Raw genomic sequence first — 49,637 nt, 5'->3', positions numbered from 1 at the left:
AACACACTGTTGAGTTCTCAAGAAACGGACGCGTACACCATCACCCTGACCCGACCAACCGGTCCGGCAGAACTCCGGGGCGTTCCATTTCGTATTTCAACCGTACAAGCCTATCAAGATTGTGTCAAATTGCTGACCGGCAGCCGTATTGTCACAAAACCTGTAAACTCGCTAGGATTCTCTCCGCCTCGCTCTCGAGGCAACCCACTGAACCAACCCTGCCATCCAGGACACAGCGAACTCAACCGGTTTTCCGGTGACCTACGCGGAGTCCGAACGCTCAGGTTCGTTCAGGTGGAGTGGCCCTGGGCCCGTCCGCCGATCGGCGTCCGGCTCGCTCCGGGGCATTGAAAAGATTATGCGCCCTTCGAAGCATCGTCAAATCAGCTGCTTCCAACAAAACCGCAGGTCAGCGCGGTTGCTTAGGAAAACCAGGAGCGTTCGCTACCGGAACGTTACTCAACAAGACGGCCGGTATCCCGGCCGGAGCCGGACGCCGACCGCTCGAGATCTTCCGCGTTGACCTGACCAAAGGCCAAAAACCAACAAAGACCGGGACAACGCGGAAGATCCACATCACACCAGTGCGCGGATGTGCGGAGGAAAAGTCAGGGCGCGAGGATCTCGACGCCGCCGACGGAACGCTTGCCACGGCGCAGCACCAGGAAGCGTCCGTGGAGCAGATCATCGGCGGACGGCACGTACGCCTCGTCGGTGACCTTGACGTTGTTGAGGTAGGCGCCCCCCTCCTTCACCGCTCGGCGCGCCTCCGACTTCGACTTGACCAGGCCACTCTCGGCGAGCAGGTCGACGAAGGACGCCCCCAGGGTGGGGACCTCCGCACGCGGCACCTCGGCGAGGGCCTCCCCCAGCGTGCGCGCCGGCAGCTCCTGCAGGGAGCCCTGGCCGAACAGGGCCGCCGAGGCGGCGATCACCGCGGCGCACTCGTCGGCACCGTGCAGCAGCGTGGTGAACTCCTCGGCGAGCGCCCGCTGCGCCTCGCGCCCGGCGGGCCGCTCGGCGGCGGCCTTCTCCAGCCCTTCGATCTCCTCACGGGACCGGAAGCTGTAGATCTTGAGGAATTTCACCACGTCACGGTCGTCCGCGTTCAGCCAGAACTGGTAGAACGCGTACGGGGAGGTCATCTCCGGGTTGAGCCAGACCGCGCCGCCTGCCGTCTTGCCGAACTTGGTCCCGTCGGCCTTGGTGATCAACGGCACGGTGAGGGCGTGCACGTGGCTGCCCGTCACCCGGCGGATGAGGTCGGTTCCCGCGGTGATGTTGCCCCACTGGTCGCTGCCACCGATCTGGAGCGTGCAGCCGTGGCGCCTGTTCAGCTCCAGGTAGTCGTTGGCCTGCAGGATCTGGTAGCTGAACTCGGTGTAGCTGAGCCCTTCTCCGCCCAGTCGGGCCGAGACCGACTCTCGGGCGAGCATCCGGTTGACCGGGAAGTGCTTGCCGACGTCGCGCAGGAAGTCGATCGCGGACATGCCCTCGGTCCAGTCGAGGTTGCTGACGAGGATCCCGGTCTTCTCGTCCGAGAAGTCAAGGAACTTCTCCACCTGGACGCGGATCCGCGCCACCCATTCGGCCACGACGTCGGAGGAGTTGAGCGAGCGCTCGGTGCTCCGTCCGCTGGGGTCGCCGATCAGGCCCGTCGCGCCGCCGACCAGGCCGATGGCCCGGTGGCCCGCCCGCTGGAGGCGGGTGAGGGTGAGCAGCGGGACCAGATTGCCGACGTGCAGGGAGGGTGCGGTCGGGTCGAAGCCGCAATAGACCGTGATCGGACCCTCGGCCATCGCCGCGCGCAGGGCGTCGATGTCGGTGGACTGCGCGATCAGGCCGCGCCAGGCGAGGTCATCCAGAATGTCGGTCACGATCCTTGCTTTCCAATGCTCGAAGGGACATTTAGCGCTCTCGTACACCCTGCCCGATCACGGCACCACCGCGCCACTCGAAACCCTTCTCGCGCCCCAGGACAGTCGGGAGAAAGGTCGGCAGGGGAGAGCATGCGCGGCCTACCGCCGGCGCGGGACATGCGGGCGGTGGGGTGAGACCGTGGGCTCGCCGTCGATCCAGAAGCGCCACGGGGTCTCCTTTCCTGACGAGACACCGGTGCGTGGCCCCGACAGGACGGACGACGCCTTGGCAGGTTCGCCCTCGATCACGGAGAGTGATCCCGGGGCGCAGGCGTCGAGCCCGTTGTGCTCGCGGGTGAATCCGAGCGCCACCGCCAGTCGCGCCGGCCCCCTGGCGAGATCGACCTCCCTGACGGGCTTGGTGCTTCCCGCGCTCCGGCGGGCCAGGGCGGTCTCCACGCCGGAGATCACCTCTCCGGCCCGCAGCAGCACACCGGAGCCGATCATCTCGGGGAGGCACGTGAGGTTGGCGCAGAAGTGCATACCGTACGTGAAATAGACGTACAGGTGACCCGGGGGGCCGAACATCACCGCGTTACGTGGCGTCCGGCCCCGGTAGGTGTGCGACGCGGGATCCTCACCCGGCAGCCCGTAGGCCTCTACCTCGGTGAGACGCAACGCGACCTGTCCGTGTACGAGCACCCGTCCCAGCAGGTCGGGGGCGACCTCGTGGGCGGGCCGGTCGAAGAAGCCGCGGGCCAGCGGCGTGTCGGACCGGTCCTCGCCCCGCATCAGCTTCCGCTCGCCCAGGCGGCCTGAGCGTCGACGATCTCCCGCAGCGCGATGAGCTGGTCGCGGACCCGGTCGGGTGCCGTACCGCCGTGCGCCTTGCGGGCCGCCAGGGCGCCGGGCACCGAGAGGACCTCACGGGAGTCGGGTGTGAAGTGCGGTGAGACCTTGGCCAGCTCCTCGTCGGTGAGCTCGCCGAAGTCCTTGTCGTTGACCTGGCACCAGACGACCAGGTGCCCGACCGCCTCGTGAGCCTCGCGGAAGGCGACCCCCCTGCGGACCAGCAGCTCGGCCAGGTCGGTGGCGAGCGCGAACCCGTCGGGGGCCGAGGCCTCCAGCTTGGCGGTGTTGACGCGCATGGTCGCGACGAGTCCGGCCATCGCGGGAAGGACCAGCAGCAGGCTGTCGACGGAGTCGAACACCGGCTCCTTGTCCTCCTGCAGGTCGCGGTTGTAGGTCAGCGGCAGGCCCTTGAGGGTCGTCAGCAGCGCCATGAGGTTGCCGATGAGACGGCCGCTCTTGCCTCGGGCCAGCTCGGCCACGTCGGGGTTCTTCTTCTGCGGCATGATCGACGAGCCGGTGGAGTAGGCGTCGTCCATCTCGATCCAGCGGAACTCCTGCGAGGCCCACAGGACGATCTCCTCGCCCAGCCGCGACAGGTGCACGCCGATCATCGCCGCGTCGAACAGGAACTCGGCGGCGAAGTCGCGGTCGGCGACCGCGTCCATCGAGTTGGGCGCGGCGGAGTCGAAACCGAGCTCTCCGGCCACGGCCCGGGGGTCGAGCGGCAGGGAGGACCCGGCCAGCGCCCCCGCTCCCAGCGGGGAGACGGCCGCGCGCCTGTCCCAGTCGCGCAGGCGATCGATGTCGCGGGCGAAGGCGTGCACGTGCGCCAGGAGCTGGTGGCCGAAGGAGACCGGCTGCGCGTGCTGCAGGTGGGTCATACCGGGGGCCGCGGTCTCCGCGTGCTCCTCGGCCTGGCTCATCAGCGCGGTCTCCAGCTCCACCAGCCTGGACACGATGTGCCTGACGTGGTCGCGGAGGTAAAGCCGTAGGTCGGTGGCGACCTGGTCGTTGCGACTGCGACCGGCCCGGAGCTTGCCTCCGAGTGTGCCGAGGCGTTCCAGCAGGCCGCGCTCCAGTGCGGTGTGGACGTCCTCGTCGGCGACGGTCGGCCGGAACTCGCCCGCCTTGCAGGCGCGCTCCAGGTCGTCCAGGGCGCCGATCATGCGCGCCAGCTCGTCGTCGCTCAGCAGGTTCGCGCGGTGCAGCACCCTGGCGTGCGCGCGCGAGGCCATCAGGTCGTACGGCACCAACCGCCAGTCGAAGTGCACGCTCACCGAGAGCCTGGTCAGCGCGTCGGCCGGACCTCCTTCGAACCGGCCGCCCCAGAGCCGCATGGGCTTGCCACCATCAGTCACCGTTGTTCTCCCTCCCAGTTCAATCCGCGACCTTAGCCCAATCGGACCGGTCGGGCGTCACGGGCGGAGGCAATCTTGGAGGGCAGGCTCCACAGCTCGACGAATCCCCTGGCGAGGGACTGGTCGAAGGTGTCGCCGGTGTCGTAGGTGGCGAGGTTGAAGTCGTACAGCGATGCCTCGGAGCGGCGCCCGGTCACGGTGGCCCGGCCGCCGTGCAGGGTCATCCTGATCTCGCCGGTGACGTGCTCCTGTGCCTCGGCGATGAAGGTGTCGAGGGCCTTCTTGAGCGGGGAGAACCAGAGGCCGTCGTAGACGAGTTCGCCCCAGCGCTGGTCCACCGACCGCTTGAAGCGGGCGAGGTCGCGTTCGACGGTGACGTTCTCCAGCTCCATGTGGGCGGTGATCAGGGCGATGGCGCCCGGCGCCTCGTAGACCTCTCGGGACTTGATGCCGACGAGCCGGTCCTCGACCATGTCGAGGCGGCCGACGCCCTGGGCGCCCGCGCGGCGGTTGAGCTCCTCGATGATCCGGAACGGGGTGAGGTGACGCCCGTCCAGCGCCACGGGGACGCCCTTGACGAAGCTGATGATGACCTCGTCCGCGTCGCGCGGCTGTGCCGGGTCGGCGGTGTAGGCGTAGATGTCCTCGATCGGGCCGTTCCAGATGTCCTCGAGGAAGCCGGTCTCGATGGCCCTGCCCCAGATGTTCTGGTCGATGGAGTACGGGTTCTTGCTGGACGTCTCGATCGGCAGGTTCTTCTTCTCGGCGTAGGCGATCGCCTTGTCCCGGGTCCACGCGTAGTCGCGGGCGGGGGCGATGACCTTGAGCTCGGGGTACAGGGCGGCCAGGCCGGCCTCGAAGCGGACCTGGTCGTTACCCTTGCCGGTGCAGCCGTGCGAGACGTGCGTGCCGCCGAACTCCTTCGCCGCCGCGGCCAGGTGCTTGACGATCAGCGGCCGCGACAGGGCGGAGACCAGGGGGTAGCGGTCCATGTAGAGGGCGTTGGCCTGCAGGGCGGGCACGCAGAAGTCGGTGGCGAACTCCTCGCGGGCGTCCACGACGACGGACTCCACGGCGCCGCAGTCGATGGCGCGCTTGCGGATGACCTCCATGTCCTCGCCGCCCTGACCGACGTCCACGGCGACCGCGACGACCTCGGCACCGGTCTTCTCGGCGAGGAAGGGAATGGCGACGGAGGTGTCGAGTCCTCCGGAGAACGCGAGTACGACCCGGTCGGTCATGATGGATATCTCCAAGATCTTGTTGGCACAGGAGTCAGATGTTGCCAGGGATGACCGCCTGAGCAGGCTAAATACGTCGGTCGGCGTGCCGCAGCAATCCCTCGGCGACAGCTGCCCCGCCCATCGGGTCGCGGCTGATGACGAGAATCGTGTCGTCTCCCGCGACGGTGCCCAGGATGGACTCCCAGTCGGCGTGGTCGATGGCGGAGGCGAGGAACTGCGCGGCGCCCGGCGGCGTACGGACGATGACCAGGTTGGCGGAGGCCTCGGCGGAGACGAGGAGTTCCTCCGCGAACCTGCTGAGCCTGGCGGCGGGTGACTCTCCGGTGCCGAGCCTGGCGAGCCCTATCCGGCCGCCGCCCTCCCCTGGCAGGGCGTAGACCAGGGAGCCGTCCTCGGCGCGCAGCTTGAGCGCGCCGAGTTCGTCCAGGTCGCGGGAGAGGGTGGCCTGGGTGACCTCGACACCGCTCTCCAGCAGGAGTTTGGCCAGTTCGGGCTGGGATCTGACCGGTTGCCGCTGCAGGAGGTCGGCGATCCGTGCCTGGCGGGCGACCTTGGTCATCGGGATCGTCACGCGGATCACCCGCCTCCGCGCGTGTCACCCGCGGGGTCGGCGTTCCGGGACCCGTCGCGGCCCGCCATCGAGACCAGCCAGTACAGCAGGGCCTTCTGGGCGTGCAGCCGGTTTTCCGCCTGGTCCCACACCAGGCTCCGCGGGCCGTCGAGGACCTCGGCGGAGATCTCCAGGTCGCGGTAGGCGGGCAGGCAGTGCAGGACGACGGCGCCGGGGGCGGCCCGGCTCATCAGCGCGGCGTTGACCTGGTACGGCATGAGGTCGGCGATCCGCTGTTCCTTGCCGTCCTGGCCCATGGAGACCCAGGTGTCGGTGGCGATCACGTCCGCGCCCGCGGCGGCCTCGGCCGGGTCGGCGAGGACGGCGACGGATCCGCCGGTCTCGGCGGCGACCTCGTCGGCCCGCCGGAGGATCTCGGCGTCCGGCAGGTATCCGGCGGGGGTGGCGATCCGCACGTGCATGCCGGCGACGGCCCCGCCGAGCAGGTAGGAGTGGGCCATGTTGTTGGCCCCGTCTCCGAAGTAGGCCAGGGTGAGCCCCGCCGTCCTGCCGAAGTGCTCCCGCACGGTCTGCAGGTCGGCGAGGATCTGGCAGGGGTGGAACTCGTCGGTGAGGGCGTTGACCACCGGCACCGAGGACGCCGAGGCCATGGCCTCGATCCTCTCCTGGCCCGAGGTGCGCCACACGATCGCGCCCACCTGGCGTTCCAGGACTCGGGCGGTGTCCTCGATCGACTCGCCCCGGCCCATCTGGGAGGATCCGGCGTCGAGGATGAGGGGGAGCCCGCCGAGCTCGCCGATACCGACCGCGAAGGAGACGCGGGTGCGGGTGGAGTGCTTGTCGAAGAGGACGGCGACGGTCTGCGGGCCCTCGAAGGGGCGGTAGGCGTAGCGGTCCTTCTTCACGGCCTCGGCCAGGTCGAGCACCTGGGCCTGCTCTGCGGGCGAGAGGTCGTCGTCCCTCAGGAAGTGCCTGACGTGCGCCTGTCCGGCGAGGTTACTGGGCATCTGCGGCCTCGTCGAGGATGGCGGGAAGGGCGGCCACGAAGGTCGCGACCTGGGCGGATGTGATCACCAGCGGGGGCGCGAGCCTTACCGCGTCGGGCTGGAGGGCGTTGACCAGGAAGCCCGCGCGCTGCGCGGCGGCCTGGACCTGGGCGGAGCGGTTGTCACTCAGCACGACGGCCCGCCACAGCCCCCGGCCGCGGACACCGGCGAGCAGCGGGTGGTCGATCGCGGCGATGCCCTCCACGAGTTCGGCGCCGAGGGTGCGGACGTGCTCCAGCAGGCCGTCCCTGTCGATGGTGTCGAGGACGGCGAGCGCGGCGGCGGCGGAGACGGGGTTTCCGCCGAAGGTGGAACCGTGGTCTCCCTGGGCGAGGACGGTGGCCGCCGCGCCGAAGCCGACGCAGGCGCCGATCGGCATGCCGCCGCCGAGGCCCTTGGCCAGGGTGAGCACGTCGGGCAGGATGCCCTCGTGCTGGTGGGCGAACCAGTGCCCGGTGCGGCCGATCGCCGACTGGATCTCGTCGGCGACGAGCAGCGCGCCGGTGGCGTCGCAGATCTCCCTCGCGGCCGTGAAGTAGCCCTCGGGCGGGGGCACGACGCCCGCTTCGCCCTGGGTGGGTTCGAGGAAGACCGCCGCGCACTCGCCGGTGACCGCGTTCTTGAGCGCGTCCGCGTCACCGTAGGGGACGAAGCGGACATCGATCGAGAACGGGCCGAACTGGTCGCGGATCGAGGGCTTGCCGGTCAGGGCGAGCGCGCCGAGAGTACGGCCGTGGAAGGCGTTCTCCGCGGCCACGAAGTAGGTGCGGCCGTTCGACTTGCCGTACTTGAGGGAGAGCTTCAGCGCGGCCTCGTTGGCCTCGGTACCGGAGTTGCTGAGGAACACCTTGGCCGGGGCTTTGAGCAGGCCGAGCAGACGCTCGGCGAGCAGCACCTCGGGCTCGTGCAGGAAGAGGTTGCTGGTGTGGGCGAGCGTGGCGACCTGGCGGGAGACGGCCTCCACCAGCGCGGGATGGGCGTGGCCGAGCGAGCTGACCGCGATGCCGCCGATCAGGTCGAGATACTCGCGGCCGTCGACGTCCCAGACCCTCGCGCCCTCGCCTCGGGCCAGCGCCAACGGGGGCACGCCGTAGTTGGCCATGAAGGCGGCCTCGAAGCGCCTGGCGAGCGCCTCTCCGGCGGGGCTTTCCTGCGTGCTCACTCGTCGTTCCCCTTCAGCTGGGCGGGGGCCTCGGGCCGCCGCCTGACCGGCTCCGGCGCGGCCGCCGCCTCGGCGGCGTCCGGCAGCACCATGGTTCCTATGCCCTCGTCGGTGAAGATCTCCAGCAGCACCGAGTGGGGCACCCTGCCGTCGAGCACGTGGGCCCGTGGCACGCCGCCCTGGACGGCGGTCAGGCACGCCTCCATCTTGGGGATCATGCCGCTGGACAGGCTCGGCAGGAGCTTCTCCAGCTCGGTGGCGGACAGCTGCTCGATGATCTCGTTCTCGTCGGTGCCGGGGCGCCAGTCGCGGTACAGGCCCTCGACGTCGGTCAGGACGATCAGCTTGGAGGCCTGGAGCGCCACGGCGAGCGCGGCGGCGGCGGTGTCGGCGTTGACGTTGTAGACGGTGCCGTCGTCGCTGCGCGCGACCGAGGAGATCACCGGGATCCGTCCGTCGTCCAGCAGCGCCCGCACGGCTCCGGCCTCGACCTTGACGATGTCGCCGACCTGGCCGATGTCGACGCCGACGCCGTCGACGACGGCGTGCTTGCGTACGGCGGTGAACAGGTGGGCGTCCTCGCCGGACATGCCGATCGCGAACGGCCCGTGCCGGTTGATCAGGCCGACCACGTCGCGGTTGACCTGGCCGACGAGGACCATCCTGACGACCTGCATGGCCTCGGGGGTGGTGACCCTGAGCCCCGCGGTGAAGGTGGACTCGATGCCGAGGAGGTCGAGCTGGGCGTTGATCTGCGGCCCTCCCCCGTGCACGATCACCGGCTTGAGCCCGGCGTAGCGCAGGAAGACGACGTCGGCGGCGAACTTCTCGCGAAGGTGCTCCTCGGTCATCGCGTTGCCGCCGTACTTGATGACGACGGTCGCGCCGTGGAAACTCGCGAGCCAGGGCAGGGCCTCGATCAGCGTGGTGGCCTTCGTCAGTGCCTCGGCGCGCCTCATGTGGAGTACGCCGAGTTCTCGTGGACGTACTCCGCGGTGAGGTCGGTGGTGTGGATCGTCGCCGAATGCGGTCCCGCCGACAGGTCGATGGTGATCGTCACCTCGCGCGGGGTGAGGTCGACCTTGGAGCGGTCGTCGCCCGCGGCGCCGCCCCTGCAGATCCAGATGCCGTTCATCGCCACGTTGAGCCTGTCGGGTTCGAACACGGCGTCGGTGGTGCCGACGGCCGACAGCACCCGGCCCCAGTTGGGGTCCTCGCCGTAGATGGCGCACTTGAAGAGGTTGGAGCGGGAAACGGCGCGGCCGACGGTGACCGCGTCGTCCTCGGAGGCGGCTCCGACGACCTCGATGGCGATCGCCTTGGAGGCGCCCTCGGCGTCCATCAGCAGCTGGCGGGCGAGGTCGGCGCAGACGGCGAGAAGCACCTGCTCGAACTCGGCGAGGTCGGGAACGACCCCGGAGGCGCCGCTGGCCAGGAGCAGCACGGTGTCGTTGGTGGACATGCAGCCGTCGGCGTCGAGGCGGTCGAAGGTGACCCGCGTCACCTTACGGAGCACCTCGTCGAGGTGCTCGGCGGGCAGGTCCGCGTCGGTGGTGATCACCGACAGCATGGTGGCGAGGCCGGGGGCGAGCATGCCCGCGCCCTTCGCCATGCCACCGACCATGTAGCCGCCCTCGCCTTTTCTGAAGGAGATCTTCGAGACGGTGTCGGTGGTGCGGATGGCGTCGGCGGCGGCCAGGCCACCGTCCCTGGCGAGCTGGGAGACCGCGAGGTCGACCCCGGCCAGCAGCGAGTCCATCGGCAGCCGCTCGCCGATCAGGCCGGTGGAACAGACCGCGATCTCCCCCGCCGAGTCTCCCAGTGCTTCGGCGACCTTCTCCGCGGTGGCGTGGGTGTCCTGGAAGCCGAGCGGCCCGGTGCAGGCGTTGGCGCCGCCGGAGTTGAGGACGACGGCGTGGACCCGGCCTCCGGCCAGCACCTGGGCGGACCACAGGACCGGCGCGGCCTTCACCCGGTTGCTGGTGAAGACCCCGGCCGCGGCGCGCGAGGGGCCGTCGTTGACGATCAGTGCCAGGTCGCGGTCGGCGCTGGACTTGATCCCGGCGTCGACACCCGACGCCCGGAAGCCGAGAGGTGCGGTCACGCTCATGGGGCGACTCCATTGAGAGGTAGGCCGAACTCTTCCGGCAGGCCGAGGGCGAGATTGGCGCTCTGGATCGCGCCTCCGGCCGTGCCCTTGGTGAGGTTGTCGATGGCGACGACGGCGACGACGCGGCCCGCGCGCTCGTCCAGGACGACCTGGAGAGCGGCGGTGTTGGCGCCGAGGGTCATCGAGGTCGCGGGCCACTGCCCCTCGGGGAGCAGCCGCAGGAACGGTTCGTCCTTGGTGGCGGTCTCGTACGCCTCGCGCAGGACCGCCGAGGTGAGGCCGGGCCTGGCGGGGGCGGTGCAGGTGGCGAGGATGCCGCGGCTCATCGGTGCCAGCACGGGGGTGAAGGAGACGGTGACCGGCTCACCCGCCAGGGGGGAGAGGTTCTGCTCCATCTCCGGGGTGTGCCGGTGGACGCCGCCGACACCGTACGCGCTGGCGGAGCCCATCACCTCGCTGCCCAGGAGGTTCGGCTTGGGCGCCCTGCCGGCCCCGCTGGTGCCGCTGGCGGCGACCACCACCACGTCGGGTCCGACGAGTCCGGCGGCGAAGGCGGGGAACATGGCCAGGGTGACGGCCGTCGGGTAGCACCCCGGCACGGCGATCCTCCGGGTGGCGCGCAGCTCCTCGCGTCGCCCCGGCAGCTCGGGCAGCCCGTAGGGCCAGGTGCCCGCGTGGACGCCACCGTAGAAGTGCTCCCAGGCGGCGGGGTCGGCGAGCCGGAAGTCGGCGCCGCAGTCGACCACGAGGGTGCCGTCGCCGAGCCGCTCGGCGACGGCGGCCGACTGCCCGTGCGGCAGGGCGAGGAAGACGAGGTCGTGGCCGCCGAGGGTCTCGGGAGTGGTCTCCAGCAGGATCCTGTCGGCCAGCGGGGCCAGGTGTGGCTGGTGGGCGCCGAGGGCGGTGCCCGCGCTTGAGGCCGCCGTCAACGCGCCGATCTCGATGCCGGGGTGGGACAGCAGCAGGCGCAGGAGCTCACCTCCGGCGTAACCGCTGGCACCCGCGATCGCCGCTCTCATCCGACCCCTCTCGGTTTCTGCATATTCATGCACTACTTCTCATGGACTTACTAGAAAGATTATGCATCTTGAAGGATTGCCATGCAAGCCCGGCGAGGGCGACGGGCTTCCAGGCTCAGAAATACCCCACCCAGGCTGAAAGATCAGAAAATCACGCTTCGCGACTTGTGAATACGGGCACGAGGCCATCGGTCATGTTTCGGCCCTGTTGCACGTACCTACCGGTCGGTATCGTGACGTTTCCGGCCCCTCGTCCTCCGGGAGTGCGAACGCATGACTGTCACCCATGACCAGCTCCAGGCCCGGCTCACCGCACCGGGGCAGCTTTTCGAGACGGAGGAGATCCTCAGCCACGGCGGGACCGTCAAAACCTGGAAGCACGCGCCCCGCGACTTCCGGGCACTTCTCGAGACGAGCAGGTTCCACGGCGACAAGGTCTTCCTGGCGTACGAGGACGAACGCATCACCTACGAGGAGCACTACCGGCTGGCCGCCACGCTCGCGCGACGCCTGGTGGACGACTACGGCGTGGTCAAGGGCGACCGGGTGGCCATCGCCATGCGCAACTACCCCGAATGGGTGATCGCCTTCTCGGCCGCGCTGGCCGCGGGGGCGATAGCCGTACCGCTCAACGCGTGGTGGACGCCGCAGGAGCTGGAGTACGGGCTTTCCGACTCGGGGGCCAAGGTGCTGATCGCCGACGGAGAACGGGCGGCCGGGCTCGCCGGGCCCGGCCCGGCGCTCATCGTGACCCGCGGCGAGACACCCGAGGGCGCCCGCTCCTTCGAGGACGTGCTGGGCGAGGTGGAGGCGGACGTGACGCCGCCACCGGTCGACCTCTCCCCCGAGGACCCGGCGACGATCTTCTACACCTCCGGCACCACCGGCCACCCCAAGGGCGCGCTCGGCAGCCACCGCAACCTCGGGCAGTCGCCGATGACCGTCGCCTACGGCATGTACCGGGGCGCGATCAGGGCGGGCAAGGATCCGGGTGAGACCTCGGGGCAGCGGCGGGTCACCCTGCTCACCGTGCCGCTCTTCCACGCCACCGGCTGCTTCGCGGTGCTGACCACCACCATGTTCAGCGGGGGTGGCCTGGTGCTGATGTACAAGTGGGACCCGGGCCGCGCGCTGGAGCTGATCGAGCGCGAGCGGATCACCGGTCTCACCGGCGTACCCACCAACGTGTGGCAGCTCCTGTCGCACCCCGACCTGGACAAGTACGACATCTCCAGCCTCAGCGGCCTCGGGTACGGCGGCGCCCCCGCACCGCCGAAACTGCTGGAGCGCATCACCGAGCAGCTGCCCAACCGCTCCTCCTCCAACGGGTACGGCATGACCGAGACCACCGCGCTCGCCATCAGCAACACCGGAGCCGACTACCTGGCCAAACCCGACAGCATCGGCCTGCCGATGGCCGTGGTCGAAGTGCGGATCGCCGACCCGGGCGGCCGCGAGGTGCCGGTCGGCGCGGTCGGCGAACTCTGCCTGCGCGGGCCGAACGTCATCCTGGGCTACTGGAACCGGCCCGAGGCCACCGCGGAGACCATCGTCGACGGGTGGCTGCACACCGGAGACCTCGCCAGGGTGGACGAGGAGGGGTTCGTGTTCATCGTGGACCGGGCCAAGGACATGGTCATCCGCGGCGGCGAGAACGTCTACTGCGCCGAGGTCGAGGCCGCACTGTTCGAACACCCGGCGGTCGAGGACGCCGCGGTGATAGGAATCCCTCACGAGGAACTGGGCGAGGAGGTCGGCGCGGTGCTCCGCCTGTCGTCCCCGGCGAGCGACGAGGAACTGCGGGCCTTCCTGCGCGAGCGGATCGCCCCCTTCAAGATCCCGGTCAGGTTCTGGGTGCGCGAGACGGAACTCCCCCGCAACCCCGGCGGCAAGATCCTCAAGACCCGCCTGCGCCAGGAGGTCCTCGACCTCTGACACACCGCTCCGCACCCGCAGGAGACCCCGGGGGGCCACATGCGGCCGGGCGTCCCGTCGTCATCGCCTTCCGCGCGCCGGAAACGGTTTTCCGACACCCCACCCCGACGGTGACCCGTTCGGAAAAATGGTTTGCCCTCGCGCAGGTCACCGTCGACACTGACTGCTCGTGCCGGAAAACGCCGATCGACCGATCAGATCCCTGCTTCGCCGTCTGGCGATGGATCTCAGCCCTCTGCGCGACTCGCGTGACTTCCGGCTGCTCTTCGGCTCCGGCGTCATCACGATGTTCGGCACCTTCCTGACACTGGTCGCGGTCCCGCTGCAGATGAAGGAGCTCACCGGCTCCTACCTGGCGGTCGGCCTGGTCAGCGTGGCCGAGTTCGTCCCGATGGTGGTGTGCGGGCTCTGGGGCGGAGCGATCGCCGACGCCCTCGACCGGCGCAAGATCATTCTCCTCACCGAGGTGGGCCTCTGCCTCACGGTCGCGATCCTGACCCTCAACGCGCTGCTGCCGAAACCACAGATCTGGGTGCTGTACGTGGTCGGCACGCTCTCGGCCGGGCTGGGCAGCCTGCAGCGGCCCAGCCTGGAGGCGCTGCTGCCGCGCGTGGTCAGGCACGACCAGCTGACCGCGGCCGCCGCCCTCAGCGCATTCCGGTGGAACCTGGGCGCCATCGTCGCCCCGGGCCTCAGCGGCCTGATCGCGGCCTGGTTCGGCGTCGCCGCCGCGTACGGCATCAACGTCGTGACCTTCCTTGCCTCCCTGGTCCTGCTCTGGATGGTCCGGGCCCAGCCGCGCTCGGAGGACAGTCCCGAAGCCTCGATCGGTTCCCTGATCGAGGGGGTCCGCTACGCCGTGGGCCGCTCCGACCTGATGGGCACCTATCTGGTCGACATCGCCGCGATGATCTTCGCGTTCTCCACCGCGCTGTATCCGTTCCTCGCCGACGAGCTGGGCGCCCCCGAGGCTCTCGGACTCTTCTTCTCCGCCTCCGCCATCGGCTCGCTGATCGCCTCGGTCACCTCCGGATGGACCGCGCACGTGCACCGGCACGGCCTCGGCGTGATCGTCGCGGCGGCCGTATGGGGGGTGGCGGTGGCGCTGGCGGCGCTGATGCCCAACGTCTGGGGCATCTTCGCCTTCCTGGCCGTGGCCGGGGCCGCCGACATGATCAGCGGTGTCTTCCGCTCGACCATCTGGAACCAGACCATCCCCGACGAGTTCCGCGGCCGTCTGGCGGGGATCGAGCTGCTCTCCTACACCAGCGGCCCGATGCTCGGCAACGCCAGGGCCGGCCTGATGGCCCAGCTCGGCGGCACCCGCTTCTCCCTGGGCGCCGGCGGGCTGCTGTGCGTCGGCGCGGTGGCCGCGATGGCCGCACTGCTGCCGAGGTTCCGCACCTATGACGCCCGCACCGACGAGCACGCGGTCAGGGAGCGCGCCCGCCGCGAGGAGGCCGCCCGCGCCTGAGACGGGCACCGGCGAACATCCTCACGGAACGCAATCCCATTGCTACTGTGAGACCATGACGGTCGACGTTCGGAGCCCTGAGATGACGGAGTCCTCACTGCCCGACTGGGCCTTCCCCCCGCCGGAGGGGTTCGTCGCAGAGGATCTCGATCGCATTCCGCAATTGCCCGCACACACAGAGTTAATTGATGGAAGCCTGGTCTTCGTGAGTCCTCAGGCTTCTTTTCACACGCGCACCATGTATCTCCTGGAGACGGGTCTTAACAGGACCATTCCAAAAGATCTTCGAGCGCGCCGGGAGATGAGCGTCGTCCTGGGCGAGCGGCAACGGCCCGAGCCCGACATCAGCGTCATCCATGCCTCCGCCGAGCACAGCTCGGAGCAGACCTTCTACCGGGCCGAAGACGTCGTGCTGGTGGTGGAGGTCATCTCCCCCGACTCCAAGGAGCGCGACCGCGACCGCAAGCCGACGCTGTACGCAGAGGCGGGCATCGCGCACTTCTGGCTGGTCGAGAACCAGTCGGGAAAGCCCGCCGTCTACGTCTACGAGCTCGACCCGGTCGCCAAGTCCTACGTTCTCACCGGCATCCACCACGACCAGCTCAAGATCTCGGCGCCGTTCGACATCGACATCGACCTGACGGACATCAACCAACTCTAAGAGGTCTGGTTTCGCACCCCGCACACCCCAAGGCGGGCTCCACCGCACTGGCCGGACATCCCCGCCCTTGGGCGGGAGCCCACAAACCGGGGCCGCGTCCCACCGGCGCCTCACCCGCTCTCGCGCCAGCCCTCATGCTCCTCGGCCAGCGCCTCCAGCCGGGCGACCCCCTCCGGCGGCAGCGCGTCGGAAGGGTCTTCGACCACCACCAGCCACTGAGCATCCTCGGCGTCGTCCTCACCCGCGAGGGTCTCCCTCACCACCTCGGGCACCCCGATCGCCGGGAACTCCCCTGCCACGATCTCAGCGACCTCCTCGGCGGCGTCACGCTCGGCGAACACCAGCAGATGCCTCATCATCCCCTCCTCCGGGGAAGCTCTTCTCCGCTCCGGGCGGGCGATCCGCCCTGAACGACCGACGGGTATGCCATCGCCACATCCCGAGAAACAGACGTCCCGGCCCGATACGGCGAAAAAGGGGCCCGGGACACGTCCCGAGCCCCTTTCGAGGCGGTCAGGCTCCGCGCTGTCGCGCCCCGGTGCGCTCCCCCGCCAGAACCACGGCCGCGTCACGGGCCGCGGTGGTCTCCTCCACGGTGAGCGTCCGGTCGGACGCCCGGAAGCGCAGCGAGTAGGCGAGGGACTTTCCGCCCTCGCCGACCTGGGCGCCGGTGTAGACGTCGAACAGCCGGATCGACTCCAGCAGCGGGCCCGCGCCCTCGCGCAGCGCCGCCTCCACCGCGGCCACCGGGGTCGCCGCGTCGACGATGAGCGCGACGTCCTGGCTCGCGACGGGGTAGGCGGAGATCGCCGGAGCCTGCGGCGAACCGGCGGCGAGCGACTCCAGCCGGGTCAGCTCCAGCTCCATCGCGCAGGTGCGCGGCGGCAGGCCGTACGCCTCGACGACGCGCGGGTGCAGCTCACCGGCGTGACCGACGAGCACGTCACCGGCGTACAGCGCGGCGCAACGACCAGGGTGCCAGGGTTCGTGCCGGTCCGCGCGGACCTCAAGGGCGACGCCGGCCTCCGCGGCCACCACGCGGGCCGCCTCGACGGCGTCCGCCCAGCCGGCCGGGCGTCCCTTGCCCCACCAGCCGGACGGCTCGAACTCCCCGGCCAGCACGACCCCGACCCGAAGCGGCTGGGCGGGCAGCGCGGACTCGATCGAGGCGAGCTCCTCCGGGCTCGGCCTGCGGTCGACGCCCAGCACGGGAGCGACGGAGGGCACGTCGGACGAGGGCCGGTAGACCAGACCCGCCTCGAACAGCGCCACGTCGCCGAACCCCCGGCCCACGTTGCGTACCAGCGTCTTGAGCAGGCCGGGCAGCAGGGTCGTCCGCATCAGCGGCTCGTCCTCGCTGAGCGGGTTGGCCAGCCTTACGGCCACGCGGCGCGCGTCGTCGGCGGGCAGCTGCAGGTTGTCCAGATCGTGCTCCCCGGTGAAGGGGTAGGCGAGGATCTCGACGTATCCCGCGGCGGCCAGGGCGCGGCCCACCCTGCGGCGCAGGCGCTGGCTCTCACTGAGACCGGCGCCCGCGGGGGCGGCGGGCAGGATCGAGGGCAGGTTCTCGTAGCCCTCCAGCCTGATGACCTCCTCGGCGAGGTCGTTCGGGTCGGTCAGGTCGGGCCGCCACGAGGGTGGGGTGACCGCCAGCATGTCGTCACCGGTGACCGCGAGTTTCGCGGCGATTCCGGCGGAGGCCGGGTCGCCCGTGGCGGCGGTGCCGCCTGCCGTACCACTCGTCACCGATCCGGTCGCGGTGGCGGAGCTCTCCACCGTGCAGCCGACCTGCTCCAGGCGGCGGATCACCGTCTCGCGGTCGTAGGCGGTGCCCGCGACCCTGCCCGGGTAGCCGCTCGGGACGGCGATGTGGACCGGTTCGACCTCCACCTCGGCGTGGGTGACGCCCGGCTGGATCGTACCGCCGCCGAGCTCGGCCAGCAGCTCGGCCGCACGCCAGGAGGCGTACAGCGGTAGCTCCCTGTCGACGCCCCGCTCGAAGCGCTTGGATGCCTCGCTCACCAGGTTGTGCCGGCGCGACATGCGCGCGGTGCCGCTGGCGGAGAAGTGGGCCGCCTCGATCACGATGTCGGTGGAGGTGTCGGAGATCTCGGTGTGCAGGCCGCCCATGGTGCCGGCCATCGAGATCGCGCCCGACCCGTCGGTGATCAGGATGTCGTCCGGGTGGAGCTTTCGGACCACGTGGTCCAGCGTCTCCAGCGTCTCGTCCGGCTCGGCCCTGCGCACCACGATCTCGCCGGTCAGCTTGGCCGCGTCGAAGGCGTGCAGCGGCTGGCCCATCTCCAGCATGACGTAGTTGGTGACGTCGACGGCGAGCGAGACCGGGCGCATACCGGCACGGGAGAGCCGGGCGCGCATCCACAGAGGACTCGGCGCCGACGGGTCGAACCCACGGATCTCACGAAGCACGAAGCGGTCGCAGGCCGACGGGTCGGCGATCGAGGCCGGATAGGACGGGGCCGACGCGGCGGGCGGGGAGACGTCGGCGGGGTCGATGAACGCCGAGTCGAAGGCGGTGGCGGCCTCGCGGGCCACACCCCTGATCGAGAGGGCGTAGCCGATGTCCGGAGTGATCTCCAGCTCGAGCACGTCGTCACGCAGGCCGAGCAGCTCGACCACGTCCGCGCCGATCGGGGTGCCGGCGGGCAGCACGAGGATGCCGGGTGAGGAGTCGGCCATGCCGAGCTCCGCCTCCGAGCAGATCATGCCGTCGGACAGGCGCCCATAGGTCTTGCGCGAGGCGATCTCGAATCCGCCGGGCAGCACGGCGCCGGGCAGCGCGACCGGAACGCGGTCGCCGGCCTCGAAGTTGGTCGCGCCGCAGACGATCTCACGTGGCGCGGCCTCGCCCACCTCGACCTGACAGTGGCGGATGGGCTTCTTGAAACCCTCCAGCGTCTCGAAGGAGATCACCTCGCCCACGACGACGTTCTTGATGTCGTGACCGTAGGAGGTGACGGATTCGAGCTTGAGCCCGGCGGCGGTGAGCTTCTCGGCGATCTCGTGCGCCGTGACGGCGGGGAGATCGACATACTCCCGCAGCCATGAAAGCGGGACCTTCATCAGATCTCCATTCCGAAGGGAAGCGTGAAGCGGACGTCTCCCTCGACCATGTCGCGCATGTCCTCGACGTTGTGACGGAACATCAGGGTGCGCTCGACGCCCATGCCGAAGGCGAAGCCGCTGTAGCGGGCGGGGTCGACGCCGCAGGCGACGAGCACCCGCGGGTTGACCATGCCGCAGCCGCCCCACTCGATCCAGCCCTCCGACTTGCAGGTGCGGCAGTACGGGTTGCCCGGCAGCGCGGAGGCGCCGCGGCAGACGAAGCACTTCAGGTCCATCTCGGCGGAAGGCTCGGTGAACGGGAAGTAGTTGGGCCGGAAGCGGGTGGTGATGCCCTCACCGAACATCACCTCGGCGAACCGGTCGAGGGTGCCCTTGAGGTGGGCCATGGTCAGGCCCTCGTCGATCGCCAGCCCCTCGACCTGATGGAAGACCGGGGTGTGGGTGGCGTCGAGCTCGTCGGTGCGGAACACCTTGCCCGGCGAGATCACGTAGACCGGGAGCTCCCGGGTGAGCAGCGCGCGGATCTGGACGGGAGAGGTCTGGGTGCGCAGCACCTTGCCGGAGTCGACGGACTCCACGAAGAAGGTGTCGTGCTCCGAGCGCGCCGGGTGGTCGGGAGAGATGTTCAGCGCGTCGAAGTTGAACCACTCCCCCTCCAGCTCGGGCCCCTCCGCCACCTCGTAGCCCATCGCGACGAAGGCGTCGGCGATGCGCTCCTGAAGGGTGGTGAGCGGATGCCTGGCGCCGCGGGGGGCGCGGGTGGAGGGCAGCGTGACGTCGACGGTCTCCTCGACGAGGACCCGCTCGTCGCGCTCGGCCTCCAGCTGTGCCTGCCGCTCGGCGAGGGCGTCGGCGACCGCCCGGCGGGCGCCGCCGATGCGCTTGCCCGCCTCGGAACGGGCCGCCGGAGGCAGTGCGCCGATCTCACGGTTGGCCAGGGCGATCGGCGAGCGGTCACCGGCGTGCGCGAGGCGCACCTGCTTGAGTTCTTCGAGGTCGCGCGCCGCCTTGATGGCGTCGAGCGCTTCGGCCTGCATGCGCGCCATCTCGTCGGCGTGCAGCGGGGTCACCTCGACCGGGTCGTAGTTTGACAAGAGAGAGCTCCGAATCCAGGGCTTGAGCGGCCATGAGTCTAGTCGGGTAAGCCCACCGGGCCGACATTCGCGATCAGGCGAAGTCGGGGGTGCCGGTGGGCACCATAAATCGAAACTCGGCGCCGCCCTCGGGCCCGCGCTGCACGGAGATGGTGCCGCCGTGAGCCTCGATCAGCCCCTTGACGATGAACAGGCCGAGCCCGGTGCCGCCCCGGCGGCGGGCGTTGCCCCGCCAGAACTGCCGGAAGACGCGCGTGACCAGCTCGGGCGGGATGCCCTCCCCCTGGTCGCGGACGGACACGCTCACTCCCCATTCACTCGGCTCGACGACTATTGTCACCGTACCGCGCCCGTGCCGCACCGCGTTTTCCATCAGGTTGGCGAGCACCTGATCGATCTTGTCCTGGTCGAGCCAGGTCTCGGGCAGCTCACCGCGCACCTGGAGCACGAAGCGGTCCTCCGGCTCGCCCGCGGCCACCCGGCCCGCGATGATCCTGGAGATCCTGGCCGGGACGTCGACCACCTGGCGGTGGATCTCCAGCCGCCCCGACTCGATGCGCGACACGTCGAGCAACTCGGTGATCAGCCGGGTCACCCGGTCGGCGTCGGCGTTGACGGTCTCCAGCATGACGAGCTTCTGATCGTCGGTGAAGCGGGTCCACTTGGCCAGCAGGGTCGCGGTGAACCCCTTGACGCTGGTCAGCGGGGAGCGGAGCTCGTGGGCGACGGTGGAGACCAGGTCGGCGCGGCTGCGCTCCAGGCGGGCGCGGGCCCCGGCGTCGCGCAACGTGATGACCACCCGGACGACCGCGCCACCCCGCCTGGGCTCGCGCACCAGCCGGGCGGCCACCAGCAGCTCCTGGCCGCCGGAGGTGCGCAGCGGCAGCTCGGGCTGGCGGGCCCGGCTGGACAGGCCGCCGTAGGGGTCGAACCACTTCCACCAGTCGCGCCCGTCGTGGTCGTGGAAGGAGAACACGTCGCGCAGGTGCCGCCCCGCGGCCCGCTCGCGGGTGACGCCGGTCAGGCGGGCCGCGGACCGGTTGACGGTGAGCACGCGGCCGTCACCGTCGGTCACCACGAGGCCGTCGGGAAGCTCGTCGACGTCGATCACAGAAGCGGCCTCGGTGCTCCGCTCACCGGTGTGTTCGCCGTGCACGACCCCGCCTCCTCGACGCTACATCGCCGACAATAGCGGGTTTCTCACGCCGTACGGCAGCCTCGCCGGGCGGGCGGCGTCACCCGGGGCCGGGGCCGGTGCGCTGAGAACGGGCAGATGCGTACAGACAGACCGCGGCGGCGGTCGCGAGGTTCAGGCTCTCCGCCCGCCCGTAGATGGGAACCCGGACGACCTCGTCCGCCAGCTTCAGGATCTCCTCGGGGAGCCCCCACGCCTCGTTACCGAAGATCCAGGCCGTCGGGCCTGACAGGTCCACGTCGTCCAGGGTCTGCCTGCCCGCGCCGTCGGCGGCGAGCACCCGCAGCCCGGCCCCCTTCAGGTGCTCCACCGCCCGCGCCACCGGGACGCCCGTGGTGACGGGGAGGTGGAACAGGCTGCCGGCGCTCGCCCGCACGCACTTGCCGTTGTAGGGGTCGACCGAGGCGTCGGTGAAAAGGACGGAGTCGGCGCCCGCGGCGTCGGCCGTACGCAGCACGGTGCCCGCGTTGCCGGGATCACGGACGTGGGCCAGCACCGCCACCAGGGTGGAGCCGGAGACGACGGAGGTGTCCAGAGGCACGTGCACGAAGCGGCACACGGCCAGCAACCCCTGGGGGGTGACGGTCTGGGCCAGTTCGGCCATCACCTCGCCACTGGCCCGATGTACGGGCACCCCCGCGGCGGTGGCGGCGGCGACGACGTCGGCGTGGCGCGACTCGGCCTCGGCCGTGGCGAACAGCTCCACCACGACCCCGTCCAGCGCCAGCGCCTCGCGGACCGCCTGCGGCCCCTCTGCCAGGAAGGAACGGTCGCGGTCCCTGAAGGCCCGCTTCGTCAGCCTCCGCGCGGCCTTGACCCGCGGTGACTTGATGTTGGTCAGCTCAGACCCGGCCATGCCCGTCCCCCAAGAATGCGAATGCGGCCCGCAGCGATGACGCTGCGGGCCGCACGGTCGTCAGTGCCTCGCTCAGCCGGCGACCGGCGCGTTCACGTCGGCGGGGAGCGCCTTCTTGGCGGCCTCCACCAGCGTCGCGAACGTGGCGGCGTCGTTGACCGCGAGGTCAGCGAGGATCTTGCGGTCGACCTCGATGGAGGCGAGCCGCAGGCCCTGGATGAGCCTGTTGTAGGTGATGCCGTTCTGGCGGGCAGCGGCGTTGATGCGCTGGATCCAGAGACGGCGGAAGGTGCCCTTGCGGTCCTTGCGGTCGCGGTAGGCGTACGTCATCGAGTGGAGCATCTGCTCCTTGGCCTTGCGGTACAGCCTGGATCGCTGACCCCGGTAGCCCTTCGCCCGCTCGAGAACGACCTTGCGCTTCTTCTTGGCGTTGATCGCCCGCTTCACGCGTGCCATGTGTATCTATCTCCCCGGGGGCGGTTACTTAGCGAGCAGCTTCTTGATCTTCTTGGAGTCGGCCTCGGAGAGCACGACCTCGGGCTTGAGACGACGCGTCAAGGTGGACGGCTTGTGCTCGTTGTAGTGCGCACGGTTGGCGCGGCGGCGCACAAGCTTGCCGGAACCCGTGAGCCTGAACCGCTTCTTCGCACCGCTGTGCGTCTTCATCTTCGGCATCTCAGCCGTCTCTCCCTCGATCGTGCCGATGTCCCGGGCCGGTAACCCAAGTCAAGGGCGTGCCTGACTACGAGACCGGACCCGGTCTCGGACTGATCTCGCGACTACCTGACGATCCAGGCTATGCGAGTTACTCCTGCGGAGCCGCCACCGCTCCGTTGACGGACACCTCGTCGTTGACGCGCGTCCCGTCCGCGGCCGATGACGCGTCCCCCGAAGGGTTCTCGTCATGTCGCGCCTTGGCGGCGGCCTTCTCGGCCTTGGCCTCGGCCTTCTTCTTGTGCGGCCCGATCACCATGATCATGTTTCGACCGTCCTGCTTGGGCTGGGACTCGACGAAGCCGAGCTCCGTCACGTCCTCCGCCAGCCGCTGCAGGAGCCGGAAGCCCAGCTCGGGCCGGGACTGCTCCCGCCCGCGGAACATGATGGTGACCTTGACCTTGTCGCCGGCCTTGAGGAACCGCACCACGTGACCCTTCTTGGTCTCGTAGTCGTGCGGATCGATCTTCGGCCGAAGCTTGATCTCCTTGATGATGGTGTACGCCTGGTTACGGCGCGCCTCACGTGCCTTCATCGCGGACTCGTACTTGAACTTGCCGTAGTCCATGAGCTTGCACACTGGCGGGCGAGCCGTTGCCGCGACCTCGACCAGGTCGAGGTCGGATTCTTGAGCCAGCTTCAAGGCGTCGCCAATGGAGACGATGCCCACCTGCTCGCCGTTCGGGCCGACGAGGCGGACCTCGGGCACGCGAATGCGGTCATTGATGCGGGGCTCGGCGCTGATGGGGCCTCCTAGGTTGCGATCCGCGGCCGTCCGGGAGGAGGCCGCAACATGCTCGATCGTGCCGGGAGGTCGTAGAACGCACACCCTGTCGAGGGCGTTCGAACGCAAGATGCCCCGCACGTCACGCATGCGGGGCCACATGAACTCGAAGGCTTCACGCCGTAAGCTCTGCCGGAGGTTTAACCCCGGTTGTGATCCTGACCTGTCAACCTTGCGGCCGACGAGGTGGGAGGATGACCTCCGCTTGCGCGTCCAGCAGGCACGCCGGACCGATCGAGTCGTTACTCTACCACAACAGCTCGCTCACACAGAATCATCCCGGCCCCGCGAGCGATCACTCCGCCGGGGCGGCACGCCTGACGATCTCGGCCTTACCCGCCTCGCGCATCGCCTCCACCGGCACGTCCGCGCGGCCGGTCATCATCTCGACCTGCCGGACCGCCTGGTGCAGGAGCATCGGGAAACCACCGACGACGATCCCGCCCCGCTCGGCCACGGCCGCGGCCAGGCGGGTGGGCCAGGGCGCGTAGACCACGTCGAAGAGAGCGGGAACGCCCGCCAACGTCCCGGCGAAGTCGTCGGCCACCCCGGAGGGCAGGGTCGAGACGACCAGGTCGACCTCGGTCGCGGTGTCGAGCTTGTCGAGGGTCCGCACCGACAGGTCCATGCCCAGCCGCTCGGCCACCCGGGTGGTATCCCCCGCCCTGGCGGGGTCGCGGACCACGAGGATCGCCTCGTCCAGGCCCAGTTCGCGCAGGGCGGCGAGCGCGGATGCCGCCGTCGCCCCGCCGCCCAGGACGGTCGCCGCACGTGGCGGGGCCACGCCCGCCTCGGCGAGCGCCTGGACGATGCCGTACACGTCGGTGTTGTCCCCGTGCCGGACACCGTCGCGCAGGATCACGGTGTTGGCTCCGCCCACCTGGAGCGCGAGCTCGGAGACGGTGTCGAGCAGCGGCAGCACGGCCCGCTTGAGCGGCATCGTGAGCGAGAGCCCCGCCCAGTCGCCCTCCAGGCCGGCGAGGAGGGCGGGGAGGGCTGCCTCGTCGCACTCGATCGCCTCGTAGCGCCAGTCGTGCAACCCCATGCCCTCGTAGGCGGCGCGGTGCAGGTGAGGGGAGAGCGAGTGGACGATCGGCGACCCCAGGACCGCCGCCCTCAGCACCCGTTCACCTTGTTCCTCTCGTACTCGGCCTTGAGCACGAAGAAGTCGGACTCCGCCGAGGCGAACTTGGTGACACGCTTCGCCGGGCAGGTGGTCACGAACCAGACCCAGTCGCCCTTGGTGGGGTTGAGCGCGGCCTGGATCGCCTCGTCTCCCGGGTTGGCGATCGGGCCGGGGGGCAGCCCCAGGTGCTTGTAGGTGTTGTAGGGCGATTCGCTCTCAAGATCCTTGTGGGAGGCCTCGATGTTGTACTTGTTCAGCGCGTACATCACCGTGCTGTCCATCTCCAGCTTGCGGGGCGGGTTGCCGTCGAGCCGGTTGTAGATGACGCGGGCGACCTTGCCCATGTCCTCCTTGGTGCCCGACTCGGCCTGGACGATGCTGGCGATCGTCATGATCTCGTGCGGGGTGTGCCCGAGAGCCTTCGCCTTGCCCCGCAGGTCGTCCTTGTCGGCGGTCTGGTTGAAGCGGTCGACCATCTTGGTCAGGATCTCCGAGGCCGTCATCTTGGGCGTGATCTCGTAGGTGGCCGGGAAGGCGTATCCCTCCAGCTTGCCCCTGGAGTAGGAGGGCAGGCCGAGCTCGCGGGTGTTTCTCGCGGCCTGCTGGAACTCCCGCAGCGGCTTGCCCGTCTGCTTGGCGAGCTGCTCAAGGGTGTCGCTCACGCGCAGTCCCTCCTTGAGGGTCACCCTCTCCCTCAGCCGCTTGTCCGGGTCGAGGAGCTTGACGGCCTCGGCGGCCGCCATCTGCTTGCGCATGGTGTATTCGCCCGGTTGCAGGGAGGAGGTCTTGCCCGCGGCGGCGACGGCGTTGACGAATGCCTTCACGCTCTTCACCACCCCCTGCTCCTCCAGGGTCTGGGCGATGTCGGAGGCGCTGTCGCCGTCCTTGATCTCCACGACGACCTCACCGGTGCCCTGACCGGCATAGTCGTCGGGGGTCATCACGTCGCGGACCCAGGTGTAGCCGTAGAAGCCGGCGGCGCCGACTCCGCCGATCAGGACGATGATCGCGAGCATGGGGGCGAGGAAGCCGCCCCGGTTGCGACGACGCTTCCTGCGGCGGCCCCGGCGGCCCGAGTCGCGGCCGGAGGACGCGTTGGAACCTCGGCGCGACCGACCTTCGTCGTCGGAGCCGACCAGGAAGTCCATATCGAGATCGTTCATAGAGGCGCTGGCCAATCTCCCGCTAGAGACGGCCTGGCGTCAAGCGGGTGTGCCGAACCGAAGGAGAGCACCCGGGAGGACGTCCCGGTGCTTCGGGAGCCGTCGTCCGATCCGCGAGTGCGGGTCGCCGCCTGGGGCGGAACGGGGGGTATTCCGCCGGGCATCAACGCTTCCCGAGGTGTTTGTTCAGCTCTTCCCGGTATCTCACAAACTCACTCTCTGTGTCAGTGAATTTCGTGATTCTATGCTCCGGATCGGTAGTGACAAACCAGAACCAATCACCTTGATCTGGCTGGAGTGCCGCGATCAATGCCTGCTCCCCGGGGTTCGCGATGGGTCCTGGTGGCAGGCCCGGTTTGAGGTAGGTGTTGTAGGGAGACCTTACCTCGGTATCCCGTTGCGAGACCTCCAGGGTTCTGCGTCCCTGCGCGTACAGCACCGTGGTGTCCATCTGGAGTGGCGTCCGGGCCCTGATCCTGTTGTAGATCACTCTAGCGATCTTCGGGTAGTCCGGATCCCGCCCGCCCTCCGCCTGGACGATGCTCGCCATTGTGACGGCTTCCAAGGGAGACAACCCTTTCTTCTTCGCCCGTTTCCTCAGTTTCAGCTGAGCGGCCATCTGTTTGTAACGTTCCACCATCGCGGTGAGCACATCCGAGGCGGTCGTGGTGGGCTCGATCTCGTAGGTGGCGGGAAACAGGAAGCCCTCGGCGCTTTCCGCGTATCGGGGCAGGCCGAGCGCCCGTTCGTCGGCCGCGGCCCTGGCCAGATCGGCCCGGCGCATGCCGGTCTGGTCGGCGAGCCGGTCGAGCAGCTCCGGCAGGCGCAGCCCTTCGGAAACGGTGACCGTACGAACGATCCGCGACTCCGGTGCCACCAGCATGCCGAGCGCCGACAGCGCGTCCATGCCCCTGCGGAGCCTGAAGCGCCCCGGGGGCAGGCCGGCCGTCCTGCCCTGCTCCTCCGCCACCGCGACGAATCCCCTGGCACTCGCCACCACCCCGGCGTCGGCGAGCACCAGCCCGATCTGGGCGGCACTCGCCCCCCGGGGGATCTCGACGACGACCGCCCCCGAGCCGGGGCCCTCGAAGTCGGCGGGCACGAGACAGGAGCGGATCACGACGAAGCCGGCCGTCCCCGTGGCGACGGCGAGCACGGATGTGCCGGCCACCAGCAACCACATCGGCCGCAGGCGGTTCACCGAACGGACCCGCCGCCCGGCCTTTCGACGTCCCCTCCGCCCGGGGTGGATCCGGCGGGAACACCCGGGGGCCTGCCGGTGGCACGCTCGGCGTCCAAGGCGGCCTGGAGCAGCACGATGGCGGCCGCCTGGTCCACCACGCCACGCTGGTTCTTCGCCTTCACACCGCTGGCCCGCAGCCCCTGCTGGGCGGTGACGGTGGTCAGCCGCTCGTCGAACAACCGCACCGGTATCGGATCCAGCCGCAGCGAGATCCGGTTCGCGAAGTCGCGGGCGGCCTCCGCCGCCTGCCCCTCGCGCCCGGAGAGCGAGGTCGGCAGGCCGACCACCACCTCGACGACCTCGTACTCGGCCGCGATCTCCGCGAGCCGGTCGAGGTCGCCCTTACCGCGCCGGACGGTCTCCACCGGTGTGGCCAGCAACCCCGAGGGGTCGCTGCGTGCCACACCGATGCGGACCGATCCGACGTCGACGCCCAGCCGAATGCCGTTTCTCATCGTTTCCGTCCCCACCCCGGTGCCGGACACGGCGCGGGGGCGTCGTTCGTCGTCAGGTGAGCGTCTGCGCGATCGCCTGCTCGACGGCGGCGAGCGCCTCGCCGATCGCCTCGGGGCGCACACCGCCTCCCTGCGCGACGTCGTCCTTGCCGCCACCGCCACCTCCCAGCGCCTTCGCGGCGACGCCGACCAGACGGCCCGCCTTCAGGCCACGGCCGCGTCCCCCCTCGTTCACCGCGGCCACCACGACCGGCCGGTCACCGGGGACACCGGCCACGACGACCACCGCGGCGCGATCGCCGGGGAACCGGCCGCGCACGTCAAGCGCGAGCTTACGCAGGTCGTCGGGGGAGGTGCCATCAGGCGCGCGGTGTGTCACGACGGACACTCCGTGCAGATCGCGGGCGTTCTCCGCCATCTCCCCCGCACCGGCGAGCACCTGGGCAGAACGCAGTGCGCCCAGCTCCTTCTCGGCGGAACGCAACCGGGTGACGATGCCCTCGATGCGCTCGGGCAGCTCCTCCCTGCGGGCCTTGAGCTGCTCCGACAGCTGGGCGACGAGCACGCTCTCCCTGGCCAGGAAGCGGAAGGCGTCGAGACCGACCAGGGCCTCCACCCGGCGCACGCCCGCACCGATCGAGGCCTCGCCCAGCACCTTGACCAGGCCCAGCTGCCCGGAGCTGGCGACGTGGGTGCCGCCGCAGAGCTCGCGGGAGTATTCGCCGACCTCGACGATGCGGACGGTGTCGCCGTACTTCTCCCCGAACAGGGCGAGGGCGCCCATCGCGCGGGCCTCCGCCTGGGAGGTGTGGAAGGCGTTGACCCGCAGGTCGTTGATGAGAACGGCGTTGACCTCGTCCTCGACGTCGCGCAGCACGCTGGGCGGCACCGCGCCCGCGGCGGTGAAGTCGAAGCGGAAGCGGCCGGGGGAGTTCTCCGAGCCGGCCTGCGCCGCGGTCTCGCCCAGCGCGTTGCGGAAGCCGCGGTGCACCAGGTGGGTGGCGGTGTGGCTGCGGGAGATGGCCCGGCGCCGCTCGACGTCGATCTCCGCCTGGGCCTGGTCGCCCACCCGGACCTCTCCGGAGCGGACCTTGCCCCGGTGCACGACGACGCCGGAGACCGGGGACTGCACGTCCACGATCTCCACCTCGGCCCCACCGGTGCGGATGACGCCCTGGTCGGACAGCTGGCCGCCGCCCTCGGCGTAGAAGGGGGTGCGGTTCAGCACGACCTCGACCGCCGTGCCCGTGCCCGCCGCGGGCACGGAGACGCCGTCGACCAGGAGGCCGACGACCTCGGCCTCGGCCGTCACGTGGTCGTAGCCCAGGAACTCGACCTTGCCGGTCTTCTCCAGGAGCGTGCCGAAGATCGAGATGTCGGCGTTGCCGGTCTTCTTGGAGGCGGCGTCGGCCTTGGCGCGGTCGCGCTGCTCCTTCATCAGGCGGCGGAAGCCCTCCTCGTCGACCTGCAGCCCCTGCTCGGAGGCCATCTCCAGGGTGAGGTCGATCGGGAAGCCGTAGGTGTCGTGGAGCTGGAAGGCCTGGTCGGCCGCGAGCGTGGCCTTCCCCTTGCGCTTGGTCTCCTCGGCCGCCACGTCGAAGATCGCGGTGCCGGTGCGGAGCGTGCCCAGGAAGGACGCCTCCTCGGCGTCGATGACGCCGTGGATCTGCGGGGCGTCGGCCCTGAGCTCGGCGTACTGCTCGCCCATCACGTCGACGGTCACCGCGGTGAGCTCGTGCATGTAGCGCTCCTCGCCCGCGCCGAGCAGGCGCAGGTTGCGGATGGCGCGGCGCAGGATGCGGCGCAGCACGTAGCCCCTGCCCTCGTTGGAGGGCAGCACCCCGTCGGCGACGAGCATCACGCCGGTCCTGACGTGGTCGGCGACCACCCGCAGCGACACGTCGGCGCGCTCGTCGCGGCCGTAGCGCGTCTTGGTGAGGTCGGCGGCCCTGTCGAGGATCTTGTACGTGGTGTCGATCTCGTAGATGTTGTCGACGCCCTGCAGGATCGCCGCCATGCGCTCCAGGCCCATGCCCGTGTCGACGCTCTTGGCGGGCAGCTCACCGGCGATGTCGAAGTCGATCTTGCTTCGGACCGCGCTGAGCTGGTACTGCATGAAGACGTTGTTCCACACCTCCAGATAGCGGTTCTCGTCGGCGACCGGACCGCCCTCGCGCCCGTACTCGGGACCGCGGTCGTAGTAGATCTCGCTGCACGGGCCGCCGGGTCCTGGCACGCCCATGTGCCAGTAGTTGTCGGCGAGGTCGCGGCGCTGGATGCGCTCCTGCGGCACCCCCACCTTGCGCCAGATCTCGGCGGCCTCGTCGTCGTCGAGGTAGACGGTGGCCCAGAGGCGGTCCTCGGGGAAGCCGAACCCGCCCTCGGACTCGGGCCTGGTCAGCAACTCCCAGGCGAACGGGATCGCCTGCTCCTTGAAGTAGTCGCCGAAGGAGAAGTTGCCGAGCATCTGGAAGAAACTGGCGTGCCTGGTCGTCTTGCCGACCTCGTCGATGTCGAGGGTCCGCACGACCTTCTGCGCGCTGGCGGCCCGCTTGTAGGGCGGCTTCTGCTGGCCCAGGAAGTAGGGCTTGAAGGGCACCATGCCCGCGTTGACCAGAAGCAGTGTCGGGTCCTCGGCGATGAGGCTGGCCGAGGGCACGACGGTGTGCCCACGCTCCTCGAAGAAGCGCAGGAAGCGGCGGGCGATCTCTGCCGACTCCATGTCAGCGGCCATCCTTTACGTTGGAGTGATAGGAGTTTTCCACGCTGTCGAGCCCGAACCTGGAACGCAACTCGATTTCCCGCTCGGCCGCGCCTCGCAGGGCCTCCCCCGCGAGGTCACGTGCCTGCCCCAGGGCGCCGGTGGCGTTGTGCACGGCCCGCCGGGCCAGGTGGTTCGGGTGCAGTGCCTGAAGCTTACGCATGGCCCACACCGCGCCGAACGCGCCCAGCCCCATGTAGAACAACCTGCGGATCATCGCGGGCGCCTCTCCAGCGCCGGCGCGGCGAGCCTGGCGCGTCTGCGGGCGCCCAGGGCCCTGCGGACCCCGTGACCGAGAGCCGCGACCTTGATCATCGGTCCGGTGACCAGGTTCTGGGTGACGTCGCTGACCTTGGCCACGTGCCCGCTGACCTGCTTGACGTCCTTGGTGATGGCCTCGATGGCGACCAGCTGGCGGTTGGTCTCGCCGACCGCGGCCGAGACGTCCTCCAGCAGCGGCACGACGCGGTCGCCCAGCTGGGAGACCATCTTGGTCGTCTCGGTGAGCAGCCGGGCCAGCCTGACCATGACGACGGCCATGAAGGACACCAGGATCGCCCAGGCCATCGCGGCGATCAGCCCCGCGACCTCTCCTGCGGTAAGCATGTGCGGCCCCGCTCCCCTCACTGGTTCATAGGTGACCCCGGCCATGGTCGGGCGGATTGGCGAAACCCTATCGTGCCCGACATCGCTCATCCCCGCTCACCGCGCGCTCCGGAGGTGATCCTCGCGGGAGGCTACTCCCCACGGAGGAAGGCGCGAATCCTGGACCAGCGGTCGGCGAGGCCCGCCTCGGCACCGTGACGGGTGGGCTGGTAGTAGCGCCGGTCCCTGAGCTCCTCGGGGGCGTACTCCTGGCGTACCAGTCCGTGCTCGAACTCGTGGGGGTATCTGTAGCCCCTGCCGTGGCCGAGCTGCTTGGCCCCCGCGTAATGGGAGTCGCGCAGATGGTTGGGTACGTGGCCGATGTCGCCGCGCCGTACGTCCTCGGAGGCCGCGCCGATGGCGTTGATCACCGCGTTGGACTTGGGGGCCAGCGCGCAGTGGATGACGGCCTGGGCCAGGTTGAGGCGTCCCTCGGGCAGGCCGACGAACTCCACCGCCTGAGCGGCGGCCACCGCGATCTGCAGGCAGGTGGGGTCGGCCATGCCGACGTCCTCCGAGGCGAAGACGACGATCCTGCGGGCGATGAACCGGGGGTCCTCCCCCGCCTCGATCATCCGGGCGAGGTAGTGCAGCGCGGCGTCGGCGTCGGAGCCCCGCATGCTCTTGATGAAACCGCTGATCACGTCGTAGTGCTGGTCGCCCTGGCGGTCGTAGCGCACGGCCGCCTTGTCCACCGCCCGCTCCACCACCTCGACGGTGATCTCGCCGTCGGCGATCAGCGCGGCGGCCTCCAGGTAGGTGAGCGACCTGCGGGCGTCGCCGCCGGCGAGCCGCACCAGGTGCTCGGCGGCCTCGGGTGCGAGGCTCGCCCTCGCGTCCAGGCCGCGCGGGTCGGTGACCGCGCGCTCCAGCACCACCCGGATGTCGTCCTCCGACAGTGACTCCAGGGTGAGCAGCAGCGAGCGCGAGAGCAGGGGCGAGATGACGGAGAAGAAGGGGTTCTCGGTGGTGGCGCCGATGAAGGTGACCCAGCGGTTCTCCACGGCGGGCAGCAGGGCGTCCTGCTGCGCCTTGTTGAAGCGGTGCACCTCGTCGACGAACAGGACGGTCTGGCGGCCGGACATGCCCAGTTCGCGCCGGGCCTGCTCGATGGCCGCGCGGACCTCCTTGACACCGGCCGAGACCGCGGAGACCTCCACGAAGCGGCGCTTGGTGACACCCGCCACCACGTAGGCGAGGGTGGTCTTGCCGGTCCCCGGAGGGCCCCAGAGGAACAGCGACATGGGCGCCTCGGCCTCGACGAGGCGGCGCAGCGGCGTGCCGGGACCCAGCAGGTGCCGCTGGCCGATCACCTCGTCCAGGCTCCGGGGGCGCATTCGCACCGCCAGGGGCTCCTGGCCGCGATGGGCCTCCTCCGCCGCCGAGTCGAACAGGCTGTCCACGTCTGAGACAGTACCGCCGCCCGGCGGGGCCTCGGCCCGCGCGGACGGCGGTGCGCCGGACTCCCCCGGCGTCACGCGACATCACGGCCCCGGCCGGCTCAGCTCCAGACCGCGACGGCCCCGCTGTGCCCGCTCCGTACCACGTAGTAGATCGTCACGACGGCCAGGACAACGGTGAGCGCCGAGAGCGCCAATTCGGCCGTGCGTCCGAACCTGTCGCGGCGCGTGACGTGGACGAGGGCGGCCGAGGCCACCCCGAGGGCGAGGGAGACGAGCAGCAGCGGGACGCTGAGGTTCGCGTGTTCGGTGATGAGCTCGGCGAGCCGTCCCCCCGCGGAGGCGAAGCGGCCCTCCTCCAGCGCCTCCCCGCTCTCCCGCGCCACGAAGACGCTCACCGGCACGACCGGGGCGAGTCCGACCACTGCCCAGGTGAGCACGGGTCGCGTGCGGGGCGCCAGGGCGTACACGGTGGCGAGCACCGCGAGGAGCGGCGTCAGGACCACTGCCGCGTGAACGACCAGGGGATGAAGAGGCAGGCCGAGGATCTCGTCGAACATGGGGGCGCTCCGCTGGTGCGTGGTTCATCATCTGCAAGTACGGATCCCACCATGAGCGGGTTATGGCGAGCGTGAAGAGGTCTCCCCTTTCTCTCCGTCCCCCTCTGATGAATTCCGCCACTTACGTCCAGCACATCTTGGGGCCGGTACTCTTTTCGCCAGCCCGTAACCATGGATCAGCAATCTTGGAGGACATAGCGGTGAGCGCCGAGGACCGCCAGAGCCGGCTGGCTCGGGAACACAAAGAGCGGCAGGCGAAGCGTGCTGCGCAGGCGACCACGTCGTCGAAGCGCAACGCCGTCATCGGAGCGGTCGCCGCGGTGGTCGTCGTCGCGGGGGGATTGTTCGCCGGGGTGACCCTTCTGGGGGGCGACGGTGACGACCCGAAGGTCAACAACGCCGCCGCCACCGGTTCGCCGTCTCCTTCGGAGACACCCGCCGCGACGCCCGAGCCGACCCCCACGGCCGCTCCGGCCAACACGAGGTGTACCTACCGCAAGGACACCAGCGGCAGTCCGATGAAGAACGTGGGCATGCCACCGGCCAGGCCGAACCTGAAGCTGAAGACCATGACGATCGCCACCAACCACGGCAATGTCGTGATCGACCTGGCGACCCAGCAGGCCCCCTGCACGGTCAACTCCTTCGCCTTCCTGGCCAAGAAGCGCTTCTTCGACAACACCAAGTGCCACCGTCTGGCCACCCCGGAGAACTCCGGCGTGAGCCTGCTGCAGTGCGGCGACCCGCAGGCCAAGGCCGACGGGAAGAACCCCACCGACGGCCAGGGCAGCTCGGGATACGTCTACGACAGCGAGAACCTCGACGGCGAGGTCTCCTACGCCAAGGGCACGGTCGCGGTGGCCCAGGCGATGGACGCGATCAACGAGAACGGCAGCCAGTTCTGGATCTCGCTGGGGGACGACACCGAGCAGGTGGAGAAGGCCTACACGCCCTTCGGCGTGGTCTCCCAGGGCATGGAGATCCTCGACGAGATCGCCAAGGGCGGGTGGATCACCAACCCCGACGACATCACCGGTGACGGCGGTTCCAACGCCCCCAAGATCCCGGTGATCATCAAGAGCGTACGGCTCTCCTGACCGGACTCGCGGCGCCTCGCCGCCACAGGACGCCCCGGCGGTCGGACGACCGCCGGGGCGTCCTCGTGTCCCGGCGGTCGTAGCCCCGGCCCCGCCGTCTCCGCTCGCGAGCACGGGCGGCACGCGGCCCACACAGGCCTCAGCGCGACCGTACGCGGGCCGCGCCTCCCCCTCACCCTCTGGGGCGGAAAAACGCCATCGGCCGCCCAGGGTGCCTGTGAGGGACGCACAGGGCGGTCTCCTCGACGATCGCCGATCCGGGAATCGAGGAGAGGAGATCCCCTCTCACATCACCTCTTTCGCCGGGGACCGACACCCCGGACCCGCCCAGCTGTGCGCGCCGCGACAGCGCACGACAGCCGACAGCGCCACGGCAGCGCATGCCGCCGCCATGCCAGCGCATGACAGCGCATGACAAAGGCCCCCGGAACGCCGTCCGAGGGCCTCGTCACATCCGGATCAGGCGCCGGCCTTGGGCCTGCCGTCGACGCCCGCCTCCTTGCGCTGCTCCACCGTGATCGGGGTGGGCGCGCCGGTCAGCGGGTCGAACCCGGAGGCCGTCTTCGGGAAGGCGATGACGTCGCGGATGGAGTCGGTGCCCGCCAGAAGCATGCAGATCCGGTCCCAGCCGTAGGCGATGCCGCCGTGCGGCGGCGGGCCGTACTTGAACGCCTCCAGCAGGAAGCCGAACTTGCTCTCCGCGTCCTCCTTGGAGATGCCCAGCACGTCGAAGACGCGCTGCTGCATCTCGGCCCGGTGGATACGGATCGAGCCGCCGCCGATCTCCATCCCGTTGCAGACCATGTCGTAGGCGTAGGCCAGGGCCTCGCCGGGGTGGTCCTGGAAGGTGTCGGCCCACTCGGGCTTGGGACCGGTGAAGGGGTGGTGGACCGCGGTCCAGCCGCCCTCGCCGTCCTCCTCGAACATGGGGGCGTCGACGATCCACAGGAAGTTCCAGGCCGACTCGTCGATCAGGCCGCAGCGACGGCCGATCTCCAGGCGGGCCGCGCCGAGCAGGTCGCGGGAGGCGGAGGCCGCGCCGGCCGCGAAGAAGATCGCGTCACCGTGCTTCGCGCCGACCTTCGCGGCCAGGCCGGACGCCTCGGTCTCCGACAGGTTCTTGGCGACCGGCCCGCCGAGCGCGCCGTCCTCGCCCACCAGCACGTAGGCCAGGCCCCTGGCTCCGCGCGACTTGGCCCACTCCTGCCAGGCGTCCAGCTCCTTGCGGGTCTGCGAGGCACCGCCGGGCATGACCACGGCGCCCACGTACGGCGCCTGGAACACGCGGAAGGTGGTGTCCGCGAAGAAGTCCGTCATCTCGACGAGCTCCTGGCCGAAGCGCAGGTCCGGCTTGTCGGAGCCGTAGCGCGCCATCGCCTCCCGGTAGGTCATCCGGGGCAGGGGGGTCGGCAGGTCGTAGCCGACCGTCTCCTTCCAGATGCGGCCGATGAGCCGCTCGCCCAGGGCGATCACGTCGTCCTGGTCCACGAAGGACATCTCGACGTCGATCTGGGTGAACTCCGGCTGCCGGTCGGCGCGCAGGTCCTCGTCGCGGTAGCACTTGGCGAGCTGGTAGTAGCGCTCGAGCCCGGCGACCTGCAGAAGCTGCTTGAACAGCTGGGGCGACTGGGGCAGGGCGTACCAGCTGCCCGGCTGGAGCCGGACCGGGACCAGGAAGTCGCGGGCGCCCTCCGGGGTCGAGCGGGTCAGCGTCGGGGTCTCGACGTAGGTGAACCCCTGCTCGTTCATCACCTCGTGGGCGAGGTAGGTGGCCCGGGAGCGGACGCGCATGGCGTGCGCGACCTGCTGGCGGCGGATGTCGAGGTAGCGGTACTTCAGCCGCGCCTCCTCCGAGATGCCCGTGGTGCCCTCGATGGGGAACGGCAGCGGCGCGGACTCGCTGAGCACCTCGACCTCGGAGGCGACGACCTCGATCGCGCCGGTCGGCAGCTCGGGGTTCTCGTTGCCCTCGGGGCGGACCCGCACCTCTCCGACGACCTTGACGCAGTATTCGGCGCGCAGCCCGTGGGCGTCGTCCTCCTCGCGGAAGACCACCTGGGCCGAACCCGAGGCGTCACGCAGGTCGATGAAGACCACGCCGCCGTGGTCGCGGCGTCGCGCCACCCACCCGGCGAGCGTCACCCGCTGCCCGGCGTGCTCCTCGCGCAGTGACCCCGCTTCGTGCGTGCGGATCATTTGTCCAGTCTCTCCTTCAACATCGTGACGATCTCGGCGAGCGGTACGGCGGCCTGGTCTCCGCTGGCCAGGTCCTTGACCTGCGCGGTCCCCTCGGCGATGTCCCGATCGCCGAGGATCACCGCGTAGCCGGCCCCCGAGCGGTCGGCGCCCTTCATCGCGCCCTTGACGCCCTTGCCGCCGAACGACATGTCGGCGGCCAGGCCCGCCCGGCGCAGCTCGGTGACGAGCAGGAACATCCGGCGGCGCGCCTCCTCACCCAGCGGCACACCGTACACCCGCACGCGTGCCTCGGCGCTCTCGTCCCCGAACAGGCCCTCGGCCTCCATCGCCATCACCGTGCGGTCGACACCCAGCGCCCAGCCGACGCTGGGCAGCGCGGGTCCGCCGAGCATCTCGCTCAGCCCGTCGTAGCGGCCCCCGCCCCCGACCGCGGACTGCGAGCCGAGCCCGTCGTGGACGAACTCGAACGTGGTGCGCGTGTAGTAGTCGAGGCCGCGGACCAGCCGGGGGTCGTCGGTGTAGGCAACGCCCGAGGCGGTCAGCAGCGAGCGGACCTCCTCGTGGTACGCCTTGCACGCCTCGCACAGGTGGTCGACGACCAGCGGTGCCCCGGCCAGCCGGGCCTGCACCTCGGGGCGCTTGTCGTCGAGCACGCGCAACGGATTGATCTCGATCCGCTGCCGGGTGGGCTCGTCGAGGTCGAGGCCGCGCAGGAAGTCCTGGAGCGCGGCCCGGTACACGGGACGGCACTCCTTGTCGCCCAGCGTGTTGATCAGCAGCCGGACCCCGGTGAGTCCCAGGGCGGCGTAGCCGTCGACGGCCAGCAGGATCAGCTCGGCGTCGAGCGCCGGATCCTCCGAGCCCAGCGCCTCGGCGCCGACCTGCCAGAAGTGACGGTAGCGGCCCTTCTGCGCCCGCTCGTAGCGGAACTGGCTGCCCGAGTACCAGAGCTTCACCGGAAGCTGCCCGTTGTGCAGGCCGTGCTGGAGGACCGCCCGCACCACCGACGCGGTGCCCTCGGGGCGCAGCGTGATGGAGCGCCCGCCCTTGTCCTCGAAGGTGTACATCTCCTTGGAGACGATGTCGGTCGACTCGCCGACACCGCGGACGAACAGCGCGGTGTCCTCGAAGACCGGGGTCTCGATGTAGCCGTAACCCGCCCGGCGGGCGGGCTCGGTGAGCGCCTCGCGCACGGCGAGCGCCCGCTCCGAGCGCGGCGGAAGCCAGTCGAAGGTGCCCTTGGGCGCCTGCAAAGTCATTGTCTAAAGTCCCCTGCCGGGGCCGCGGTCGTGCCCGGCGGACGCGGAGTCCGCGCCCGCGGCCGACCTCGCCTCCGCGAGATACGGGTTGGTGGCACGCTCGTGACCGATCGTGGTCTGTGGTCCGTGGCCGGGCAGGACCACCGTGTCCTCCGGCAGCGGCAGGCACTTGGCCGCCAGGCTGCGCAGGATGGTGGGGTAGTCGCCGCCCGGGAGATCTGTGCGGCCGATGGAGCCGGCGAACAGCAGGTCGCCCGAGAACAGCACGTCCGGGATCTCCTCGGTGCTGGGCAGCCTGAACGTCACCGACCCCCTGGTATGGCCGGGAGTGTGGTCGACGGTGAGCTCCAGGCCGGCGAGCCGCAGCACCTCGCCGTCGGCGAGCTCGCGCACGTCGTCGGGCTCGGTGAAGGTGAGCCCCCCGAACAACTGCTGCTTCGTCGAGAGCGACAGCCCCTTGCCGGGGTCGGAGAGCAGCTCGCGGTCCTCCGGGTGGATCCACGCGGGAACGTCACGCGCGCCGCAGACCGGGGCGACCGACCACATGTGGTCGATGTGCCCGTGGGTGACCAGCACCGCGACCGGCTTGAGCCTGTGCTCGCGCAGCAGGTCGTCGAGGGCGCCGACGGCGTTCTGACCGGGATCGACGACCACGCACTCCTCGCCCGCGGCGGGAGCGACGACGTAACAGTTGGTCTGGAAGGACCCTGCGGGAAAGCCGGCGATGAGCATCTGCCTCAGCTGATCTCGTCAAGAATGCGGATGGGAATGTAACCGAAGGGTACCGGTGCGGGTCGGCGGGCTGCGAACCATTACCCATTGGCCGATACGATTCGCCCACCTCATTAAGTACTACTCGGCACTCGGGAGGGCGAAGCGGTGAGCGGCAAGGAGCGCCAGAAGCAGTTGGCGCGCGAGCACTACGAGCGGCAGACGCAGCGACGCGTCGAACGCGAGGCCAGGGCCAAGCGCAACGCGATCATCGGCAGCACCGTGGCCGGTGTGGTCGTGGTGGCGGGCGTGATCGCCGCGACGACCCTGTTCGGGGGCTCCGACACGACGGCCGCGACCACCGACCCGGCCCCGTCGGACAACGCCTCACCGGCCGCGTCGGAGGCCGCGGGAGCGCAGCCGAAGGCCTTCGACCCGGCCAGCGGCACATGCGGTTACGTCGCGGACGCCGGCGGCGGTCCGGCCAAGGACGTGGGCCTGCCCCCGGAGAAGGTCGACCTGACGCCCAAGACGATGACCCTCAAGACCAACCAGGGCGACATCGTCATCGAGGTGTCGGCGGAAAAGACGCCGTGCACGGTCAACTCCTTCGCCTTCCTCGCGAAGAAGAAGTATTTCGAAGGTTCCAAGTGCCACCGGCTGGGTTCCGACCAGTTCCCGATGCTGCAGTGCGGCGACCCGCTGGCCAAGGCCGACGGCAAGGGCCAGACCGACGGCCAGGGTGGTCCCGGCTACCGTTTCGTGAACGAGAACCTGGAGGGCGCGAAGTACACGCGCGGCGTCGTGGCCATGGCCAACAGCGGTCCCGACACCAACGGCAGCCAGTTCTTCATCGTGTTCGGTGACGCCCCGCTGAGCCCGGACTACACACCGTTCGGTACGGTCACCAAGGGTCTGGAGATTCTGGACAAGGTGAACAAGGCGGGTGTCATCACCCCGGGCCCCGACGGTACGGGGGCGCCGAAGGAAACCGTGGAAATCAAAGACGTGACAATGTCCAGCTAGAGCTGACGTAATACATACAAGGGGCGGTAAGTCCCGAAAGGCTGATGAAAGTGCGGGAGGACACGGTGAGCACCGACCCGTGGGGCCGGGTAGACGACGACGGCACCGTCTACGTACGTACGGCTGAGGGAGAGCGGGCCGTCGGGTCCTGGAAGGCCGGCGAACCGGAAGAGGCGCTTGCCTACTTCCATCGCAAGTTCGACGAGCTGGCCGGGCAGGTCACCCTGCTGGAACAGCGGGTTCGTGGCACCGACCTGCCACCCGCCCAGGCCGAGGCGACGATCGTCAAGCTCCGAGAGGCGATCACCGACGCGCACGCGGTCGGCGACCTCGACGCGCTGCTGAACCGCCTCGGCGTCCTCACGGAGCTGGTCGCCCAGCGCCGTGAGGAGGTGAAGGCGGCTCGCGACGTGGCCAGGGCGGAGGCCAAGGGCGTCAAGGAACGGATCGTCGCCGAGGCCGAGCGCATCGCCGAGGACACGACCCACTGGAAGACCGGTGGTGAGCGGCTGCGCCAGCTGATCGAGGAGTGGAAGGCCGCCGAACGCATCGACCGGGTGACCGAGGCGGCGTTGTGGAAGCGCCTGTCGGCGGCCCGTACGGCCTTCGCCAAGCGGCGCAAGGCCTACTTCGCGGGGCTGGACGAGCAGCGCGAGGGCGTGCGTTCCACCAAGGAGCGCATCGTGGCCGAGGCCGAGACACTGGCCTCGTCCACCGACTGGGGCGCCACCGCGTCGGCCTACCGGGAGCTGATGCAGGAGTGGAAGAGCGCGGGCAGGGCCTCCCGCGAGGTCGAGGACGAGCTCTGGGGCCGCTTCAAGGGTGCCCAGGACCAGTTCTTCCAGGCGCGTTCGGCCGTCTTCGCCGAGCGCGACGCCTCGCTGGCGGCCAACGCCGAGATCAAGGAGCAGCTCCTGGTCGAGGCGGAGAAGATCCTTCCGGTCACCGACGCCCGCGCCGCCCGGGGCGCTCTGCGCAACCTCCTGGAGCGCTGGGAGGCCGCGGGCCCGGTTCCGCGCGAGCAGCGTGACCGTCTGGAGGGTGGCCTGCGCAAGATCGACGAGGCGGTCCGCAAGGCCGAGGAGACGGAGTGGAAGCGCTCCAACCCCGAGGCCAGGGCTCGTGCCCAGAACACGGTCGACCAGCTGCGCAAGTCGATCGCGCAGCTGGAGAGCCGTCTGGTCAAGGCGAGGGACGCGGGTAAGGACAAGGACGTCAAGGACGCCGAGGAGGCCCTGACCGCCCGCCGTTCCTGGCTGACGGAGGCGGAGCGCACGCTCGCCGAGTTCTCCTGACGCCCGGCGCCCTCACCGGCTGACGCGTCCCACGGGGCCGCGAGGAGCCTCCCACCGGGGAGGCTCCTCGCGGCCCCGTCGCCTGTGGTGGGCGGGGGCACGCCGGGTCGGCCGTGGGACGGGCGAGACGGTTTCGAGGGAACGGAGTCGTCGAGCCTGCGGCCACACTCCACGAGGCGGCCCGAGAGGGCCGCAAGGGACAGGGTGGGACTTGTGCCCGGTTCTCGGATTCCGTGCCCTGTGAGGCCTCCTGGGGCGCCGCAGGCGGCCGGTTCGGGTCGCCTCCCATGAGCCGGCGTGGCGGGAGGAGTCGCCGCCACACCTCATGGGGCGATCCGGGAGGAGACAGGGAACGGAGCGGGAGAACCTCAGGAACTCGCGCCGCTGACCCGGTAGACGTCGTAGACGCCCTGGATGTTGCGGACGGCCTTCAGGACGTGGCCCAGGTGCTTGGGGTCGCCCATCTCGAAGGTGAACTTGCTGATCGCCACCCTGTCCCTGGAGGTCGTCACCGACGCCGACAGGATGTTGACGTGCTGGTCGGAGAGGGTGCGGGTCACGTCGGAGAGCAGGCGGGGCCGGTCGAGCGCCTCGACCTGCAGCGCGACCAGGAACACCGAGTCGTCGGCGGCGGACCAGGCGACCTCGACCAGGCGGTCGGGCTCGGACTGCAGCTGGTCCATGTTGGGACAGTTGGTGCGGTGCACCGACACGCCGTGCCCGCGGGTGACGAAGCCGACGATCTCGTCACCGGGTACGGGCGTGCAACATCGTGAGAGGCGCACCCAGACGTCGGAGTCGCCCGCGACGACCACGCCCGCGCCGCCGCTGCCGCGGGGGCGCCCGCGCAGCTTGGTCGGTACGGAGGTCTCGGCGATGTCGTCCTCGGCGCCCTCCACGCCCCCGACGGACGTCACGAGCTTCTGCACGACCGTCTGCGCGGCCACGTGGCCCTCACCGACGGCCGCGTAGAGCGCGGAGACGTCCGGGTAGCGCAGGTCCCTGGCGAGGGCCAGGAGGGACTCTCCGGACATCAGGCGCTGCAACGGCAGGCCCTGCTTGCGCATCGCGCGGCCGATCGCCTCCTTGCCCGCCTCGATCGCGGTCTCGCGGCGTTCCTTGGAGAACCACTGCCGGATCTTGTTGCGGGCCCGGCCGGACTTGACGAACTTCAGCCAGTCGCGCGAGGGACCCGCGTCCGGCGACTTGGAGGTGAAGATCTCCACGGTGTCGCCGTTGCCCAGGCGTGACTCCAGGGGCACCAGGCGCCCGTTGACCCTCGCCCCGATGCAGCGGTGGCCGACCTCGGTGTGCACGGCGTAGGCGAAGTCGACGGGCGTCGCGTTCTCCGGCAGGGCGATGACCTGGCCCCTGGGGGTGAAGACGTAGACCTCCGAGACCGACAGGTCGAACCTGAGCGACTCCAGGAACTCCCCCGGGTCGGCGGTCTCCTTCTGCCAGTCGAGAAGCTGGCGCAGCCATGCCATGTCGCTGGCGGGCTTCAGCTTCGTCCCGGGAGGCCCCGAGATGGTCATGTCCTCCTTGTACTTCCAGTGCGCCGCCACGCCGTACTCGGCCCTGTGGTGCATGCCGTGGGTGCGGATCTGCAACTCCACCGGCTTGCCCTCGGGGCCGATGACCGTGGTGTGCAACGACTGGTACATGTTGAACTTGGGCATCGCGATGTAGTCCTTGAACCGGCCGGGGACCGGGTTCCATCGCGCGTGGATCGTGCCGAGCGCCGCGTAGCAGTCGCGGACCGAGTCGACCAGCACCCGGATGCCCACCAGGTCGTAGATGTCGTCGAAGGCGACGTCCCTGGCGATCATCTTCTGGTAGACGGAGTAGTAGTGCTTGGGACGTCCCTTGACGGCCGCGCGGATCTTGGCGTCGCGCAGGTCACCGGAGACCTTCTCGATGACCTCCTGCAGGAACAGGTCCCTGCGCGGGGCCCGCTCCGACACCATCCGGGCGATCTCGTCGTACCGCTTGGGGTAGAGCATGGCGAACGCGAGGTCCTCCAGCTCCCACTTGATGGTGTTCATGCCCAGCCGGTGGGCGAGCGGCGCGAAGATCTCCAGAGTCTCCCGCGACTTCTGGTGCCGCTTGTGCTCGGGCAGGTAACGCATGGTGCGCATGTTGTGCAGCCGGTCGGCGAGCTTGATCACCAGCACCCGGATGTCGCGCGACATCGCCACGACCATCTTGCGCACGGTCTCGGCCTCGGCCGCGGCGCCGAACTTGACCTTGTCGAGCTTGGTGACGCCGTCGACCAGCAGCGCGATGTTGTCGCCGAAGTCCGAACGCAGCTCGTCCAGGCTGTAGGCGGTGTCCTCGACGGTGTCGTGCAGCAGCGCCGCGCACAGCGTCTCGTCGTCGGTGCCGAGCTCGGCCAGGATCGTGGCCACCGCCAGCGGGTGGGTGATGTACGGATCACCGCTCTTACGCTTCTGGTCGCGGTGGTGGTAGGCCGCCACGTCGTAGGAGCGCTCGATGAGCCGCAGGTCCGCCTTCGGGTGGGTCGCGCGGACCGTACGGAACAGCGGCTCCAGAACCGGATTCATACCGCCACCCCATTGCCCCCCAAGACGTGCGAGCCTTCGCCTTACCGCCGGCTTCTCCTCAGCGGCTCCGGACACGGCGGAACCGGCATCGCCTGCTGGGACGGCCGTCTCGGGACCGCCACCGCCGGCGGTCACATCGGGGACGACCACATCGCGGGGCACTCAGACTCCTTACGTTCGAGTCCAGATCCCTACAGTGTATCCAGACCGGGTTGTGTGCTTTCGTCCGCGGGGGCGATCAGACGACGACGAGGGAGTGCAGCTCCACGTCGGTCAGACGCTCGCGGCCTTTGAGGAAGGCCAGCTCCATGAGCACGGCGATGGCGACGACGTCGGCGCCCGCCCTGCGGACCAGCTCCACCGTCGCGCACGCCGTACCTCCCGTGGCGAGCACGTCGTCGACGATGAGAACGCGCTCCTGGGGGGCGAAGGCGTCCCGGTGGACCTCGATGACGGCGGAGCCGTACTCCAGATCGTAGGACGCCTCAAGCGTCTCGGAGGGCAGTTTGCCTTTCTTCCGTACCGGGACGAAGCCCGCGCCCGCCCGGACGGCGACCGGGGCCGCCAGGATGAACCCCCGTGCCTCGATACCGACGATCTTGTCCACCTCGTACAGCCCGGCCAGTTCCTCGATCACCGCGGTGAACGCCACCGGGTCGCCGAGCAGGGGGGTGATGTCCTTGAACAGCACCCCGGGCTGCGGGTAGTCGGGCACGTCGCGGATGCGGTCGAGGATCAGGCTGCTCAGTTCGGTCATGGGCGGCGCTCCTGTGGAGGTGTCGGGGCGGAGGACACCGGGACGGCCCGGCGGTGTCCGGAGGGTGTCGCATCGGAAGGACTCTGCGGGCGGGTGTCGCAAGGTCAGGGAAGAGCAGGGGGTCCGGAAGGGGCTGGAAGGGGCTGGAGGGTCTGGAGGGTCTGGAGGGTAAGGAAAACGCCTCCGCTCCCTGCGAGGGGAGCGGAGGCGCGGACGTGCCCGTACTTACTTCTTCTTCCGCTTGCCGGCGGCGGAGTCGGCTCCGCCGGCGACCGTGGCGGCGCCGTTGGAGGCCCCGGCGGCGACCGGCTGACGCACCGTCTTGATCCCGGAACTCCCCCCGTGGGAGGCGATCCTGCGGGCGATCGCCTGGTAGCGCGGCTCGCGCTCCTTGAGCGTGACCAGCAGCGGTGTCGCGACGCACAGCGAGGAGTAGGTGCCGACGAGCATGCCGACGAACAGGGCCAGCGACAGGTCCTTCAACGTTCCGGCACCGAACAGCGTGGTGCCGATGAAGAGGATCGCCGCGACCGGCAGGATCGCCACCAGGGTGGTGTTCAGCGACCGGATCAGCGTGTGGTTCAGCGCGTTGTTTGCGGCCTCGGTGTAGGTCAGCTTGGAGGTCGTGCCGAGCTTGGCGGTGACTTCCTTGATCATGTCGAAGACGACGACGGCGTCGTACAGCGAGTATCCGAGGATCGTGAGGAAGCCCAGCAGGGTCGCCGGGGTGACCTCGAAGTTGGACCAGGCGTAGACACCGGCGGTGATCACCAGGTCGTGCAGCAGCGCCACGACGGCGGCCAGCGCCATCTTCCACTCGAAGGCCATCGTCAGGTACAGGATGATCGCCAACATGAAGACGATCAGTCCGATGATGGCCTTGTTGGCCACCTGACCACCCCACGAGGCGCCGATGACCTGCAGGTTGACCTGGTCCGCCGGCATCTTGAACTCGGTGGCCACCGCCTTCTGCACCGCGGTGACCTGGTCGGCCGGGAGGCTCTCGGTGGTGACCCGCCAGCCGTTCTGGGTCGTCTGCGCGATGATCTGGTGCGCACCGGCCTCGGTGAACGTGGCGCGCACCTGCTCGATGTTGGCGGTCGGGGCCTTGAAGGAGAAGACGGACCCGCCCTTGAACTCCACGCCCAGGTTGAGGCCGTTGACGATCAGACCGGCGATGGAGACCACCAGCAGGATTGCGGAAAGGGCGTACCAGAGCTTCTGACGGCCGACGAAGTCGACGTCGATTTCGCCCCGGTACAGCCGGCGCGCGATGCCGGACATCAGGCCTCCTGCGGAACGGTCTTGGGTGCGACGGTGGTCTCGCTCATACGCTCGGCGTCGAGCCCGGAGAGCCTGTGCCCCTTGGCGAAGAACTTCAGCTTGGCCAGCATCGCGACGAACGGCTTGGTGAACATGAACACCACCGCGATGTCGATGAGCGTGGTCAGGCCCATGGCGAAGGCGAAGCCGGCCACGCCTCCGACCGCCAGGAAGTAGAGCACCACGGCGGCGATGAACATGACGGCGTCGGCGATGAGGATCGTCCGCCGGGCGCGGACCCAGGCGACCTCGATGGCCGTGCGCAGCGAGCGCCGGCCCTCCTTCATCTCGTCGCGGATGCGTTCGAAGTAGACGATGAACGAGTCCGCGGTGATACCGATCGAGACGATCAGTCCGATGACGTGCGGCAGCGAGAGGCGGAAGCCCGCGAACGCGCCGAGCAGCACGACGGACTGGTAGGTCAGGATCGTGGCGACCAGGAGGCTCAGCACCGACACGACGCCCAGACCCCGGTAGTAGAGCATCGAGTAGATCACGACCAGCAGGAGGCCGATCGCGCCCGCGATGAGGCCGCCGCGCAGCTGGTCGGCGCCCAGCGTGGAGGAGACCTCCTCGATGGAGCTCTTCTCGAACTTCAGCGGCAGCGCGCCGTACTTGAGCTGGTTGGCCAGCTCGTCGGCCGTCACCTGGTTGAAGCTGCCGGAGATCTGCGCCCGGCCGCCGGTGATGGGCTCCTGGATGACGGGCGCGGAGATGATCACACCGTCGAGGACCATGGCGACCTGGTTGCGGGGGGCCTGCGAGTTGAAGGCGGTGGTGGTGACCTTCGACCACTGGTCGGGGCCCTGGCCCTTGAAGGAGAGCTGGACGAGCCACTCACCGGTGGTCTGGTCGACGCCGGAGGACGCGGTGTCGATCGAGGTGCCGGTGACGGCCGCCTTCTCCAGCACGAACTTGGTGCCGCCGTCCTGGCTGCAGCCCACGTACTGCTTGTCCGGCGCGTCCTGTGCCCCGCGGCCCGCGTCCTTGGCGCAGTCGAGCGCCTGGAACTGCTTGAGCGCCTCCGGGTCGATCCCGGTGGGGTCGACGCCCGCCATCGGGTCGTCGGCCGCCGTCGGCGGGGTCGTCGGCACGGCGCTGGTCTCGGGCGCGGCACTCGCGTCCGGCTTGGCGGGCTTGTCACCGCTCGGCTCGGCGGAGGGCGCGGCGGTGGCGCCGGGGCTCGGGTTGGTGAGTGCCGACGACAGGGCACGACCGGCCGGAGAGGCGTCCGTGTCGGGCGCGGCGGTCGCGTCGGGCTTCGGAGTCACCGACTCGGCGGGCTTGGGCTCCTTGGACCCCTTGCGCCCGGATTCGGTGCTCGCAGGGGACGGTGTCGGCGTCGGCGCCTCGGTGGAGAGCTGCCCCGGGGGCGGAGGTGACCCGGCCCCGATCGCCAGCACTTGGCGGAACCTCAGCTCCGCGGTGGTGCCGACCAGCTTGACGACTTCCTCCTGGCCTGCTCCGGGAACGGAGATGACGATGTTGTCACCGGATTTGGCCACCTCGGCGTCGGAGATGCCGCTGCCGTTCACCCGCTCACGGATGATGTTCACGGCGAGGTCGAGGCTCTCCTGCGAGGGAGCGCCCCCGTTCGGCGTGATGGGCTGGAGCGTCACGGTCGTGCCGCCGGCGAGGTCGAGGCCATACTCCGGCGTGTACGCCTTGTTGAGGAGCATCGCCCCGCCCATGGCGAGAATGATCGCCAGAAGCACCAGGAGCATGCGCCCCGGTCTGCTCTGGCCGCTGGTCGGTCGGGCCACTGGTCGTCAGTTCTTTCGGTTATAGGGGGTTGGAGGTGAGGCTACTCACGGCTTCTTGCTCGTCGTGTCGTGGTCTGCACCCTGCTGTTCCGCCGTCTCCGCGAAATCGCGGTCGACAGCCTTGACATTCTCCTCCTCCGCGTCGTCGACGGGAACCAGGACACGGCCGATCGCCGCCTTGACCCAGCGGGTCTCCACACCGGGGGCGATCTCCAGGATCACGTCCTCGTTGTCGATGGCCACCACGGTCCCGAAGAGGCCCGTCGTGGTCATGACACCGGTGCCCGGCGTGAGACTGTTCTGCATCTTGAGCTGCTCCTGCTGCCGCTTGCGCTGCGGCCGGATAAGCAGGAAGTAGAACACCACGACCATGAGAGCGATCATGATCAGGCTCGAATAGTTGCCGCCCACAGGGCCGCTCCTTTTCTTGAAGATTGACCGGCGAAAACCGGACGCCACATACGACCACGCCGCTCAGCACGTCAGCCTACACAGCCAGCCAAGGCTCGGAGTTTAGGCGAGCTGTTAAGAGCGGGGCAACGAAGTCACGATTCGGCTCGCAGGGAAGTTCCCATTTCGATACAGTTGTCATCGTTCTGTGATCAATCCCGTACGACTTCCCTACCGACTCCCAACGCTAGATTTGCCCGGCATCATCCTCAAGATCGATGAGAAACGAGGCACCGAAGGCGTCGGGCGGGGGGACCAGACCCAGGTGGGTCCAGGCCGCGGCGGTCGCGACCCGGCCGCGGGGGGTGCGGGCGAGGAGTCCCTGCCGCACCAGGAACGGCTCGGCGACCACCTCGACCGTCTCGGGCTCCTCCCCCACGGCCACCGCCAGCGTCGACAGCCCCACCGGCCCGCCGCCGAACTTGCGCAGCAGCGCTCCGAGCACCGCCCGGTCGAGCCGGTCGAGCCCTTCGGCGTCGACCTCGTAGAGGTTGAGCGCGGCGGAGGCGACATCCCGGGTGACCACCCCCTCGGCGCGCACCTCGGCGAAGTCGCGGACCCGGCGCAGCAGCCGGTTGGCGATGCGGGGGGTGCCCCGGGAACGGCCGGCGATCTCGCGGGCGGCGTCGCCGGGGAGCGCGACGCCCAGCAGACGCGAGGAGCGGTGCAGCACCTCCTCCAGCTCGGCGACCCCGTAGAAGTCCATGTGCGCGACGAAACCGAAGCGGTCGCGCAGCGGCGCGGGGAGCATCCCGGCCCGGGTGGTGGCCCCGACCAGGGTGAACGGGGCGATCTCCAGTGGGATCGCGGTCGCCCCCGGCCCCTTGCCCACCACGATGTCGACGCGGAAGTCCTCCATCGCGAGGTAGAGCATCTCCTCGGCGGGCCTCGCCATGCGATGGATCTCGTCGATGAACAGGACCTCGCCCTCCGAGAGCGTCGACAGGATCGCCGCGAGGTCACCGGCCCGCTCCAGCGCGGGCCCGGAGGTGATCCGGATGGGCACGGAGAGCTCGGTCGCGATGATCATGGAGAGGGTCGTCTTGCCCAGTCCGGGACCGCCGCTCATCAGCACGTGATCCGGCGGCCTGTTGCGTCGCAGCGCGCTCTGCAACACCAGTGACAGCTGCTCGCGCACCCGCGCCTGACCGATGAACTCCTCCAGCCGCTTGGGCCGCAGTGCCGCCTCGATATATCTCTCGTCGCCCTCGGCGTCCGGCGACACCAGATCACGGTCGGAACTCACGCCGCCCCTCCCTCGTCCCGCCCTACGGCGGACTCACCCGCACCCCTCATCGCACGCTCAGCGCGCGGAGGGCCGCCTTGAGCAGGGGCGCCACCTGGGGGGTGCGGCCCTCGGCCATCTCGGCGTCGGCCTGGGGCTCGACGGCGGCGACCGCCTCGTCGGCGTCTCGCACCGAGTAGCCAAGACCGACCAGCCCCGAGTGGACCTGACCCCGCCAGGCGGGCGCGACGGCTCTGCCGTCGAGCGCGGCGCTGACGGCCTCCTCGGGAGTGCCGAGCTTGTTCTTGAGGTCGACGATGATCCGCTGGGCACCCTTCGGCCCCACCCCGGGGACCCTGGTCAGCGCCTTGACGTCGGCGGAGGCCACGGCCACCCGGAGCGCGTTGGGAGTGTGCACGGCCAGCATCGCGAGGGCGACCTTGGGGCCGACCCCGCTCGCCGTCTGCAGCATCTCGAAGGTGCCGCGCTCGTCCTCGGTGGCGAAGCCGAACAGCGTGAGCGACTCCTCGCGGACCACCAGCGAGGTGGCCAGCCTGGCCTCCTCCCCCGTCCTGAGCGTCGCCAGGGTGCCCGGCGTGCAGTGCACGAGAACTCCCACCCCGCCGACCTCGACGACCGCACCGTCGGGCGCGATCGCGGTCACCTGTCCTCGCACCGAGGCGATCACTTCGCGGTTCCTCTCGGGTGTCCGGCCCTGCCACGACTCCGGAAGTAGGCGGCGGGGGTCGTGCCGGAGGCGCTCGCGGCCTTCGCGGCGGCCTCGGCCAGCCTGCTCTGTGCCCCGCCCCGCCACACGTGGCAGATCGCGAGGGCGAGCGCGTCGGCGGCGTCGGCGGGCTTGGGCATCGCGTCCAGCCTCAGCAGGCGGGTCACCATCGTGCCGACCTGCTGCTTGTCCGCCGTGCCGCTGCCGGTGATCGCGGCCTTGACCTCGGACGGCGTGTGCAGCGCGACCGGCAGGCCCCTGCGGGAGGCGCACAGGATCGCCACGGCGGAGGCCTGGGCGGTGCCCATCACGGTCCTGAGGTTGTGCTGGGCGAAGACCCGCTCCACGGCCACCGCGTCGGGCCGGACCTCGTCGAGCCACTGCTCGATGCCCGCCTCGATCGCCACCAACCGGGCGCCGATCTCGTCGTCGGCGGGGGTGCGGACGACCCCCGCTTTGATCAGGCTCAGCGGTGCGCCGGGCCGCCCCTCGACGGCGCCGAGCCCGCATCGGGTGAGCCCCGGATCAACCCCCATCACCCGCAACTCGGGCAATCGCACCGACACGCCTCCGCTCGCCGAACATCTGTTCGGTGGCAGACTCTACCGCGTGAGAGCATCCCGCGCACGGCTCTCCCCCGGCCCGTCGAGAGGCGGAGCGGCAGGCACCTGCTCACGCCTCGCCGCCTCCAGGGGATCCGTCTCACGGGTGCTGGGTGGCGGGTTCCGCGTCACGGTCGTTCCCTGCCCGGTCGCGCAGCAGGTCCAGGCGGTTCATCACCGGCGAGGCCGAGATTCCGTGGATCACCAGGGAGGCCGTCGCGGTGAAGGCGACCACGGCCCAGATCTCCTCGGCGGGTACGCCGAA

At 69.8% G+C, this 49,637-nt stretch carries 45 protein-coding genes (1 of these 45 only partly in view); 6 read left to right on the top strand and 39 right to left on the bottom strand.

Annotated features, from left to right (window positions below; genetic code table 11):
* Nucleotides 1–608 precede the first annotated feature (608 nt).
* From tyrS to argC, 10 genes are all read right to left on the bottom strand, one after another.
* Entirely contained in the window at nucleotides 609–1,877 is a 1,269-nt protein-coding gene (gene tyrS, locus ABT352_RS34425; protein ID WP_350949190.1) for a tyrosine--tRNA ligase, read from the bottom strand.
* Nucleotides 1,878–2,018: 141 nt separating this feature from the next.
* Complete coding sequence (locus ABT352_RS34420; protein ID WP_350949189.1) at nucleotides 2,019–2,651, bottom strand: DNA-3-methyladenine glycosylase; 633 nt, start codon at nucleotides 2,649–2,651, stop codon at nucleotides 2,019–2,021.
* Nucleotides 2,651–4,048, bottom strand: a complete 1,398-nt coding sequence (gene argH, locus ABT352_RS34415) for an argininosuccinate lyase (protein WP_350949196.1) — start codon at nucleotides 4,046–4,048, stop codon at nucleotides 2,651–2,653. The genes ABT352_RS34420 and argH overlap by 1 nt, the downstream gene beginning before the upstream one ends.
* Nucleotides 4,049–4,101: 53 nt before the next feature.
* Nucleotides 4,102–5,310: an argininosuccinate synthase gene (locus ABT352_RS34410; RefSeq protein WP_350949188.1), complete on the bottom strand. Its 1,209-nt coding sequence runs from the start codon at nucleotides 5,308–5,310 to the stop codon at nucleotides 4,102–4,104.
* A gap of 67 nt (nucleotides 5,311–5,377) precedes the next feature.
* A complete protein-coding gene (locus ABT352_RS34405) occupies nucleotides 5,378–5,884 on the bottom strand; it encodes an arginine repressor (RefSeq protein WP_350949187.1) in 507 nt (168 codons plus the stop codon).
* A gap of 5 nt (nucleotides 5,885–5,889) precedes the next feature.
* Entirely contained in the window at nucleotides 5,890–6,891 is a 1,002-nt protein-coding gene (gene argF / locus ABT352_RS34400) for an ornithine carbamoyltransferase (protein ID WP_350949186.1), read from the bottom strand.
* Nucleotides 6,881–8,032, bottom strand: a complete 1,152-nt coding sequence (locus tag ABT352_RS34395; RefSeq protein ID WP_350949195.1) for an acetylornithine transaminase — start codon at nucleotides 8,030–8,032, stop codon at nucleotides 6,881–6,883. The genes argF and ABT352_RS34395 overlap by 11 nt, the downstream gene beginning before the upstream one ends.
* Before the next feature lie 56 nt (nucleotides 8,033–8,088).
* Nucleotides 8,089–9,051, bottom strand: coding sequence for an acetylglutamate kinase (gene argB, locus ABT352_RS34390; RefSeq protein ID WP_350949185.1), 963 nt, complete (start codon nucleotides 9,049–9,051; stop codon nucleotides 8,089–8,091).
* On the bottom strand, nucleotides 9,048–10,202 hold the full coding sequence (gene argJ / locus ABT352_RS34385; protein ID WP_350949184.1) for a bifunctional glutamate N-acetyltransferase/amino-acid acetyltransferase ArgJ: 1,155 nt from the start codon (nucleotides 10,200–10,202) through the stop codon (nucleotides 9,048–9,050). Before argJ ends, argB begins: the two co-directional genes overlap by 4 nt.
* A complete protein-coding gene (argC, locus tag ABT352_RS34380) occupies nucleotides 10,199–11,221 on the bottom strand; it encodes an N-acetyl-gamma-glutamyl-phosphate reductase (protein ID WP_350949183.1) in 1,023 nt (340 codons plus the stop codon). The genes argJ and argC overlap by 4 nt, the downstream gene beginning before the upstream one ends.
* A 273-nt stretch (nucleotides 11,222–11,494) precedes the next feature.
* On the opposite strand from argC, the gene ABT352_RS34375 reads away from it, so the two are divergent.
* From ABT352_RS34375 to ABT352_RS34365, 3 genes are all read left to right on the top strand, one after another.
* A complete protein-coding gene (locus ABT352_RS34375) occupies nucleotides 11,495–13,156 on the top strand; it encodes a class I adenylate-forming enzyme family protein (RefSeq protein ID WP_350949182.1) in 1,662 nt (553 codons plus the stop codon).
* A gap of 220 nt (nucleotides 13,157–13,376) precedes the next feature.
* Nucleotides 13,377–14,630: an MFS transporter gene (locus tag ABT352_RS34370; protein WP_350949181.1), complete on the top strand. Its 1,254-nt coding sequence runs from the start codon at nucleotides 13,377–13,379 to the stop codon at nucleotides 14,628–14,630.
* Complete coding sequence (locus ABT352_RS34365; protein ID WP_350949180.1) at nucleotides 14,563–15,291, top strand: Uma2 family endonuclease; 729 nt, start codon at nucleotides 14,563–14,565, stop codon at nucleotides 15,289–15,291. Before ABT352_RS34370 ends, ABT352_RS34365 begins: the two co-directional genes overlap by 68 nt.
* Nucleotides 15,292–15,401: 110 nt before the next feature.
* Here ABT352_RS34365 and ABT352_RS34360 read toward each other — a convergent pair whose 3' ends face one another.
* The 17 genes from ABT352_RS34360 to ABT352_RS34280 all read right to left on the bottom strand — a co-directional run bounded on the left by ABT352_RS34360 (nucleotide 15,402) and on the right by ABT352_RS34280 (nucleotide 32,374).
* Nucleotides 15,402–15,647, bottom strand: coding sequence for a hypothetical protein (locus tag ABT352_RS34360; protein WP_350949179.1), 246 nt, complete (start codon nucleotides 15,645–15,647; stop codon nucleotides 15,402–15,404).
* A gap of 157 nt (nucleotides 15,648–15,804) precedes the next feature.
* Complete coding sequence (locus tag ABT352_RS34355; RefSeq protein WP_350949178.1) at nucleotides 15,805–18,375, bottom strand: phenylalanine--tRNA ligase subunit beta; 2,571 nt, start codon at nucleotides 18,373–18,375, stop codon at nucleotides 15,805–15,807.
* Nucleotides 18,375–19,424, bottom strand: a complete 1,050-nt coding sequence (gene pheS, locus ABT352_RS34350; protein WP_350949194.1) for a phenylalanine--tRNA ligase subunit alpha — start codon at nucleotides 19,422–19,424, stop codon at nucleotides 18,375–18,377. The genes ABT352_RS34355 and pheS overlap by 1 nt, the downstream gene beginning before the upstream one ends.
* Nucleotides 19,425–19,545: 121 nt before the next feature.
* Entirely contained in the window at nucleotides 19,546–20,628 is a 1,083-nt protein-coding gene (locus tag ABT352_RS34345; protein ID WP_350949177.1) for a sensor histidine kinase, read from the bottom strand.
* Between the two features lie 79 nt (nucleotides 20,629–20,707).
* Entirely contained in the window at nucleotides 20,708–21,523 is an 816-nt protein-coding gene (locus ABT352_RS34340) for a TrmH family RNA methyltransferase (protein ID WP_350949176.1), read from the bottom strand.
* A 72-nt stretch (nucleotides 21,524–21,595) separates the two neighbouring features.
* Nucleotides 21,596–21,979, bottom strand: coding sequence for a 50S ribosomal protein L20 (rplT, locus tag ABT352_RS34335; protein WP_012892552.1), 384 nt, complete (start codon nucleotides 21,977–21,979; stop codon nucleotides 21,596–21,598).
* A gap of 24 nt (nucleotides 21,980–22,003) precedes the next feature.
* Nucleotides 22,004–22,198: a 50S ribosomal protein L35 gene (rpmI, locus tag ABT352_RS34330; RefSeq protein WP_350949175.1), complete on the bottom strand. Its 195-nt coding sequence runs from the start codon at nucleotides 22,196–22,198 to the stop codon at nucleotides 22,004–22,006.
* A gap of 130 nt (nucleotides 22,199–22,328) precedes the next feature.
* A complete protein-coding gene (gene infC / locus ABT352_RS34325; protein WP_502992920.1) occupies nucleotides 22,329–22,946 on the bottom strand; it encodes a translation initiation factor IF-3 in 618 nt (205 codons plus the stop codon).
* 370 nt (nucleotides 22,947–23,316) lie between these two features.
* Entirely contained in the window at nucleotides 23,317–24,141 is an 825-nt protein-coding gene (locus tag ABT352_RS34320; protein WP_350949192.1) for a shikimate dehydrogenase, read from the bottom strand.
* Complete coding sequence (gene mltG, locus ABT352_RS34315) at nucleotides 24,138–25,310, bottom strand: endolytic transglycosylase MltG (protein ID WP_350949174.1); 1,173 nt, start codon at nucleotides 25,308–25,310, stop codon at nucleotides 24,138–24,140. Before mltG (ABT352_RS34315) ends, ABT352_RS34320 begins: the two co-directional genes overlap by 4 nt.
* Nucleotides 25,311–25,473: 163 nt before the next feature.
* Entirely contained in the window at nucleotides 25,474–26,511 is a 1,038-nt protein-coding gene (gene mltG / locus ABT352_RS34310; RefSeq protein WP_350949173.1) for an endolytic transglycosylase MltG, read from the bottom strand.
* Nucleotides 26,508–27,008, bottom strand: coding sequence for a Holliday junction resolvase RuvX (gene ruvX / locus ABT352_RS34305; RefSeq protein WP_350949172.1), 501 nt, complete (start codon nucleotides 27,006–27,008; stop codon nucleotides 26,508–26,510). Before ruvX ends, mltG (ABT352_RS34310) begins: the two co-directional genes overlap by 4 nt.
* A gap of 52 nt (nucleotides 27,009–27,060) precedes the next feature.
* On the bottom strand, nucleotides 27,061–29,730 hold the full coding sequence (gene alaS / locus ABT352_RS34300; RefSeq protein WP_350949171.1) for an alanine--tRNA ligase: 2,670 nt from the start codon (nucleotides 29,728–29,730) through the stop codon (nucleotides 27,061–27,063).
* Between the two features lies 1 nt (nucleotide 29,731).
* Entirely contained in the window at nucleotides 29,732–29,986 is a 255-nt protein-coding gene (locus ABT352_RS34295) for a hypothetical protein (protein ID WP_350949170.1), read from the bottom strand.
* Nucleotides 29,983–30,375, bottom strand: coding sequence for a DUF948 domain-containing protein (locus ABT352_RS34290; RefSeq protein ID WP_350949169.1), 393 nt, complete (start codon nucleotides 30,373–30,375; stop codon nucleotides 29,983–29,985). Before ABT352_RS34290 ends, ABT352_RS34295 begins: the two co-directional genes overlap by 4 nt.
* Nucleotides 30,376–30,506: 131 nt before the next feature.
* The gene (locus ABT352_RS34285) at nucleotides 30,507–31,817 is read right to left on the bottom strand and encodes a replication-associated recombination protein A (RefSeq protein WP_350949168.1); all 1,311 of its coding nucleotides are present in this window, start codon (nucleotides 31,815–31,817) and stop codon (nucleotides 30,507–30,509) included.
* Nucleotides 31,818–31,915: 98 nt separating this feature from the next.
* Nucleotides 31,916–32,374, bottom strand: coding sequence for a DUF2231 domain-containing protein (locus ABT352_RS34280; protein ID WP_350949167.1), 459 nt, complete (start codon nucleotides 32,372–32,374; stop codon nucleotides 31,916–31,918).
* 200 nt (nucleotides 32,375–32,574) lie between these two features.
* On the opposite strand from ABT352_RS34280, the gene ABT352_RS34275 reads away from it, so the two are divergent.
* Nucleotides 32,575–33,471, top strand: a complete 897-nt coding sequence (locus ABT352_RS34275; RefSeq protein ID WP_350949166.1) for a peptidylprolyl isomerase — start codon at nucleotides 32,575–32,577, stop codon at nucleotides 33,469–33,471.
* 459 nt (nucleotides 33,472–33,930) lie between these two features.
* Here ABT352_RS34275 and aspS read toward each other — a convergent pair whose 3' ends face one another.
* The 3 genes from aspS to ABT352_RS34260 are packed head-to-tail and all read right to left on the bottom strand — an operon-like array spanning nucleotide 33,931 to nucleotide 37,661.
* Entirely contained in the window at nucleotides 33,931–35,667 is a 1,737-nt protein-coding gene (aspS, locus tag ABT352_RS34270; RefSeq protein WP_350949165.1) for an aspartate--tRNA ligase, read from the bottom strand.
* Entirely contained in the window at nucleotides 35,664–36,929 is a 1,266-nt protein-coding gene (gene hisS / locus ABT352_RS34265) for a histidine--tRNA ligase (RefSeq protein ID WP_350949164.1), read from the bottom strand. Before hisS ends, aspS begins: the two co-directional genes overlap by 4 nt.
* A 3-nt stretch (nucleotides 36,930–36,932) precedes the next feature.
* Nucleotides 36,933–37,661, bottom strand: a complete 729-nt coding sequence (locus tag ABT352_RS34260) for an MBL fold metallo-hydrolase (protein WP_350949163.1) — start codon at nucleotides 37,659–37,661, stop codon at nucleotides 36,933–36,935.
* A gap of 147 nt (nucleotides 37,662–37,808) precedes the next feature.
* Here ABT352_RS34260 and ABT352_RS34255 point away from each other — a divergent pair, with 147 nt between their 5' ends.
* Together ABT352_RS34255 and ABT352_RS34250 are read left to right on the top strand one after the other, a co-directional pair.
* Entirely contained in the window at nucleotides 37,809–38,666 is an 858-nt protein-coding gene (locus tag ABT352_RS34255; RefSeq protein WP_350949162.1) for a peptidylprolyl isomerase, read from the top strand.
* 65 nt (nucleotides 38,667–38,731) lie between these two features.
* Entirely contained in the window at nucleotides 38,732–39,961 is a 1,230-nt protein-coding gene (locus ABT352_RS34250) for a DUF349 domain-containing protein (RefSeq protein WP_350949160.1), read from the top strand.
* A gap of 368 nt (nucleotides 39,962–40,329) precedes the next feature.
* Here ABT352_RS34250 and ABT352_RS34245 read toward each other — a convergent pair whose 3' ends face one another.
* The 9 genes from ABT352_RS34245 to ABT352_RS34205 all read right to left on the bottom strand — a co-directional run.
* Nucleotides 40,330–42,525: a RelA/SpoT family protein gene (locus ABT352_RS34245; protein ID WP_350949159.1), complete on the bottom strand. Its 2,196-nt coding sequence runs from the start codon at nucleotides 42,523–42,525 to the stop codon at nucleotides 40,330–40,332.
* Between the two features lie 238 nt (nucleotides 42,526–42,763).
* A complete protein-coding gene (locus ABT352_RS34240) occupies nucleotides 42,764–43,282 on the bottom strand; it encodes an adenine phosphoribosyltransferase (protein ID WP_350949158.1) in 519 nt (172 codons plus the stop codon).
* Nucleotides 43,283–43,507: 225 nt separating this feature from the next.
* Nucleotides 43,508–44,566, bottom strand: a complete 1,059-nt coding sequence (gene secF, locus ABT352_RS34235) for a protein translocase subunit SecF (RefSeq protein ID WP_350949157.1) — start codon at nucleotides 44,564–44,566, stop codon at nucleotides 43,508–43,510.
* Entirely contained in the window at nucleotides 44,566–46,329 is a 1,764-nt protein-coding gene (gene secD / locus ABT352_RS34230) for a protein translocase subunit SecD (protein ID WP_350949156.1), read from the bottom strand. The genes secF and secD overlap by 1 nt, the downstream gene beginning before the upstream one ends.
* A gap of 84 nt (nucleotides 46,330–46,413) precedes the next feature.
* The gene (gene yajC / locus ABT352_RS34225; protein ID WP_350949155.1) at nucleotides 46,414–46,779 is read right to left on the bottom strand and encodes a preprotein translocase subunit YajC; all 366 of its coding nucleotides are present in this window, start codon (nucleotides 46,777–46,779) and stop codon (nucleotides 46,414–46,416) included.
* A gap of 226 nt (nucleotides 46,780–47,005) precedes the next feature.
* Nucleotides 47,006–48,064: a Holliday junction branch migration DNA helicase RuvB gene (gene ruvB / locus ABT352_RS34220; protein ID WP_350949154.1), complete on the bottom strand. Its 1,059-nt coding sequence runs from the start codon at nucleotides 48,062–48,064 to the stop codon at nucleotides 47,006–47,008.
* A gap of 46 nt (nucleotides 48,065–48,110) precedes the next feature.
* Nucleotides 48,111–48,731, bottom strand: a complete 621-nt coding sequence (gene ruvA, locus ABT352_RS34215; protein WP_350949153.1) for a Holliday junction branch migration protein RuvA — start codon at nucleotides 48,729–48,731, stop codon at nucleotides 48,111–48,113.
* Complete coding sequence (ruvC, locus tag ABT352_RS34210) at nucleotides 48,728–49,315, bottom strand: crossover junction endodeoxyribonuclease RuvC (RefSeq protein ID WP_350949191.1); 588 nt, start codon at nucleotides 49,313–49,315, stop codon at nucleotides 48,728–48,730. The genes ruvA and ruvC overlap by 4 nt, the downstream gene beginning before the upstream one ends.
* A gap of 157 nt (nucleotides 49,316–49,472) precedes the next feature.
* Nucleotides 49,473–49,637, bottom strand: the 3' portion of a protein-coding gene (locus ABT352_RS34205; protein ID WP_350949152.1) for a cation:proton antiporter. It continues 1,113 nt past the right edge of the window; only the last 165 of its 1,278 coding nucleotides appear in the window; its start codon lies beyond the right edge, outside the window — the gene reads right to left on this strand; it ends in the stop codon at nucleotides 49,473–49,475.

Origin of the sequence: Streptosporangium sp. NPDC000563, assembly GCF_040299985.1 — a bacterium.
Taxonomy (GTDB): domain Bacteria; phylum Actinomycetota; class Actinomycetes; order Streptosporangiales; family Streptosporangiaceae; genus Streptosporangium.
The sequence above is the reverse complement of the archived record's forward strand: the minus strand, read 5'-3'. Positions and strand labels throughout refer to the sequence as shown.

Coding starts and splice junctions, on each gene's coding strand:
- ABT352_RS34290 (WP_350949169.1), bottom strand. CDS start 30,375: ATGCTTACCGCAGGAGAGGTCGCGGGGCTGATCGCCGCGATGGCCTGG.
- ABT352_RS34355 (WP_350949178.1), bottom strand. CDS start 18,375: ATGAAGGTCCCGCTTTCATGGCTGCGGGAGTATGTCGATCTCCCCGCC.
- rplT (WP_012892552.1), bottom strand. CDS start 21,979: ATGGCACGCGTGAAGCGGGCGATCAACGCCAAGAAGAAGCGCAAGGTC.
- argB (WP_350949185.1), bottom strand. CDS start 9,051: ATGAGGCGCGCCGAGGCACTGACGAAGGCCACCACGCTGATCGAGGCC.
- ABT352_RS34280 (WP_350949167.1), bottom strand. CDS start 32,374: ATGTTCGACGAGATCCTCGGCCTGCCTCTTCATCCCCTGGTCGTTCAC.
- argJ (WP_350949184.1), bottom strand. CDS start 10,202: ATGAGCGTGACCGCACCTCTCGGCTTCCGGGCGTCGGGTGTCGACGCC.
- pheS (WP_350949194.1), bottom strand. CDS start 19,424: ATGGCGCGCATGCAGGCCGAAGCGCTCGACGCCATCAAGGCGGCGCGC.
- ABT352_RS34245 (WP_350949159.1), bottom strand. CDS start 42,525: ATGAATCCGGTTCTGGAGCCGCTGTTCCGTACGGTCCGCGCGACCCAC.
- ABT352_RS34260 (WP_350949163.1), bottom strand. CDS start 37,661: ATGCTCATCGCCGGCTTTCCCGCAGGGTCCTTCCAGACCAACTGTTAC.
- ABT352_RS34360 (WP_350949179.1), bottom strand. CDS start 15,647: ATGAGGCATCTGCTGGTGTTCGCCGAGCGTGACGCCGCCGAGGAGGTC.
- secF (WP_350949157.1), bottom strand. CDS start 44,566: ATGTCCGGCATCGCGCGCCGGCTGTACCGGGGCGAAATCGACGTCGAC.
- ABT352_RS34295 (WP_350949170.1), bottom strand. CDS start 29,986: ATGATCCGCAGGTTGTTCTACATGGGGCTGGGCGCGTTCGGCGCGGTG.
- ABT352_RS34395 (WP_350949195.1), bottom strand. CDS start 8,032: ATGGCCAACTACGGCGTGCCCCCGTTGGCGCTGGCCCGAGGCGAGGGC.
- ABT352_RS34370 (WP_350949181.1), top strand. CDS start 13,377: ATGGATCTCAGCCCTCTGCGCGACTCGCGTGACTTCCGGCTGCTCTTC.
- ABT352_RS34375 (WP_350949182.1), top strand. CDS start 11,495: ATGACTGTCACCCATGACCAGCTCCAGGCCCGGCTCACCGCACCGGGG.
- ABT352_RS34340 (WP_350949176.1), bottom strand. CDS start 21,523: ATGGCCGGGTCTGAGCTGACCAACATCAAGTCACCGCGGGTCAAGGCC.
- alaS (WP_350949171.1), bottom strand. CDS start 29,730: ATGGAGTCGGCAGAGATCGCCCGCCGCTTCCTGCGCTTCTTCGAGGAG.
- argC (WP_350949183.1), bottom strand. CDS start 11,221: ATGAGAGCGGCGATCGCGGGTGCCAGCGGTTACGCCGGAGGTGAGCTC.
- mltG (WP_350949174.1), bottom strand. CDS start 25,310: ATGAACGATCTCGATATGGACTTCCTGGTCGGCTCCGACGACGAAGGT.
- argH (WP_350949196.1), bottom strand. CDS start 4,048: ATGCGGCTCTGGGGCGGCCGGTTCGAAGGAGGTCCGGCCGACGCGCTG.
- ABT352_RS34410 (WP_350949188.1), bottom strand. CDS start 5,310: ATGACCGACCGGGTCGTACTCGCGTTCTCCGGAGGACTCGACACCTCC.
- ruvX (WP_350949172.1), bottom strand. CDS start 27,008: ATGAGAAACGGCATTCGGCTGGGCGTCGACGTCGGATCGGTCCGCATC.
- argF (WP_350949186.1), bottom strand. CDS start 6,891: ATGCCCAGTAACCTCGCCGGACAGGCGCACGTCAGGCACTTCCTGAGG.
- rpmI (WP_350949175.1), bottom strand. CDS start 22,198: ATGCCGAAGATGAAGACGCACAGCGGTGCGAAGAAGCGGTTCAGGCTC.
- ABT352_RS34365 (WP_350949180.1), top strand. CDS start 14,563: ATGACGCCCGCACCGACGAGCACGCGGTCAGGGAGCGCGCCCGCCGCG.
- aspS (WP_350949165.1), bottom strand. CDS start 35,667: ATGATCCGCACGCACGAAGCGGGGTCACTGCGCGAGGAGCACGCCGGG.
- ABT352_RS34240 (WP_350949158.1), bottom strand. CDS start 43,282: ATGACCGAACTGAGCAGCCTGATCCTCGACCGCATCCGCGACGTGCCC.
- ABT352_RS34420 (WP_350949189.1), bottom strand. CDS start 2,651: ATGCGGGGCGAGGACCGGTCCGACACGCCGCTGGCCCGCGGCTTCTTC.
- secD (WP_350949156.1), bottom strand. CDS start 46,329: ATGCTCCTGGTGCTTCTGGCGATCATTCTCGCCATGGGCGGGGCGATG.
- hisS (WP_350949164.1), bottom strand. CDS start 36,929: ATGACTTTGCAGGCGCCCAAGGGCACCTTCGACTGGCTTCCGCCGCGC.